The sequence below is a fragment of the Vibrio sp. LQ2 genome, from assembly GCF_023920125.1.
GTDB classification, from domain to species: domain Bacteria; phylum Pseudomonadota; class Gammaproteobacteria; order Enterobacterales; family Vibrionaceae; genus Vibrio; species Vibrio fluvialis.
In genome coordinates this window covers 285,209-342,051 of sequence record NZ_CP085308.1, presented here as the reverse complement: position 1 = coordinate 342,051, position 56,843 = coordinate 285,209, and the positions used below count along the sequence as shown (strand labels likewise).

Sequence of the window (56,843 nt, the reverse complement as noted above, 5' to 3'; positions counted from 1 at the left end):
CAAAGTTATTCGAAATAATTGTTCATCATCGCCAACAGCGAGCGTGCAACTATTTCGTAATTCGATGCTAAGTTAATAAAAAACCACTCGGGAAAATCATTATGAAAGCGCTACTAAACGGATTAGATTCATTGTTGGACAAAGATGACCTGGGCAAGCTGATTCTGCGAGTCAGTTTCAGCGTAATGTTCCTGCTGCACGGCATCCATAAAATCTACGGTGGTACAGAGTTCATTCAGGGCTTGTTTGTGAAGCATGGTTTACCTGCATTCTTTGCTTACGGTGTCTATCTGGGCGAAGTTGTCGTGCCTATTCTGATTATTCTCGGCGTGTTGACCCGCTTGTCCTGCATTGTGTGGATCGGCACCAGTTTGGTCGTGATTTGGCTGATGCATTCCGACAACCTGTTTACCCTGAATAAAGTGGGAGCATGGGCCGCTGAAGGTATTGGCGTGTATCTGTTTGTTGCCATCGCCATCATGCTGATGGGGCCTGGCAAATACGCGCTGGAAACACGCAATAAGTAACGCGTTTACTTTCTGCCGATTCAAAAGCTTCGCATCCGCGAAGCTTTTTTGTTGTCAACTCGAATGCACGTCATTCACTATGCAACCCGTTGTTTTCAGGAAAAATAAACTTTTCTCTACCCTGACTTTAGCCATGGCAAACCCGCGATTTCAAACCTCAGGTGTCTGCCCAGTCAGAATTCCGTCATAAGCGCCACCGATAGCTTGCGGGCTTCCTGATTCACTTCTTTAATAGCAACTGATGGAACCAAGCAGGACTATCGTATGTTGAATAAATGGTTATTAATGGGCGCCGCATGTTTGCCTTTCGGTATGGCGCAGGCTGATGTTTCTGTGCGTCAAAGTGGAGTCACGGTGGAAGCAGACTGTCTGCAGATCAAAGTGGATGGTTTAAGTATTGGCACTGGCGATTGCCGCCCGACACGCTATTACCGGGAAAGCGTGAAGCACTATGATGTGCATCACTACTACCATGAAGACGAACGCCCATGGAAACATCCGGGTAACTGGAAAAAGAAGGCGAAATGGAAGGATAAACCCGGCCATTGGACAAAACGTGAAAAGGTCACTTACGAAGAAGAGTGGGTTTACGAGCGCAAACACCGTCACTAATCCCTCATTCCAACCTTGACGGTCAAAAGCTCCGCGCAGCCAATCACGACGAATTAAAACCACAAAGGTCACCTAGTGTGACCTTTGTTTCGTTTGCCAACCGGTCAGTTACACATTGAGATTCGTTGAGCTGTTGAACGAAAACATGCGCACTTCGTCGCGCGCAAACCAGCCTAATTTCTGATAAAAACCTTGCGCGCTTTCATTGGTGTTAAACACAAACAGGTGAGTTTTATTAATACCCAGAGCCGCCAGAGCATCGACGGTCGCGCTGACCAGTTGTTCACCAATCCCTTGGCCACGCAAGCGACTACTGACCGCCAGGTGTTGCAGATAACCACGGCGACCATCGGTGCCGGCCAGCACAGTACCGACAATCATATCTTCCTTGATGGCAACAAAGCTACAACCCGGATTTCGGGTCAGGTAAGCCGCAATGCTGTCGCGTGAATCGGCATCACGCAGGGATAAATGTTCAGTTTCACTCCAAATCGCGATGACTGCATCGTAATCTGAGATATCCATTTCTCGAATAGTGACCACATAAGCTCCTGATTTTTCAATTATGCGCGTTTGGCAAGGTATGCATCATGGCACACTTTATCGCCAGCGGTACAGTGGCAAACCTTGATTTCATTGAGCTGCGGCGATTCACGGACGGAAAAATTCGGTTCGAAATCGCGCGTTTTTTATGTTCAAATAGTGACCTTTGCGTGATCTATTCCACTTATTAAACAGAAAAACAGGACTCGTGGATAAACGCCCCTTGCTTTAAGGGATAAAAAGCCCAATAAATGGGGAAATAAGGCAGAAAACGTGCTTTTCATGAATTCTTGATTCACCGCAATACACCTTCTTCCCTGCCAGTTTAAGTATTAGGCTTCTGTTTCGAAGCCCCATTCTAAGGATCTTTATTATGTCTGACCTAACGACGAGCATTGACTCTATCCAACCTGTTGTCGAATCTTCCGGCTCCTCTATCTGGGGCTATGTGATCGGCGGTATCGTCCTGGTTCTGGCTGCTGGCTACTTTGGTTTCAAAAAAATGAACCAACCTGCTTTCGTGATTAAGCAGCTGCGCAAACGCAACCGTAAAGAGATGCAAAAACAAGGCGTTGAAAGCGCAGAATCGATGGCGGATCTGGATCTGCTACTGGATTCTGTTCAAAAGTACGCGACTGAGAAAAAAATGACGGGCACCGCTATGGTTCAACTGCTAGCGCCAATGAACGACAAAGCGAAAGTGAAATCGGGCACTGATTTTTACCATGCCATGGCGTACATCGCGAAAAACATCGACGATGCCCAGCTGGCTCGCAGCTTCCAGAACAAATCGAAGCAAGTCAAATCCAGCTCTCCGCTGATGGCGGGTCTGCTAAAACGTGCAGGCGTATAAGCACCACAATCACTCTTTCCGATAACCCGCCAAGTGCGGGTTATTTTTTGCTCTCAAACCACATTCAGATCCAATCGGTATCACTCTCTGGCGACAAACCCCACGTTTGCGATGGCATTTCTTGAGCTTTGCCAGTAACGTCATGATTCCCTCATAAGAAAAATGAAAAGGAAGTCATGACCAGTCTTGTGAACCGCCTTAAATCCAGCCCGAAAAGCACGTTGTGGGTGACGCTCTGTTTGCTTGCGCTGCCACCGCTCTTCTGGGCAGGTAACTTTATTGTCGGCCGCTCGGTGCGCGGCGATATTCCCCCGCTCACTCTGTCGTTTGATCGTTGGTTGATTGCCAGTCTGGTGCTGCTGCCGTTTACCTACAAAACCTTGCGCCGTGAATGGCGGCTTTACTGGCAATACCGCACGCGGATTGTCATCGCCTCCATTACCGGAGTCGCGGCGTTTAACTCGTTTATCTATCTTGGTTTGCAAACCACCACCGCCAGTAATGCGCTGATCCTGAACTCGTTCATTCCGCTGCTGATCATGCTGTTTGGCTCGCTGTTTTTTAAACTCACCCTCAGCGCCAAACAGTGGCTGGGGATGAGCATTTCGTTTGTCGGCGTGCTGAGCATTATTTCGCGCGGTGAGTGGTCGGTACTCACCTCACTGAGCTTTAATCAGGGCGATATGATTGTGTTTCTGGCAATGGTCAGTTGGGCCTTCTACACGCTGGTGATTCAGCGCATGCCCAAAGAAATCAACCGGATTGGTTTGATGTCGGTGCAGATGTTCCTTGGCTTGTTGGTGGTGCTGCCGTTTTACCTGTGGGAAGCGCACTCCGGCGCCTTGCCGAACTGGAACAATCACACGCTGCTCGCGCTGGCTTACGTAGGGATTGTGCCCTCGGTGCTGGCGTATCTGCTCTACACTGCGGGCGTGGAACGTTTGGGGCCGGCTAAAGTCGGGTTATCCATTCACCTCATTCCGGTGTTTGGCGTGTTGCTCTCCATCGCGCTGCTCGGCGAGAGCTTGCATCTGTATCAAATCAGCGGCATGGCGCTGATCTTCCTCGGCATTCTGCTCAGCTAGAGCTGACAGGAAGATTTTTCCCATAAAAAAGTCCCCGGCGAAGCCTCTTGCCGGGGACAAAGAGCTAAAAGTAAGCTCTACACTTCGGTTAAGCCCTGAGACCGGCAGCGGTCATCAAGGCTCGAAACAGCGTCGCGACAATGCCCAGCGTAGCGACACTGACACACCAAATGCCCGCCAGCCACAACCACTGTTTCCATGTCGCGGACGTCTCAGACGCCTGATGTGGTCTGTTCAATGGTACGCCTCCCCGTCTTTCACTTTGCCGCCGAACACGGCATAGCTCCAAAAGGTGTACATCAAAATGAAGGGAATGATGAACAGTGCGCCCACCAGCATAAAGCCTTGGCTTTGCGGCGGTGACGCAGCCTGCCACAACGTGACCGACGGCGGAATGATGTTCGGCCACAGGCTGATACCCAAACCAACAAAGCCCAGCAGCACCATGCCCAGCGTAGCGACAAACGGCAGGCGATCCGCATGGCGCGCCAATGCGCGATAGGCCGCCCAAGCCAGTAAACCAGTAGCCAGCGGCACCGCAGAGAGCCACAACACGTTCGGCACACTCAACCAGCGCGTGGCAATACTCGGTTGCGCCAACGCCGTCCACGCACTTACCGCGATCATCACTGCCAATTGCATCGTCAGAATACGCGGCGCCATGCCAAAGAATCGCTGCTGTAAATGGCCCTCGGTTTTCATGATGAGCCAGGTCGCGCCCAGCAACGCATACGTCACCACCAAGCCTAAGCCACAAAACAGCGAGAACGGCGTCAGCCAATCAAACGCGCCGCCCGCGTAGTGGCGATGTTCAACCGCAATGCCCTGAATCACGGCGCCCACCACCATGCCTTGGCAGAAGGTCGCGGCAATCGAGCCGACCATAAAGGCGCGATCCCAAAACACGCGATGATGCGCCCACGCTTTAAAGCGAAACTCAAACGCCACGCCGCGAAATATCAGCGCCACCAACATCAGCGTGAGTGGTATGGTCAGCGCATCAATGATCACGCTGTAAGCGAGCGGAAACGCGCCAAACAGTGCCGCGCCGCCTAACACCAACCAGGTTTCGTTGCCGTCCCACACCGGCGCGACCGAGTTCACCATGGTGTCGCGCGCCTCGCCGCGGGTCACCATCGGCATCAAAATGCCGATGCCCAAATCAAATCCATCCATGACGATGTACATCAGCGTGGCAAACACGATGATGCCAAACCACACGATTGATAAATCAAATCCCATCTCAGGCTCCTTGAATTAAATGCGACCGGACAAAAACGGCTGTTCATGTTCAGGTGAATGCGCAGCATCCGGCCCCTGCTTGATTTGGTGAATCATATACAGATAGCCAAAACCAAACACCGCGCCATACACCAGCACAAACCCAATCAGGCTGATGCTCATGTGCAAATCACCATGGGCGGACACTGCATCTCGCGTGCGTTGCAGCCCATAAACCACCCACGGCTGACGGCCCACTTCGGTGGTAAACCACCCCGCCAGAATCGCAATTAACCCGCTCGGCCCCATCCAAATACACAATCGCAAAAAGCCACGATGTTGATTGAGTGTGCCGCGCCGACGCAGCCACACGCTCCAGAGCCCTTGCAGTAACATCAACATGCCGAGCCCAACCATGATGCGAAACGCCCAGAACACCACGGTGGCATTCGGTCGATCTGCTTTGGCAAATTCTTTCAGCGCCGGAATCGGTTTACTCAGGCTGTGATTGAGGATCAGGCTGCCCAAATAAGGAATTTCCAGCGCGTAATCGGTGGTCTCTGTGTCCATATTCGGCATGCCGAATAAAATCAGCGGCGTCGGTTCGCCATTGCTGTTATCCCAATGCCCTTCCATTGCAGCAATTTTCGCAGGCTGATGTGCCAATGTGTTTAAGCCATGCAGGTCGCCAATCAGAATCTGAATCGGCATCACCACCACCAGCATCCACAGCGCCATGGAAAACATTTTGCGCACCGCGCTGCTGGCATTGCCGCGTTTTAAATGCCACGCCGCCGAAGCTGCGACAAACAGGGCGGTACTGAGAAACGCCGCCACGCCCATGTGCAGCAAGCGGTATGGGAAAGACGGGTTGAAGATCACTGCCAGCCAATCGACTGGCACCACTCGGCCATCGACAATTTCATAACCTTGTGGCGTGTGCATCCAGCTGTTGGACGCCAGAATCCAGAAAGTGGAAATGATGGTGCCAAGCGCCACCATGCAGGTGGCAAAGAAATGCAATTGTTCCCCCACCCGCTTCCAGCCAAACAGCATCACGCCGAGAAATCCGGCTTCGAGGAAAAATGCAGTCAGCACTTCGTACGTCAGTAACGGGCCGGTGATCGATCCGGCGAAGTCCGAAAAACCGCTCCAGTTAGTGCCAAATTGATAAGCCATCACCAAACCAGAGACCACGCCCATGCCAAAGTTGACCGCAAAGATTTTCGACCAGAAATGGTAAAGGGTTTTGTAATCAGGATTGCGGCTTTTCAGCCACAGCCCTTCAAGCACCGCCAGATAGGTCGCCAGACCAATCGTAATAGCGGGGAAAATAATGTGAAACGAGACAGTAAACGCGAATTGAATGCGAGCAAGCATGAAAGCGTCGAGACTGAACATAACTTCCTTCCAGTATCTTTTTAATTGTGGCGGCATGGTAAGTCGCCACGAAAATTGCGAACAGATACAGAAACTCGCCGCTTTTCTATAACAGTTAATAAAACCAAGTGTTATATTCCGAGTGTCAATAAAAGGAATAAGTAATGGCGAAATACGAACAGTTGGTGGAGCAGATCAAGCACCAAATTGACGCAGGCATCTGGCAGGCGGGCGATAAGTTGCCGTCGCTGCGCAAGCAATCTGAGCACTCGGGTTTGAGCCTGATGACGGTGCTGCATGCCTACCAAGTGCTCGAATCGCAAGGCTGGATTCAATCGCGCCAGCGCAGTGGTTACTGCGTGTCGCCACAATCGGCTCCGACAAGCAGCAACGTGCCGCGCGCCATCGAATCGATGGAGCAGATCGACATCAACGATTTTATCTTTGATGTACTGCAAGCGGGACGCAATCCGCACATGGTCACCTTCGGTCACGCCTATCCCGATCCCAGCCTTTATCCACGTCATCAGGTGAATAAATCGCTGATGGCAGCCGCGCGCAGCATGCCGGTGTCCAGCGCGCTCGATAACCTGCCGCCGGGTAACGATACGCTGCGCTCAATCATCGCCAAACGTTACGCCGCCCGCGGCATCAACATCTCACCGGATGAAATCGTGATCACCGCAGGCGCATTGGAGGCGCTCAACCTCAGTCTGCAAGCGGTGACGCGTCCCGGCGATTGGGTGGTGGTGGAATCGCCCACCTTTTACGGCGCGTTGCAAACCCTTGAACGCTTGGGGCTGAAAGCGCTCTTCATTCGCACCGATCCGCAGCACGGCATCGACCTCGACTCCCTTGAACGTGCGCTGCAATCGCATTCGGTTAAAGCGTGTTGGTTGATGAGCACGCTGCAAAATCCGCTCGGATTTACGCTCAGCGCCGAGAAAAAACAACAACTGGTGCAGCTACTTAGCCGCTATCAGGTGGCCTTGATTGAAGATGATGTCTACAGCGAACTTTACGCAGGTAAGGAAGCGCCGCTGCCCGCTAAAGCGTGGGATCGCAGCGCCAACGTGATGCACTGCTCGTCGTTTTCCAAATCCTTAGTCGCCGGTTTTCGCATCGGCTGGGTTGCCGCTGGTCAGCACGCCCTGAGAATTCAAAAACTGCAACTGATGAGCACCCTGACCACCAGTGTGCCGATCCAACTTGCGCTGGCGAACTACCTCACCACGCGCAATTACGAACAGCATTTGCGCCAACTGCGACGCAAACTTCACGAACGAAAAAAGGCGATGCTGGAGCAGCTTCATCAGGCGTTTCCGCCCGGAGTGAGTATTACCGACTCCGATGGGGGGTATTTTATCTGGGTTGCACTGCCGATAGGCATGGATGCGATGGCGCTGTATCAGCGCGCGCTGCAAGAAAAGATCACCATCGCGCCGGGGAAAATGTTCAGCCCAGGCGAGCAGTTTGCCCACTGTTTTCGCCTCAACAGCTCGTTTGAACTGACCGAGCAACGCCAGCGGGCGATTTCTCGCTTAGGGGAATTGATTCGTCAGCAGATGGGCAAAGTTTAAGCCACGGCTTTAAGCGACGACGAGGCAGTTTTTGCCCCGGCGTTTAGCCTGATAGAGCGCATTATCTGCCTCCACCAACAACGACTCAACACTGGCTCCGTGTTTCGGATACACCGCCGCGCCGATACTGATGCCGATCCGCAGGCTTTGACCGTGAATGACAATAGGCTGGCCGATGGCATCGATGATCTGCTGCGATTTATGGAAATGTTCGTCGTCGGTATCTGGCAAAATCGCCACAAACTCATCGCCGCCAAAACGGGCCATAATGTCGCTGGAACGAACCGTCGATTTCAGGCGCTGGGCAACAACCTTCAACACCTGATCGCCAACGGCGTGCCCATGGGTATCGTTGATCGCTTTAAAGCCATCAAGATCCATGAAATAGAGCGTAAACGGCTGCTGATGCGCGACTGCTGTATCGAAGTGATTGTGCGCCAACTCATAGAAGTGTCGGCGGTTGGTCATGCCCGTCAGATCATCCTGCGTTGCGAGGCGACGTTCCAATTCCGCGACTTCCTGGCGGCGTTCCACTTCCTGCTGCAAATGCTGCGTCGCCGCCTTGACCGCCTTTCTGACATACAGCTTGTGGCTCAGTATGCGGTACAGACCAATCGCTATCACACCTGTCGACAACAACAGATAAATCCAATACCAAGAAGACAAAATAAAGCTGGTGTGGTTACTGTACGCGTCTTTGCGGCCAGCCATCGATAGCACCCAGCGGCTGTTGCTTAACTGAATCTCGGTTTGCAATACCGGGTTAGCATCGGTATCGATATCCCCCAGTACCAGCGCATTCACAACGCCAACCGGGTTGATGGCGCGGACCGATAAGGAAAACTCTTTGGAGAATTCGGTGATGATCGCCGATTTCAACAAGGCTTCCATATCGATCAACACCGTTGAAAAGCCCCAGAATGTATTGCGCGGCCCCCCCTTTTCCGATGGCAGATAGATCGGTGCACGAGCAATCAGAGCCTGACCACCCTGCAGCAAAGTTAACGGGCCATCGACGATGGTGCGTCTGCCAGAAATCGCTTTCAAGACACTTGCTTTGCGTTTTGGATCTTGCAGCAGATTGTGGCCAAGCGCTTTTTGGTTGCGATCCACATCGGTTACATAAGTCACAATCCCTTTCGGCGCGAGTTGCAAGCTGGTGATGTAAGGCGTTTTCTCTAACACACGGTTGGCGAACGTGGTGAACTCTTCGTCAGTAAAATTGGGGCGCGACATCACAAACGCTTCGAGGCTGTCTGTCAGCCGCAACTTGCTTTCCAGTGTCGCGTCGAGTGTGATTGCCAGCCCCTGCAAACGTTGTTTGTAGAGATAGAGATCGTCACGTTGCTTCCCTTCGTGTTCGATATAACGAAGACTGATCGCAATCGTCAGCCAGATAATGCAAGCCAGCACAACGATAGTAAGATGCAGTGGGTTAGCGTGATAAAGCGTGTTGCGGGCAACATTCTTGTCGGCAATGATGCCGCGGTAAAGAAAGTAGTTGGACGCCAGTCGAATCAAATGGCCGGCAGCATTGGCGTCGCCGTACACTGACGCGTATTGGGTAAAGCAGAATTCGGCCAACATTGTCAGCGCAAAAGAAATCAGCAGATACTTCATCTGACTTGCCGGGTAGCTTTCGCGTCGCCACCACACCCCTATGGCGGCCAGTAACACAAAACTGATCACCGCATATTCGCTGTAGATCTTAAACGGCGTCAGTCCCTGACCTTCAATAAAAGCCTGAGGGAAAATTTCCAGCGGATAAATCGCGCACACCCCAGCCAGCGTGACCAGCACCAGGGCTTTGATGTAGTGCTGCACGTAACGGCACTGAAATGGACAGATAAACACCACAGCAAGTCCGACCGCTTCCACCAAGCGTGCCAGCACCCAGAATTGCGTCGGCGGGTTCGCGCCCAGACCTTCAGCAAACAGTGATCCTTTGTAGCTCATCATATGCGCGAGGTCGACAAACGCCACGCACAGATAGAGTGAACTGAGCAGCGCCAACGGGCGTGCGTCACTTTTTGCCGACGCTTTATAGCCAGCAAGAGCAATCAGTCCGGAGACAAATACCGTAGAGAGTTCAATAACTGCGTGAAAAGTGACAAAGTCTCGGCGCGACAACATCCATAACAGGCCTAAAACCAAAGCCAGTATCAGAGATTGTGTCGTCCTGACAAACGAGCTTTTGTCAGTGAATGGCATACTTTCCAACGCTTCCTATCCTACGCAATTGGTTTTTCGACAGACCGATGTTGAGAATCTAAGTATTCATTGCCGCCAAACAGCCACCGATAATCGGCTCACGTGAGTTGGGCGAGCAAATTAATTTCAGGATAGACGACTTAGTAATAATTTGAATAGTAACGTCGTTCATAAAAGCGGGTCAATTCATTGACAGCAGAAATGTTGTGGCTATCGCCGATGTAATGTAACCACAGCCTCAGTTACATCATTGAAATATCAAATATTTGACGCGGGATTAATCTCATATTCAGCAAGGCTATTCAACTAAAGGGTTAGGAGAGAAGCACGTTGCGCGGCTGTTTATTATTGACGAGTTTAATGTCTCAATCCCGCCAGTTTGCCCCTTAAGTGGTGTGGTGATGTCTACCGCTTCACCATTAAAATAGCCTCTTTATTCCAAGGGGTTAACATGTCCAACAAACCCGACCGCCTCACCGCTATGCAGCAGATCATCGACGCGGTGCAACAGGAATTCCCGCTGTATAAACAAGACACCTTTGTTTGCGGCCCAAACAATACCTGTGTCGGCTGCCCGAAAAAACTGATGGAACTGGTCGACAGCGAACTCAGCTACTGGCAACACCAGGTGAAGCGCGGCTTACCGCCCTCGTTCGACGAACTCAACCGATTTGGCAAATTGTGCAAAAACGTGCGCCGCGCTCTGGTGCGCAATGGTCGAATCGCGTTCACTGAGCGGTAAAAATCCACCAGCAGATCTGGTGGTTGAAAGAGAGAAAAAAGCGCTCGAATGAGCGCTTTTTAATTTAGTTGACCGTACCGCTGGGAAACGCTTTGCTGCCCAAGCGATACCCCTCAACTGTTTTGCCGTAGAAGCCATCATGGGCGTGGTACTGCTTGAGGTTGGCATCCAGATCGCCTTTATATCGTGGATCTTGCGGACGCTCGTGACTGTTGACGTACGCCGCCACATCCCACGCTTCTTGCACGGTTAGCTGAACGCTCTTACCCAGCGGCATGTTTTCATAGATAAAAAACGCCGCCGTGTTGATACGGTGCATGCCTGCGCCCCAGTTGTAGGCATACTCGCCCCACAGCGGCGGAATGTAAGAACGCCCTGTTGCATCGGCCATGCCCTGTCCGTCTGCCGCATGGCAGGTTGAGCAGTTTTTGGCATACACGTCTGCGCCACGTTCGCGCGACGGTGCTTGCTCTGGATTGGCGAGCTTCGGATAGCCACGCCCGGCCAGATTGCCACGTTTCTCGACCGGCAGCGCTTTGGCAATCACGTCCGGCAGCGGGAACGACTCAATTTTGCCACCCGTTTGTAGCTGCTTGGCATCCAGCGCCGGAACCGGCTGATCGCCAAGACCATACTGATCCATCAAACCGCCTATCGCCAACCAGTACGCATAAGCGCTCAGCGCCACCAGCTCCGGTGAATCGTACTCAGGCGGCTTACCATTCATCGAATACTGAAAACAGCCCTGAATGCGGTCGGCGTAGCTGTTTACCCGGTCGTTCTTTTTGCGATAGGCCGGATACGCCATGTACGCCGCCCACAGCGGCGCCGCGTTCGGTTTACGTCCCGCCTGCATGTGGCAGTTGACGCAGTTCTGATCGTTGCCGACATACTGGCCACGCATCTGCTGTGAATTCACAAACAGCGAATAACCGTGTTTGACCTGACGGCCAAATTCATCGTCGGGAATCGTGCTCAAATCGCGCGGCACCAGATACTCGGCCTGCGACGATTTCTTTACCGCGGGGAGTTCTGTCTGACGATCAGGCAGCTCTGTCGTAGCTATAGCCAGCGCTGGCAACAGACTGAGCGTTAAAAGGGAAAATGCAAATTTCATGAGCTCTCCTGCAGCAATCAGTAACGGAACGACGCGAAGTAAAACGCCAGATTCTCAATTTCATCATCCGTCAACTTGCCGGCAATGGTCGCCATCATGTTGAGCGGGTCGCCTTGACGCGTACCGTTTTTCCAGCTGTGGAGCTGATTTTTCAGGTAATCGGCATGCTGGCTGGCCAAACGCGGGAATGTCGCTACGCCCATTCCACTAGCACCATGACACGTTGAACACGCCGGAATGTTGCGGTCCCAATCTCCCTGATAAATCAGCTTGCGATAGGGGTTGCTGATGTCGGCCTGATCGCCGCGCTGTTCAAGATGGGTAAATTGGTACGTCGGCAGTGCTGAGTAGTAATCCAGCACACTTTTGCGCACCGCAGGATCGCTCAACCCTTGCGCCATCGCCGTCATCATCGGGTTCTGGCGCTCGCCAGAAATAAAGAGTGCTATTTGGGTTTGCAGGTATTGGCTATCCAGCCCGGCTAACATCGGCGCCACATTGGGCTGGCCTTTGCCGTCGGCGCCGTGACAACTGACGCAGACTTCGCCTTGGACAGGCATGGCAGCCGCGTGGACACCGCTGGTCGCGGCAAACAATAACAGCGCCGCGGCGGAAAATAATTTGGACATGCTGACTCACTATGACTTTATTGCTCTCCTCCCTATTGTCAACTTTGACACTAACGTCAGCTATTGTGGATTTCCACATATTTACCGAGCAAGCCGAGTGACCACCGATACGTATTTACCGTGGAAAAAAGGCGCAGTGGCTTAAGTCTACTGCGCCGGTGTGGTGTGCAGGGTTTCCTACGCTTTGCGAATCCGCGCTGGCAGGGATTGGCGAGCCGCCGCGCCGACCACCCAGTCGAGCAGCACGCCCGGGCTTTGCCGGGTTGGGTCAATCAAGCCGATATCGTTGATGTTGACGCCATCGCTGCGCTTCATTCTGACCGGTTGCTGCTTGTCGCCAATCCAGTGCGACCGCTCGCCGAGTTCAGTATGACCAAAGCCGTGCTCGAAACCGAGCGTGCCGGGGCGAATACCCTCCAGCACCATCGCCACCGCCGTTATCTGCGCACTCGGGGTTTCAATCACAAACCGATCACCCGTTTCAATCCCCGCCGCCTTGGCATCGCGTGGATGCATGTAGACCGGATTGTCACCTTTGATCGCGTTGAGACGGGGCGACAAATTCGACACTGCGCTGTGAATGTTGGATTTAAAGTTGGTCAGACTGAATGGCCATTCATGCGGCGGATAACGCGCTTCCAGCGGCGTGCCGTCGGCCAGTTTTTGCGGATACCAGGTCGGACAGCCGCTGTAGCGTTCGCCAGTCATGGTATTGCGCGACGTCGCCAGTTTTTCGTTCCATATCGCAACCGGATTGACCCATTTGTATTTCATGGTGTCGCCTTTGTAGGCTTCGGTTGCATCCTCAAACCGCCCGCCACGCGCAAAGATGTACGCCACCCGCTTCATTTCGTCCACCGTCAATGCCTGCTGCATGGCGGGCATCAGGCGCTCCAGCCCTGACCACGCAATGTCTTCCGCCGTCACTTCCGGTACGCCGCCTTTGACATACGCCAGGTTGGCCGCCGAACGTAGATAGAAATCTTCCGCACTGTGAATGCCGTGCCAGTTGCCATCAGCATCGGCAATGGCATTGTCACCAAAACCGCCGAGCTGCATTTTCTTTGCCACGTCGATCAAAAAGTTTTCCAGACAGATCGAGCGCCCATCCGCCGTTTTGGCCGTGCGCGGCGCCACAACCGGCCAGCGCGCCGTGACGGTTTTAACGGGCACGTCATGCCACGGCCCGGCCATGCCCCAGCTTTCGTACGTGACGGTATCCGGCACGATGTAGTCCGACAGCGTGGTGGTTTCGTTGATGAACGCATCGACCGATACGATCAGCCCCAACTGTTTCGGGTCTTTGAGTTTTTCTTCCAGCAGCGCTTTGAGCCCCGGCACCCCGTAGATCGGATTGGCAATGTGGTTGATCCACGCTTTGATGCGATACGGATAGCCGTCCATCGCCGCCGACAAGTGTTCGGTCAGCAGCGGCGCGGATATCGGATACCACGGCGCACGTGTTGGGTAAGGCGACTCTCCGGCCGCTACGCGGCGCCGGTATTCACTGCTTTTGTGATACGGGAATTTGCTCCGCGACAGGAAAATGCCTTTGGGTGCGACTTTGCCGGCAAACTGGTTGAAGTTGTAACGCGGGCCGTCTCCCGACGTCGGATAACCGCCCGCTTTGGCCATTGCGCCGCCTTTGCGGTTGATGTTTCCCACCATCGCATTGAGCATCATGATGGTGAACGCGTTATAAAACCCGTTGGTGTGCATGTTGCCGCCGTGGGTGTCCACCACCGCTTTGGTGCCATAGCTGGTAAAGCGCTGTGCCAGCGCGATGATTTGCTCCTCGCTGATTCCGCACTGCTGGCTGTAATAGGCTAGGTTGTATTTAAACGCCTGCTCTTTGAGGTGCTGCAACGACGATTTGACCGTGACGGGCTTGCCCGCCACCATCACCTCGCGCGTGACAAACAGCGCCGCTTCGTGTGGTTCGGTATTAAGCGCGAACTCGTCACTGCTTGCACTCACCACCACATACGGATCGCTGTCTGAACGCGCTTCACCGTCAAACGGCAACCCGACATCCGACGCGCGCAAAAAACTGCCGCAACGCGGATGCTGCTCGTCACTGATCACCAAATGGGTCGCGTTGCACCAGTGCGCCGTGCCGGCACGCTGCATCGCAGCCACACCCGGCTGAGCCAGAAATGTTTGGTTGTAGCGCTGATTGGCGATGATCCACTGAATCATACCAAGCACCAACGCAGAATCGGTGCCCGGTTTGATTGCCAGCCAATCGTTACGATCGCCCGCCGCTAGGCTCGACGACCCCGCTGGCAGGCTGGGCGTGACCACGGTGTATTCGAGTTTGCCTTCGCTACGCGCATTGGCAAGCTGGCGCGCCTGACGCTTGAACGGGTTACCCGCCTGCGCCGGTGACATGCCGATAAACAGAATGTACTCGGCGTGGTCAAAATCCGGTTTGAGGTGAGCGTATTTATCCAAATCGTTGAGGAATGCGCCGCTGCCGGCACGAAACGCGTAGCCGCAATACGAGCCGTGATGGCCGAAGTTGCGCGTGCCGAAACTGTTAAACGCAAAGCGCTTGATGATGTCATCCCGCCCCTCGTTACTGGCATTGGTCACCAGCAACTGGTTGGCTTTCGGACCATATTCCGGATTGTCGGTATCCAGCGGCGTGGTGAGGTCGCGAATGGCACGCAACCCCTCAACGTGCCCTTCGCCAAACAAGTCGCCCCCTTCGACAATCTCCTCAATCAACTGCTCGTAGCTGATCGGCTCCCAGCGCCCTTCACCACGTTTGCCAACCCGTTTCAGCGGCTGCGTGATTCGGTAAGGGCTGTTTTGCATGTCCAGCATTGCATTGCCGCGCGCGCACGCCGTTGAACGGCCTTGCAGCCCCGCTTCGCCCGCCATACTCAGATAAGCGTCTTTGACCGGCGTCGCAAACGGAATCGCATTTTGCTGTGAGAGTGGATGATACGGGTTACCGCTGATGCGCAGTATGTCATCGTTGCGATTGTCGATGCGCACGCGCAGGCCGCACAGCGTCCAGCAACCAAAACACATTGAGGGGGCAACGCGCTGATTCGGATTGGGGATCAGATTGCCGTTGCGATTAACGCGGTATTCCGGCTCCAGCGAATTACCATGATGCGGATCGCGGGTGGCCTGCCCGGCTTTACCCTCCACAATCCCTTCCACCATGTGTTTGGTGGTGGTTGCGTAACCGGCGGCAAATGCGCCCACACCACCGACGGCAAGGCCCGACTTCAAAAACTGACGGCGTTTGTTGTCCATGTTCTGTTTCTCCTACTCGTGGTGTGTCAGTACGGATGAGGGATGGGTTTGCGCGCGGTGTTGCACCAGCTCACTGCCCAGCAGTGCCAGCGCCAGCCACAAACCAAACATGCCCGCGATGCCGAGCGCGCCATTGGCGCCCCAAGGCAATTCATACGGATAAGGCCCGACATCGAACTTAGGAATGGTCTGTACCTGCATCATAGTGACCCAGCGTACCAACCAAGCGGCGACAAGGCTGAGTGCCATCATGCCAATCAAACCCAACCCGCGGGTTCGGTCGTGCAGGCTGAAAAACGCCCATGCGATACAGCCCAGCAGCGCCGCGGTGAGCAGTGCCAGATGCTGCGTCCATTGCGCATTTTCATACAGCGAAAACGTTGGGTTATTGGCCGCCCAAATCGGCACTAAAATCAGCGCCAGCACCGCACTGAGCGACACGGTTTTCTTCAGTAAACTGAGATCAAAGCTGCTCAGTTGCGCCGAAATGGCTTTCGGCACCAGCAGATAAACAAACAGGCTAAAACCCACGGCGGCCAGAAACGCGGTGACAAACCACAACAGCGGCGCGGCGGGTTGATGCCACAGCGGACGAGCGCTCACGGCGGCAATTTCCGCGCCGGTATAGAGCGCAATCGACAGCCCCGAAAGCATGGTCAGCGTCGCCACCAGCAGCATTAAACGGCGCGAGGTGCGCCACTGGCCGAGCGACAGTTGACCAACCCAGCGCAACACCAAACCGCGGCTTTGCTGCAGCGCAATCAAATCGACGCGCAGATAAAGCCAAGCCGTCGCCACCGCCAACGCTGAAAATAGCGGCAGAAACAGCGAGCCCAGCGACATCCACGACCACGGCGTGATGTAAGCGTAGAAGTGCCACGCTCTGCCGGGTTGATGCAAATCGCCGGTCAGGGCCAGCGGGCCAACCATGGCGCCAATTGCCAACGTGAGTGCCAGCGCAGCGCGCAAACGGTGACTGCTGCGCCTTTCAAACAGCAACGCAATCAAAAAGAGTATGGCCGCGGCGTACGCCGAGCCAATGTAGAAGAAATACTGCACCGCCCACGGTAACCAGGCGATCGCTTGCGACGGAACCAACACTTCGGTGATGTTCATGCGTGGCCTCCTTGCGGCTCGTAAATGGCGGCTTTGCCTTGAATGTGCGAGGTAAAGCGTTCATCCATGCCGAGATAAAACACATGCGGCTGGGTATTGGCTTCCGGTTTCAGCACTTTCAGTTCGCCTTGATGCTGCGCCATCAACTGGCGAATCTGGCTGGTTGCATCGTTTAAGTCGCCGATAATGCGCGCGCCGCCGACACAGGTTTCCACGCACGCCGGCAGCAAGCCCTGTTCCAGACGGTGCGCACAGAAGGTGCATTTATCTGCCGTCAGGGTGTGTTCGTTGATCACCCGCGCATCGTAAGGACACGCCTGCACACAATAGGCACACGCCACACAGCGACTGTTGTCCACCATCACAATGCCGTCCTCACGCTGAAAAGTGGCCTGTACCGGACACACTGCTACACACGGTGGGTTATCGCAGTGGTTGCACAAGCGCGGCAGCGTGAACGCTTTCACCTGCTGAGTCGCCTGCGAGCCATCCGTTAAGGTCACTTCGTACTGTTTGACGGTGGTACGAAACTGGCCGATAGGCATCTGATTTTCAACACTGCACCCGACCGTGCAGGCCTGACAGCCCACGCATTTGCGCAGGTCAATCAACATCGCATAGCGTTTGCCTGTTTGACCTTTCCGGTCCGGCGCTTGGTTATTGCGTATCACGGTGCTGGCCGTTGCCGTGCCAATCCCGGTCACCGGGATTAACGCAGCACCAGCGGTCACCGCGCTGAGAAAACGTCGTTTGGTGTAATCCATCACTCACCTACTGAAGTTGGTTGGGTGAGTTGATTGTCAGCAATGCGCCGCGCGGTCGGTATTGTGGTTTTCCACATACCCGGCGGTTCATTGATCTAAAACAAATGGGGCGTGGTACGGGTTGCTGTTATCCTAGTCGCCAATTGATGCATTCAGGGATGAAGACCACATGTTCACTTCGTTAGTTCGCCGTTTGATGTTCCCCATACTGCTGGGGTTGTGCTTGTTGAGCGCGCAAAGCATCGCGGCGCAAGAGGCGGCCAATCAAGTTAAGTCTTCCAAAATCAAGCCTGTCGTTGATGTTGGAGTGTTGGCGATTCGCGGCAATCTGGCCGCGGAGCAGCGCTGGCAACCAACCATCGAATGGCTCAATCAACACATTCCGGATGCCGAGTTTGTGCTGCATCCGCTCGATTTAAACGGCATGCTGAATGCGGTGAAATCGCAGAGCATGGACTTTATCGTCACCAACCCCGGTCAGGCGGTGCGCCTCGGCAGGCAGTACGAACTGTCGTGGATGGCAACGCTCACTAATCGCGCGCCGAGCCATTCTAACTACGCCATCGGTTCGGCGTTGGTGGTACGGGCCGATTCCCCTTATCAGCAACTGGCGGATATCGCCGGACATCCGATGGCCGCGGTCTCCGAGCGCGCTTTTGGTGGCTACCTCACGCTGCGCTATCAGGTGTTAGAACTTGGCTTTCATCCGAATGATTTTTTCGCCAACGTGCGCTTTTTAGGGTTCCCGATTGACGCCAACCTCTATCAGTTGCGTGATGGGTTTGTCGACGCGGCGGTCGTACCCGCGTGTTTGCTGGAAACCATGACCCGTGAAGGGCTGCTGGAGGCCAATCGCTATCGCGTGCTCAACGTCGACACCAACGCAGATTTCCATTGTCAGGTATCAACTCACCTTTATCCGAATTGGTCGTTTGCCAAAACCGACCGCGCATCGGCGCCTCTCGCCAAACAAGTCACCCGCGCGTTGCTTGCCATGCCTGCCGGAAGCCCGGCCGCCATCGCCGCTGGTGCGTCCGGTTGGACCTCGCCCGTCAGCTTGCTGTCCATCGATAAACTCTATCAGGCGCTCGATCTGCATCCATTGCAGGAGCCGTGGTGGAAAGAGGCGATCCGCTGGCTGCGTTTTCATCAGGAGTGGGCTTGGGCGCTGTTTATCGTCGTCGTGGTATTGAACGCCTACCACTTCTGGCTCGAATACCGGTTTAGCAAAAGCCAACAAGCACTGGAGAAAACGCAGCTGCGCCTCAAAGAGAAAAGCGAACAGTTGGAACACGCGCAGCGCGTGGCAATTGTGGGCGAACTCGGCAGCAGCTTGGCGCATGAAATCAATCAGCCACTGGCGGCAATTCGCAACTACAGTGAAGGCGGTTTGCTGCGCGTGGCAAAACAGCGCCCGACAGAAGAGATCACGCCGGTGTTTGAGAAGATTCAGGCGCAGGTCGATCGCGCCGATGCGATTATCAATCGGCTGCGTAACCTGATCAAAAAACGCAGCCTTGAAAAGCAGCCGTGCAACATCGAAACCCTGCTCGACGAGACACTGGAGCTGATGCACTACCGCTTGCAAAAATACGAGGTGGCGATCAGCCGCAGTAGCGAAGGCGACGTCATTGCCGTGGAAGCAGACCGCGTCGGTATGCAGCAAGTGCTGGTGAATGTGCTCAGCAATGCCATCGACGCCTGCCTGCTGTATCAAGAGCGTGAAGTATCCGGCAGTTATCAGCCCAAAATCGCGCTACATACTGATTATCAGCCCGAGACGCTGTACATTCGCGTGGTCGATAACGGCACCGGACTGGAACACGGCACCCCGAGTGAAGCGTTTGTCAGTCACAAAGCGCATGGCCTCGGATTGGGTCTGGCCATTTGTCGCGATGTGATGGAAAGCCATGGCGGGCAAATCAGCCTAATGTCCGTCGAGCCACACGGCTGCATCGTCAGCCTTTCTCTGCCCTATTGGGCGTAAATTCAGGAGCGCATGAATGAGTGAATCGAATCCACACCTGCCCGTCTATGTGGTTGATGACGATGAATCGGTGCGTGATTCTCTGCAATTTATGCTGCAAGAGCACGGTTTCCACGTCACCACCTTTGCCAGCGGCAAGGCGTTTCTCGACCACATCAATCCGCTCAAACCTGGCTGCGTGATTTTAGACAGCCGCATGCCCGAGCTGCGCGGCCAGCAAGTGCACCAACGGCTCAACGAGGCCAACAGCCCGCTGGCGATCATCTATCTGACCGGTCACGGCGATGTACCGATGGCGGTGGATGCGCTGCAAGCGGGCGCGATTCACTTCTTTCAAAAACCCGTCAAAGGCGACGAACTCGCCGCCGCCATCACGCAAGGGCTGCAACAGTCAGCATCGAAGCTGGATCTGCTGGCAGCAAAAGCCGCATTTGAATCGCTGACGACACGCGAGAAAGAGATCCTCAAACTGCTGATTGCCGGTAAACGCAACATTCGTATCGCCGACGAGCTGTGCATTGCGCAGCGCACTGTCGAAGTGCATCGCGCGAATCTGATGAAAAAGTTTGCCGCCAGTACCGTGGCCGAACTTGCCTACGTCTACGGCCAACTGGCCAAGGTGATGCGATGAACACCAACGGCGCGGTTCCTTGTCTGCTCACCACCTGGTCGCGCAGCGAACAGATGCTGTTTCGCTGGCTGGTGAAACGCTGTGGCGATCGCGATCTGGCGGTGGATGTTTTACAGGAAACGTTTCTCAAAGCACTGCAAATGAATCAGTCCTTTTGTGAAATCGAACATCAGAAAGCCTGGCTGTTCCGCGTGGCCGCCAATGCGCTCACCGATGAGTGGCGCCGCCATCAGCGTGATGATGAACTGTGCGATGCCGCCATACCGACGTTAACAGCAAACACTGATGAACCTGAAGCGGTTGACGGGCTGACACAGTGTCTACCCACCGCGCTGGAGCGGCTCAGCGAGGACGACCGTGAAATTCTTCAGGCCTGCGATCTCAATGGCCTCAGTCAACAAGCCTTTGCCGAGCAAAAGCAGTTACCGCTCTCCACCGTAAAATCCCGTATTCAGCGCGCCCGCGCTAAGCTGCGTGATCAATTGAAGACGCACTGTCACATCCGCTTTGATGACAACCACAAAATCTGCTGCTTTACTCCTTCCCCCCTAAAATAATCACTTATTTTTGCGTCTTTTTCCGGCCTGCGCCGTCTTGTCTGTGAGATGAGTTTTTCTCCAACAACTAGGACAAGGAAACAACATGTTTGCGCTTTTTACCGCTCTCGCCGACTGGCTGACCTATTCTATCTTGGCACTGTCACCGCGCACGCAACTGGCCGAGGCGGTACACTTTTTCATTGAGGATGTCAGCAAGATTTTTGCACTGCTGCTGGTGATGATTTATTTCATTGCCCTGCTGCGCGCATCGATGAATGTTGAGCGGGTGCGCGATTACCTTGCGGGGCAACATCAGTTTCTTGCTTATGGCTCTGCCAGCGTTTTTGGTGCCGTAACGCCGTTCTGCTCCTGCTCCAGCATTCCGGTCTTTCTGGGTTTCACCACAGCGGGAATCCCTTTGGGGATCACGATGGCGTTTCTGATCACATCGCCACTGGTTAACGAAGTGGCCGTGGTGCTGCTATGGGGTCTGCTCGGCTGGAAGCTGACCCTGTGGTATGTCGTCATCGGCATCACCATTGGCATTTTGTGTGGCTGGCTGCTGGATAAAATCCGCGCGGATCGTTGGTTGCAACCCTTTGTTTCGGATGCACTGACCCAAGGTCATTCCGCGCCCACAACCAGAGCGTCGAGCGACGCAATCCAAATGACACTGAACCAGCGTCACCAGTTTGCCAAGGGCGAAGTACGCGCGATTGTCAGCCGGGTGTGGAAATGGGTCATCATCGGCGTTGGTGTCGGGGCTGGTTTACACGGGTTTGTTCCCGCAGGCTGGCTCACTGACAACCTCGGAAGCGGTCAGTGGTGGTCGGTGCCAGCCGCGGTATTGGTGGGCATTCCACTCTATTCCAATGCCACTGGCATCATCCCGGTGATGGAAAGTTTACTGACCAATGGCCTGCCGCTTGGCACTACGCTCGCGTTTTGCATGAGTACCGTCGCCGCCAGCGTGCCGGAATTTGTCATGCTCAAACAGGTGATGCAGTGGCGATTGCTGGCGTTGTTATTCGGCTTATTGCTGGCGGCCTTTACTCTGATCGGCTGGCTATTCAACCTCATCATTTTGCTCTAAGGAGTTTTATCATGCGACATTTCAAAGTATTAGGTTCTGGCTGCACCAACTGTCAGAAAACCGCGGCACTGATTGAACAGGTAGCCAATCAACTGGCTATTGAGGTCCGTGTGGAAAAAGTCACGGATATCACCGCCATTCTGCACTATCAGGTGATGTCGACCCCGGCAGTGGTTGAGAATGAACAGGTCATCCACGCAGGCAGTGTACCCAACGAAAATATGATTCGCGGTTGGTTAAACGAGCCGGGAAAACCATAGCACTCCATCCCCATGGCTGAAGAAGCAGCATTCACTCAGCCATGGGACCGAACCCTGAATACATTGATAAAACGCACCAATAACAACACTTATGTTACAAATATTAATGTTTTGTTTCACAGAATGCTGTTCGATTTCTTAATATGCAACACGCGCAACGTGAGTGACACTGCAAAGCTGTAAACCCTGAAAAAACTTAAAGAGTCTTAAGCTAATCTTAAGTTTAGATTTGCATCATGCGTCCACAGTTTCACTTTCGGGTTCTTTTTGATGTCGAACTTCAGCCGTTTTACTTTTCCTCGTATTCCGATGAGCATGACCACGCTCATTGTCGTATTCGCAGTGTACTTTGGTACGGTGATGAACTATCCCGTGCTGAAAACTATTTTTCATTTAAGTGCGGATGTCTCTAATCCGCTGTTTGCGTATACGGCACCTCTGCTGCTGACTTGCGCTTTCATTATCATTTTCTCAGCGTTCGCCTGGCCGTATTTCTTCAAACCGTTTATGGCGTTTGTGGTACTGACGTCTGCCGCTGCGTTGTATGCGGAAGTGAACTTCCAGACTCTGTTTGACACCACCATGATGGAAAGCGTGTTTGAAACTAACTCGTCTGAAATTTCGTTCTATCTCAACTCAGCAACGGTGCTTTACCTGTTGGGTTTTGGCGGACTGCCTTGTCTGTTCCTCGCAATGGTACGCATCAAGCCATACCGTACCTGGACGCGCGCAATCGTCTCTCGCGTGGGCGTGGTGCTGATTGCGGTCGCGGGCATCGGTCTGGTCGCCGGAACCAGCTACAAAGATTACGCCTCGGTGGGTCGTAACAACCATTACCTGAATAAGATGATCATTCCGGCGCACCTGTACAACGGCGCGAAATACCTGAATAAAACCTACTTCGAAACCAAACTGGCTTATCAGACGCTTGGCTCAGATGCCAAAGTGACCGCAGCACCAAACGGCAAACCCACTCTGATGGTGGTTGTACTGGGTGAAACAGCCCGTGCAATGAACTTTGCGTACAACGGTTACAACCGCGACACCAACCCGTACACCAGAGACATGGGCTTGATTGCGTTTCAGGACGTCTCTTCCTGTGGTACTTACACGGCGTTATCAGTGCCATGCATGTTCTCGAACATGACTCGCGACACGTACAACAAACCTCGCGCAGCCGCGCAGGACAATGCGCTGAACGTGCTGCAACACGCTGGGGTTGATGTGCTGTGGATTGATAACGATGGCGGTGACAAAGGCGTGGCCGACAAACTGCCGTACATCTCTATCGATGCGTCCCTGAAAAACAACGACTGTAACGGTTCGACCTGTTTTGACGTGGCGATGATGACCGATGCGAAGAAATTCATCGACGACGGCTCTCATAACAAACTGCTGGTTCTGCACACGATTGGCAGCCACGGCCCGACTTATTGGCAGCGTTACCCGGATGCTCAAGCGCCGTTCCAACCTGCCTGCAACCGCAGCGACATCGAAAACTGTAACGACAAACAGATCGTCAACGTCTACGACAACACGCTGGTGTACACCGACTATGTGCTGGCACAAGTGATCAACGAGCTGAAAAGCGTGTCGAACGATTACAACGTAATGCTGACGTACATTTCAGATCACGGGGAATCTCTGGGTGAAAGCGGCCTGTATCTGCATGGCACACCGTACGCGATTGCACCAAAAGAACAGACTCATGTGCCTTGGCTACTTTGGATGCCAGAGAAATATGCACAGCAGAAAGGATTGAGTACTCAGTGCATCAAAGACAAAGCGCAGAACAGCACCTTGTCGCACGACAACTTGTTCCATAGCTTGCTCGGCTTATATGGAGTGCGTTCACAAGTTCAGAATCCAGAACTGGATATTACGCAAAGCTGCCTATTAAATTCATAGTCCAGATTTATAGAGTACTCATTAAATGCAACAAGAAGTAATCATTAAGCGTACTGGTGTTCACCGTATTGCTTATACCTTTGTTCACAGTTTTAACGGATTTAAATGGCTTTGTAAGCACGAAGCCGCTTTTCAACAGGAGTTGATGCTCTTTGTTCCACTGACGATTTTTGCCTTCTGGCTGGATTTGCCAGCCATGCACACCTTGCTGGTGATGCTGAGCATGGTGTTCGTGCTGTTTGCTGAAATGGTGAATACGGCGATTGAGGCCGTCGTGGATCGCGTGGGTCTGGAATATCACACCTTATCTGGCGTAGCGAAGAACATCGGTTCTGCGCTGGTGCTGCTGAGTATGGCCTGTTCACTGGCCGTTTGGGGTACTGTGTTATGGCTACGCTGATTTCTGTCCTGACGGGCGAACGTTCGAAGTTTAAATTCGGCGCTCTGTTGCCGCTGCTGTGCTTTGCGCTGATTGATCTGGTCCTGCTGAGCCTCTCACGCCTGATGCTTTCGGTATGGCAAAGCGAGCGTGTGTTCTCCACTACCGACTTCGGCCAGATTTTTATCGGTGGCCTGCGCATCGATATTTCCTCAATTGGTTATCTGTTTGCGCCCGCTTTGCTGCTGGTGATTGCAGCGACCCTGCTACGTGCAACCCGTTATATTCGTCTGCCACTTAAAGTTTATTTGGTCGGCGGCAGCCTGCTTTTCCTGTTCTTTGAACTGATCACCCCCACCTTTATTCTTGAGTACGATCTGCGTCCGAACCGTCTGTTCATCGACTATCTGATCTATCCGAAAGAAGTGTTTTCGATGCTGGTTTCCGGCTACAAAACCGAGATTCTGGTGACATTCGTTGTTCTGTTCGTTGCCGCCCGACTGTTGGGTAAAGCGTTTGACGCGGTGTGGAGCTCAGATGTGAAAGGTGCGCTGGTATCGCAAATTGCGATGCAGTTGGTTCTGACCTGTCTGTTGGTGCTTGGCGCTCGCGGCACGTTGGAACACCGCCCAATCAACCCAGCGTTGGTGGCGTTCTCTACCGACCACTTACTGAATGACCTGAGTCTCAACTCGGCTTACTCCGTGGCCTTTGCCTGGAAACAAGCAAAGAGCGAAATGTCGAGCTCCGATTTTTACGGTCCAATGGATCAGAAAGCGCTGCTGAGTGAAATTCACCGCACGCTGCAAAACCCGAACGCGGATTTTGCCGACCCGAATGCGCCGACCAAAACCATGCATACCACCAGCTTCCCGGGTCGTAAAAAGAATCTGGTGATCCTGTTGCAAGAGAGCTTGGGTGCCCGTTATGTGGGTAAACTCGGCGGCCTGCCGCTGACACCAAACCTCGACAAAATCATGGATGAAGGTTGGAACTTCACTCGCCTCTACGCCACGGGTACACGTTCGGTGCGCGGTATCGAAGCGGTGGTCACCGGTTTTACGCCAACACCTGCGCGTGCAGTGGTGAAGCTGGGTAAATCACAGCAGAACTTCTTTACTCTGGCGAGTTTCCTGGGCAATCAGGGTTACCACACCCAGTTTATCTACGGCGGTGAAGCGCACTTCGACAACATGAAAACCTTCTTCCTTGGTAACGGTTTTCAGGACATCGTTCAGGGCAGCGATTTCGACAAAGTCGATTTCACCGGCTCTTGGGGTGCGTCGGATGAAGATCTGTATGATCAGGCCAACAAAGAATTTACCGAACTGCATCAGCAAGGTAAGCCGTTCTTCAGTCTGGTGTTCACTTCATCGAACCATTCACCTTTCGATTACCCGGACGGTAAAATTACTCCGTACGATAGCGATAAGCAGACCCGTAACAATGCGGCGAAATACTCTGACTACGCACTGGGCGAATTTGTGAAGAAAGCCAAGCAGTCGGAATACTGGAAAGACACCATTTTTGTGGTGGTGGCAGACCACGACTCGCGTGTGTACGGTGCCAGTTTGGTACCTGTGCGCCACTTCCACATTCCCGCGGTGATTTTCGGTAACGATGTTCCGCACAAAGTGGATGATCGTCTGGCAAGCCAGATTGACCTGGGCCCGACGCTGCTGTCCCTGATTGGTGCCTCTGGTGAACACCCGATGTTGGGCAATGACTTTACCAAGCCGCTGACAGAATCTCAGCCACGTGCCCTGCTTCAATACGACAAGAACTTCGCTTACCTCAAACAGGGCAAAGCCGTTGTCTTCCAGCCGGATAAAGCGCCGCAGACCTTCCTGCTGGACGGTGAAAACCTCACACCGACTCAGCCGGATGAAGCACTGGCTCAGGAAGCGCATGCCTACGCCAACTTCGGCAGCATGGCGTATCAAAAAGGTTGGTACCAGCCTTAACCAGAGCCCTGAATAGCAAAACGCCAGATAGTCACTATCTGGCGTTTTTGTTTCTGGCCTTGAATCGAATTAACGATTGGCGTCTGCAGTTTGGCGAGCGCGTGGCGCGCCATTGCCATTGTTGCGGCGTCTTGGCTTGTTCGCTTTCGCAGCCCCTGAGTTCTGCTCACCCGCTTTGCCCGAACGCGCACCGTTGCGCTGTTTTGGTTTCGCGCCTTCAGGCTGTTCTTTCTTCGCCTGAGGATTGCCATGGCGTGGCTTACCTGGTTTAGCCCCGGCGTTTGCCTGACCTGGTTTTTTACCATTGGCCGCAGGCTTGTCGCCTTGCGCTTTGCCTTCACCCTGCACGGCTGGCTTTTTCGGTTTCTTTGGCTTTTTCGGTTTGATTGGACGAGTATCCAGTTTAGATTCCGGCACTGCGTTGGTTGGTTTAAAGCCTTCCAGTTCCACACGTGGCAATACTTGCTGAATCAGACGTTCAATGCCGAACAGATCCGGCGCTTCAACAGCACACACCAACGAGATGGCACGACCCGCTTCGCCAGCACGGCCCGTACGACCAATGCGGTGTACGTAGTCTTCCGCCACATTTGGCAGTTCAAAGTTCACCACTTGTGGAAGCTGTGGAATATCGATGCCACGCGCGGCGATATCAGTTGCCACCAGTACACGCAGTTCACCGGATTTAAATTCAGCCAGTGCCGTCGTGCGTGCGCCCTGACTCTTGTTACCGTGAATCGCAGCAGCTTTGATGCCCTCTTCATTCAAAAACGCCGCCAGCTTGTTCGCGCCACGCTTGGTGCGGGTAAACACCAGCACTTGTTGCCAGTTGCCGTCTTTGATCAGTTTCACCAGCATCGGTGCTTTCTTTTTCACGTCCGCCGGATACACACACTGCTCAACGGTTTTTGCCGTCGAGTTCGCCGGGTTGACCGAAATCTCCACCGGATCGTTCACCAAACCTTTCGCCAGTGCGCGAATTTCGTCAGAGAAGGTGGCCGAGAACAGCAGGTTCTGACGTTTCTTTGGCAGTAGTTCAAGAATCTTACGGATATCGCGGATAAAGCCCATGTCCAGCATGCGGTCGGCTTCGTCCAGCACCAGCACTTCCAGTTGGTCAAATTTGACCGCGTTCTGGTTATACAGATCCATCAGACGACCCGGCGTCGCTACCAGTACATCCGCCCCTTTACGTAGGCGCAGCATTTGTGGGTTGATCTTCACGCCACCAAACACCACCGCACTGCTCAGCGGCAGATGACGGCTGTAGGTAAACACGCACTCTTGTACCTGAGCCGCCAGTTCACGGGTCGGAGTCAGGATCAGGGCACGTACCTGGTTGCCACGTACACGCGGGCCTCCGCTCAGGCGTTCCAGAATCGGCAGGGTAAATCCGGCGGTTTTACCTGTACCTGTCTGAGCCGCGGCCATCACATCCTTGCCTTGTAGCACAGCAGGAATGGCTTGTGCCTGAATTGGAGAAGGCGTTTCGTAACCTTTTTCCTTGATAGCTTGGAGGATTGGTGCAGACAGACCTAACGAGGTAAAACCCATAGTTGATTCTCAATAGTTAATAGAAAGGAGATTCGCAGCCAAATGTGACCACGAAAGTCCGGCATTCTGAATCTTTTAAGCTTCGGGTTCAACCAGTAATTACAAAGCTGCCGTCTGTGGTGAATAACCACACGCCAGCTTGTTGAATTTGTTCACAAAACAACCAAAGACAATCAAACAAAAAATATTTCTGATAATTTCATCATTTTTTCATTCACCGTGCTCATCCTAAGCCAACGCTAAGTAACGCCCAATATGATGGAGAGACTTAATTCAGTCTCATTTGGGTAATTGGAGGTAAGGTTATGATGCAAATGGTCGGTGAGAATCCAAAACTGCGAATCAAAAATCACTTACGTAAATTTGATCGCTACCGTAAGAACAAGATGTCCAACATCGCGAATCTGATGCTGTCTGCTGTCGGTAACCACCGTTATTCTCAGTCGTCATTGATTACCGCCGATGAGGTTAAGGAAATTCTGATCGTCAGAAGTAATGACCGTGTTGGCAACACCGTATTCCTGATCCCGTTTATTCGTCAGGTTCAACACCACTACCCGAATGCCAACATTACACTGCTGCTCAATAAACGCTGGCAGCAAGATGTGTTTGCCAATATGGGGATTGAAACCTTTGAGTTTGCTAATCTGTCGTTTTCCAGTTTGTCGCAGTGTGTGAAATCCGTGCGCAGCCTGAGAAAGCGCGTGTTTGATCTCTGCCTGTCACCGAGTGTGTCGGCGCAATCTTCCGTACTTTGCTCGCTCATGAGTGCGCGCAATAAGATTTCCTACACCAGCCGCTACGACAACGCCTTCACTCACACCTTCCCGGTGCACAAGGTGTATTCGCATGCCGCGCTGTGTAACTTAAGCCTGCTGCCGCAACTGCACAGCTCAGAGTTACTGGTCAACCCATGGAACAGCCATCAAATCAGCATCAGCGAGGAAGAGTGTCGCCAAGGGTTTGAAGCCAAGGGCGCACTGGCCGATGATGAATCACTGTGCCTGACTTTCTTCCGTGGTGCGCGCGGCGATAAAAAACTCACGGATGTCGAGTGGCTCAATATTCTGCGTCAGTTCGAACGCGCTCATCATCAACCTATCACCTGGATTGAAATCATGGGGCCGGAAATCGAAGCGCCACTGTGCCGCAATATTCAAACCTACCGCAGTAAAAGCCTGCGTGAACTGGCGTGCTTCCTGCGTCACACCGATGGTTTCATCAGTTGCGATACCGGACCACTGCACCTGGCCGACGCCGCAGGCGCAAGCTGTATTGGTTTGTACACGCACACAGATCCCGCGGTTTACGGCCTGCTGGGCGAGCGCTGTTTCCATGTGACAGACCTAGACAACATTGACGCAGCCACCATTCTGCAAGCACTGGAATCGGCGAAGGTTCTGCCGCAAGCCGCCTAATCTTGGACAGACTCCTCACGTTAAAAAAGCAGCCTGATGGCTGCTTTTATTTTGCTTGGCGTCCGGTTCAGTACGTAAAACTGGTCGGCGACTTATCGCCCCCGATGCAACACTGCGTGCTCTATGTTGATCAAACCATTCAACAGAGGTGTAAACCGCGCGGAAAGCCATTGAAAATAGCCCCAAACCACAGCCCCACTGACTAAGTACGCGCCGAGGATATCGAACGGATAATGCACGCCGACATAGACTCGCGCCCAACCCGTCAGCGCCGAGAGGGCTAAAATCACTCCGGCGAGCAGCCGATAAGTTTTATCCCGACCGATAGCGAAACCAATGCCCGCCATGAGTGTCACATGATCGCTGGGAAATGAAGAGTCAGTTACATGGGCAATCAGTTGTAGCCCAAGATGATCCGCGAACGGACGATTGTGATACCACAGCAGCGAAATAAGCAGGTTCGTCGTCAGCGCCAACACCGTCGCCAATGCGGCGTGAAATGCAACCGCTTTGCCACGCGAGCTGGTAAACCACAGCGCCAGCAGGCACACAGGTACAATAACCAAAGGCATTTCCGCAATGCCCTTGGTTATACTCATTAAAAAAGAGCCGGGCTGATGAGCTGCGTTGATAAGCAGGAATAATTGTTGATTTAAACTGTCCATAACATCGAGTCTTGATAAGAAATTCAATCCCCCAAGGGTAATAGACAATACTTAGCAATGGCTTAGCACCCGCTGACTAAGTCAACGCTAAGTTTACAGCGCTAGCCTTAGCCAAAATCCCCCTACTGCGCGGAGAAACAATGAGAATATTGCTGGTCGAAGATGACCACATGATTGGCGAAGTGGTTGAGCAAGAATTACAGGAACAACACTTTGCCGTGGATTGGGTCAAAGACGGCAAAAGCGCCACTTTGGCCGCTGACACCCACCATTACGAGGTGGTGCTGCTTGATCTCGGCCTGCCACAAAAACACGGTTTTGACGTGCTGCGACATCTGCGTGGAAGCGGAAATCATGCAGGCGTGATCATCATGACAGCGCAGGATGCCACCGAAGACAAAATCAAAGGACTCGATCTCGGTGCCGATGATTACCTCATCAAGCCATTTGAGATGGGTGAACTCATCGCGCGCATCAAAGCGGTCGCCCGACGTAAAGCCGGACATTCAGGCCCCATTTACTCCAATGGCGTCATCAGCCTCAATCCGGCGACCCACGAAACGGACGTCAACGGCGAGAGCATTCGCCTGACCGCAAGGGAATTCTCGGTGTTGCAGGCTCTGTTACAACGGCCGGGGACCATCTTGTCGCGCTCGGATTTAGAAGAGCGTATCTATGGCTGGCATCAGGAAGTCGAGAGCAACGTGATTGAATTCATCATCAGTTCGCTGCGCAAAAAGCTGGGTTGCAAAACATACATTATTAACGTCAGAGGTGTCGGATGGATGGTCTCCAAAAATGGCTGAATCGCTCGGTTAAAGCTCGTCTGTCCTTTTGGATGTCGCTGATCATCATCGTGATGTCCGTGTTCAGTGCCGGGTTGTCGTTCACCTTCTCCTTTTATGAAGCGCATCAGTTGCAAGATGATCAGTTGCGTCAGTTTGGCGCGCTGATCAATCATCAGGGTTTGATTTCTGCCAGCCAGCCGTTTGATCTCAAGCTGTCTGAAATCGACAAAGACGCGCGCATTTTTCTGCGCGTGCTTAATGAGGATAATGCCAACTCAAACTCCGCCTTTACCCCACGTATGGCAGAAGGGTTTACGACTCTGCGCGACAAAGGCCGCACCTGGCGGGTGTATGTGTTGACGACCGATGCTGGCCAGAAAATTTCCCTCGCTCAGGATATCGATTTACGCAACGAATTTGCCCGTGAAGGTGCGCTTTACTCATTGCTGCCGACCCTGTTTCTGATGCCAATTCTGCTCATCCTGACGAATCTGCTCATCAACCGCATCTTTTTGCCCGTCAGCGCCTCGGCCAACAAAATCAATCGCCTCTCCACCGAGCAGCCATGCGTGATTGACATGGATTCCGTGCCGCTGGAAATAAAACCGTTTGTCATGTCCATCAACTCCCTTCTGGCACGGTTGTACCATTCCATGGAGCAGCAGAAACGTTTCATTGCTAACGCCGCGCATGAACTGCGCACGCCGCTCACGGCGCTGAGTTTGCAGGCGGAAAGTCTGGGTTCTCCGCAATCTACTCCCGCGCAGCAGAGAAAAATCAGCCGCCTGCAAGATGGATTGAATCGCGCGCGCAATTTGTTGGAACAGTTACTGACCCACGCCCGAATGCAGGAAAACGGCCGCGAGCCGGAGCAACCCTGTTCCGTACAAGACACCCTGCGTTCGGTGCTGGCGGATACGATAATTTACGCGCAGCGCAAAGGGGTCGATGTCGGGCTGACCTCCAGTACTGATGCCACGCTCCGCCTCGCGCCGATCGATCTGTACACATTGCTGAAAAATCTGGTCGATAACGCCATTCGCTACACACCAGCGCAAGGTACGGTCGATATCTCCGTCCATCAGCGCGACTACTACGTTGAAATCAGAGTTAGTGACAGCGGACCGGGCATTCCACAACAGGCGTTGAGCCAGGTATTTGAACCGTTTTATCGCGGTGACAACCATTCGGAGCCGGGATCCGGGCTGGGGCTATCGATCGTCAGCACCATTCTGAAACGGTTGAAAGGTAAAATCGTGTTGCGGAATAAAGATCACCAGCAGCAGGTCACCGGGCTGGAAGTCTCGGTGTTTCTGCCCACACATCAGCATTTCAACCGCGCGATAAGTCTATGAATTAGGTCATTTAGCTTGACCTTACCCTAGGGGTAAGGATTATAGTCACAGCACTTTTGATGTAATTCTGTCTGTTTAAATTTGGTTTGTATGCGCCTGAACTTCATGACGACAACCTGGATAACGCTGCTGACATTAGCTTCACTGCTGATGTCAGGCTTTGTTGCAGGTTCGCCAGCCATGAATGTCGCGATGGCGACGCAAATACAAACGAGCATGCCAGCCCGCTGCACAGAGGCTTCGGTCATCACACACACCGAGCATCATGCCGATAATGCAATGCAGACGCTCATGCAAGCCAATACCAGTCAGTGCGATGTCAGCCATGACATGGTGCACAGCTGCTGTGATACGACCTGCACTAATGCGTTAGCTCTTATGGGTTTCCCCTCGGCTGTCGCTTCTCTTGTCACCACTCAAACGCAATACCAACGTTCTGTTGTCGGTGATGTTATTCACCGCACGCAAACCCTTTATCGGCCCCCCAGCGCTTAAATCCCAACTCTCGAATCTCGGCTTCCGCCCCTACTACCTGTGAACAGGTAACAGGCGGAGAAGTTTTCGTGCGCGTTACGCGCTCAGTTGTGGATGAACAACGTGAAATTAAAACCATGCCTTTTGGCGCTGTCTGTCAGCGCGGCGGCTTGGGTGAGTTCTTTGGCGATGGCGAGCGAAACCTCGCCTGCCAGCCCATCACCTCAGCCAGCACAGGCGTTGTCTCAACTTATTGAGACGGCGCTGTCGAACGACGGAATTCGTCGTCAGTATTACGCACAAGCGCAAGCGATGCGCGAAACGGGTCGTGCCAGTGCGACCTTAATGGATCCCAAACTCAAAATGGGCGTCACCGGTCTGCCCGTCGACAGCTTCAAGTTCGATGAAGATGCGATGACCAACATTTCCGTCGGCCTGATGCAGCAGTTTGAGCGGGGTGACACGCTCGATCTGCAAAACAAAAAAGCCACGCAACAGGCACAAGGCGTCGAAGTTCAGGTCGTCGGTCGCGAGCTTGAAGTCGCCAACGCGCTGACCCAATTGTGGCTTGAACTGGGCTATCAGCAGGTGGCGCAAACCATTCTGCTGGAAAATCGCAGCCTGATGAATGAGATGGTCAATTTCATTCAAACCAATTACGCGATTGGCAAAAGCGAAGCGCAGGATCTGCTCAATGCGCAGCTGCAGGTCTCGCGCCTGGACGAGAAGTTACAGGCTAACGCGCAGATGCAGCAGCGCCTGACCGCTCAGCTCTCCGAATGGCTCGGTTCAGACTGGCTGCTTTCAGCCCATCGCCTTCAGGCATCGAACCAGTTGCCGTGGCCTAAGCTGGAGCAAACCCTCACTCACCCGTCGACCGACAACGCTTATTACAGCGATCTGAGCCGTCACCCTGCGGTGCGCATGGCAGATTCATCGATTGAAGCCGGTCGCACTCAGGTGGATATTGCGCGCGAAGCCTACTCGCCGCAGTTTGGGGTGGAAGTGATGTATGCCTATCGCCAAGCCAATAACATGCGCGGTGAGCCTGCATCGGACTTGGTCAGTGCCTATCTGACCCTGGATATTCCGCTGTTCACCGGCAACCGCCAAGACCGAAACCTCGCGGCCGCTCAGTATCAGGTCGGCGCAGCCCAATCGCAAAGAGACACCTTACTCCGTCAGATGAACGCCAAAGTGAATGCGCTACGCGTCGATCGCGACAACCTAGCTCAGCGTTTGGCGCGTTTCAACTCGACCTTGCTACCGCAAGCCAAAGCGCGTGTTCAGGCCACCGAGCGCGGCTATCAGAACAATACCGCGCAGTTTAACGACGTGATTTCGGCCAGTACGGATGAATTGGCGTTGCAACTCGAGTATCAGCGCCTGCTCACCGATCGCAATCTGGTCAACAACAACCTCGCGGCGCTGCTCAGCAGTTACGAATACCAAGTCAGTCAGCCACAGCTATCCCTGCCATCTGCCGAGCAGGAATAAGGACAAACGATGAAAAACAGTCACATAGCGATTATCGCGCTGGCCATCGGCGCAGCTCTGGGCGTAGGTGTCCAAACTTATCTCGCGGGCATGAACGCCGAACATAACGCAATGAACAGCGCCGCCAGTGAAGGCAGCAAAGAACCGCTGTATTGGGTTGCACCCATGGATCCAAACTACAAACGCGACAAACCGGGTAAATCACCGATGGGGATGGATTTGATTCCGGTGTATGCCGAAGAAACCGCAAACCAGAAACCGGGCACGGTGACCATCGACCCGTCGGTCGAAAACAACCTTGGCGTGAAAACCGCACAAGCTTTGCGCGAGCCACTGTCACCCAGCATTGAAACCGTTGGCTACATCGCCTTTGATGAGAGCCGTTTATGGCAAACCAACGTGCGGGTGGCAGGCTGGGTCGAGAAGCTCTACGTCAACGCGGTCGGCGATCGCGTGCGTAAAGATGACGTGCTGTTCACCCTTTACTCGCCCGAATTAGTGAAAGCACAAGAAGAGTTGCTCAATGCCTATCGCACCGGACGCAGCGCGCTCGTGAAAGGTGCGACCGAGCGTCTGGTGACACTCGGTGTCGACCGCGCGCAGATTCAGACCATCCTTAAACGCGGCAAAGCCTCGTCGTCCGTCGACATCAAAGCCAAAGCCGATGGCATCATCGCCAGCCTGAATATTCGTGAAGGCGGCTATCTCTCTCCGGCACAAGCGGTGATCAGTGCTGGTCCGCTGGATAATGTTTGGGTCGATGCCGAAGTGTTTGAGCGCCAGTCACACTGGGTGACCGCAGGCAGTAAAGCGATGATGACGCTGGATGCGATGCCGGGACGCGAATGGCAGGGTGAAGTCGATTACGTCTACCCGATTCTCGACCCACAAACCCGCACGCTGCGTATGCGCCTCAAGTTTGCCAATCCACAGGGCGCTCTCAAACCCAACATGTTCGCCAACATCTCGCTGCAACCGGTCACAGAAGACGCGGTATTAACCATTCCAAAGTCGGCGGTGATCCATTCTGGCGGCATGAGCCGAGTGGTGCTGGCCGAAGGTAAGGGTCAGTACCGCTCAGCGCGCATTGAAGTCGGCCGTGAAGCGGGCGATCGCATTGAGGTGCGTCACGGGCTCAATGAACAAAGCCGCGTGGTCACTTCAGCGCACTTCCTGCTCGATTCAGAATCTAGTCAAACGGCCGATTTGTCGCGCATCGATGGCCTGCAAGCCGCCAGCGAAGCGATTTGGGCCAAAGGTGAAGTGACCGATGTGATGGAAAAAACGCGCATGTTAACCATCAGCCACCAGCCTGTCGCGGAGCTGAACTGGCCGGGTATGACGATGAATTTCACTCTGGCCGATAGCCTGACAATAGAACCTTTCAGTCGCGGACAGGCGATCGAATTCGCGCTAGAAAAAGGCGATGACGGCCAATACCAAGTGGTCGATTACCGTATCGGTGACACGGTTATTCCTGGCGAACTGTGGCTGACGGGTGAAATCAGTATGCTGATGGCCGATTTTGGCATGATCACCCTCAAACATCTGCCGGTTGCCGAGTGGAGTTGGGATGCGGGCGAAATGAATTTCAGCGTCGGTGATGACGTTGACCTCAGCGGGCTGAAGGAAGGTCAGCCGGTTCGGTTTCTAGTGCAGAAAAATGGCACCGATTATGTGCTGAAATCGATTGAGCACCTCGGAGGTCAATCATGATCAACGCCATTATTCGCTGGTCGCTGCACAACCGCTTTCTGGTGTTGGTCGCGACGATTGCGCTCATCGCAGGTGGCCTGTTCAGCGTTAAGCAAACGCCGGTGGACGCGATTCCCGATCTGTCCGATGTGCAGGTGATCATCAAAACCAGTTACCCCGGCCAAGCGCCGCAGGTAGTGGAAGATCAGGTCACTTATCCGCTCACCACTGCTATGCTGGCCGTGCCCGGGGCGGTGACGGTGCGCGGTTATTCGTTCTTTGGTGATTCCTACGTTTACATCATCTTTAACGACAAAACCGATATGTACTGGGCGCGATCACGGGTACTCGAATACCTCAGCCAAGTAGCACCTAAGCTGCCAGCCAACGCCAAACCCACACTCGGTCCCGACGCGACAGGCGTCGGCTGGGTCTACAGCTACGTGCTGCAAGACAAAACCGGGCAACACGATTTGGCGCAGTTGCGCAGCCTGCAAGACTGGTTCCTCAAATACGAGCTGCAAACCGTGGCTGGGGTGTCGGAAGTTGCGACGGTGGGTGGCATGGTCAAGCAATATCAGATCCAGATCGATCCCGCCAAACTGCGTGCCTACAACCTGACCCTGCAACAGGTCAATGCCGCCATTCAAAACGGTAATCAGGAAACGGGCGCCTCAGTGATCGAAGTGGCCGAAGCCGAGCACATGGTGCGCACCACTGGCTACCTGACCGGGATTGAAGACATTCAATCGCTTCCGCTCAAAGTGACCAGCAAAGGTACGCCGCTGCTGTTGGGCGATATCGCCGACATTACCCTTGGCCCACAAATGCGCCGTGGCATCTCAGAACTGAATGGTGAAGGGGAAGCCGTCGGCGGCGTCATCGTCATGCGCTTTGGCGAGAACGCCAGTCAGGTGATCGCCAACGTCAAAGCCAAGCTGAACAGTCTGCAAGGCAGTCTGCCGAGCGGGGTGGAAATTGTGCCAACATACGACCGCTCCACACTGATCAATTCTGCGGTCGAGAACCTATGGAAAAAGCTGGCGGAAGAGTTCATCGTGGTCGCGGTTGTGTGCGCGCTGTTCCTGTTCCACATTCGTTCGTCACTGGTGATTGCGCTCAGCCTGCCCGTCGGCATTCTGTCTGCGTTTATCGTGATGCACTGGCAAGGCATCAACGCCAACATCATGTCGCTCGGCGGCATCGCGATTGCCATTGGGGCCATGGTCGACGGTGCGATTGTCATGATCGAAAACGTGCACAAGCACATTGAGCGTACGCCGCTGACCGACAAAAACCGCTGGCAGGTGATTGGTGATGCGGCGCAGGAAGTCGGCCCACCACTGTTCTTCTCACTGCTGATCATCACCCTCAGCTTTGTGCCTGTGTTTGCACTGGAAGGTCAAGAAGGCAAGATGTTCTCGCCGCTCGCCTTTACCAAAACCTACGCCATGGCGGCATCGGCAGGTCTTGCCATCACATTGGTTCCGGTGCTGATGGGCTATTTCATTCGCGGAAAGATCCTGCCTGAGCACAAGAACCCGGTGAACAAATCACTGGTGGGCTTGTACCGCCCGCTGCTCAACCTCAGCTTGCGTTATCCGAAAACCATGATTGTGATAGCGATGGCGTTGATGGCATCGGCCTACTACCCGACCAGCAAGCTCGGCAGTGAATTCATCCCGCCATTGGATGAGGGCGATTTGATGTACATGCCGACCACCTATCCGGGCATTTCAATTGGTAAAGCACGCGAGCTGTTGCAGCAAACCAACAAGCTGATCAAAACCGTACCGGAAGTGAACACCGTGTGGGGCAAAATCGGCCGCGCCGAAACCGCAACGGATCCCGCGCCGCTGACCATGATCGAAACTGTGATACAGCTTAAACCACGCAGCGAATGGCGTGAGGGCGTCACGACGGAATCGCTGCGCAAAGAGTTCGACAATCTGGTGCAGTTTCCGGGCCTCACCAACGCTTGGGTAATGCCGATCAAAACCCGCATCGACATGCTGGCGACCGGGATCAAAACTCCGATTGGCATCAAAATCGTCGGGCCGGAACTGGCGACCATCGAACGCATTGGCGCAGAACTGGAACCCATTCTTAACGGTGTGGAAGGTACGGCATCGGTGTATGCCGAACGTGTGGCTGGCGGCCGTTATGTCACGGTCGACATCAAGCGCCGTGCCGCAGCGCGTTACGGGCTTAACATCAAAGACGTGCAGCAAGTGATTGCTACTGCGGTCGGCGGCATGAATGTCGGCGAGACGATTGAAGGGCTGGAACGTTACCCGATCAACGTGCGCTACCCGCAGGATTACCGCAACTCGGTAGTCAAACTGCAAAACCTGCCATTGGTGACACCCAACGGCGCACGTATTGCGCTTGCCGATGTGGCTGACGTACGTTACGAAGATGGCCCGCCGATGATCAAAACCGAGAATGCTCGTCCCAATGGCTGGGTGTTTGTCGACATCGAAGGGCGCGATCTCGGCTCCTACGTGGCCGAAGCGCAGCGCGTGGTGGCCGATCAACTCAAGCTGCCTGCGGGCTATTCGCTGGCGTGGTCAGGGCAATATGAATACATGGAGCGCGCCAAAGACCGCCTCAGTGTGGTGGTGCCCATTACGCTCACCATCATCATGCTGCTGCTCTACTTCAGCTTCCGCCGTGTGGGTGAAGTGCTGATCATCATGGCCACCCTGCCGCTGGCGATGGTCGGCGGCTTATGGCTGATGTATTCGCTTAACTACAACCTGTCGATCGCCGTCGGTGTGGGCTTTATTGCTCTGGCTGGTGTCGCGGTCGAGATTGGCGTCATCATGCTGGTTTACCTCAATCAAGCCTGGCATTACACCAAGCTCAAGGCTCAAGAACGCAAAGCCACTTTGACGCTTCAAGACCTCAATGACGCCATTCGCGAAGGCGCCGGGCTGCGCGTGCGCCCGGTCATGATGACCGTAATTACCGTCATCATCGGCCTCATTCCCATTATGTACGGTGAAGGCACCGGTTCTGAAGTGATGCAACGCATCGCCGCGCCCATGATTGGGGGCATGGCATCCGCGCTGCTGCTGACTCTGCTGGTGCTGCCCGCCATTTTTAAGCTGTGGAAACAGCGTGAAACTCAACCGACGACCACTACTGAAAAGGAATAGATCATGAAAATCACTGTATTAGCTTTGGCACTAAGCCTCACTTCCCCACTGGCACTGGCTGACATGACACACGGCGACAGCCAGCAATCCGGAATGGATCACAGCATGATGTCTTCAGACAAGATGCCGCAACAAGGGATGGACCACTCCGGTATGATGAACATGGGCGAAATGTCGGACGTTGGCATGTCCGCCACAGGATCCAAACCGACAAAAGTGGTACATGTGCTACTTTCTGACGACATGAAGATCACGTTTAAAAAAGAGGTCGACATTCAACCCAACGACGTAGTGCAATTTGTGATCATGAATACCGGCAAAATCGACCACGAATTCTCGATTGGTTCCGCCAAAGAACAGTTGACGCACCGCGAAATGATGCGCTCCATGAATGGCCAACACATGCATGATTCCGGCAGCACGGTGACCGTGCAACCGGGCAAAGCCAAGCAATTGATGTGGCATTTCCAAGGCGATAACCACGTCGAGTTCGCCTGCAACATTCCCGGCCACGCCGAAGCTGGCATGGTGAAAAAAGTGACGCTGTAAACATCGCAACCTGCGATTAAAAAAAACGCACCGATGGGTGCGTTTTTTCTCTCAATATCAGCCCGCTCTGGCGCCATTGGGTAATTCCGATTCCGGGCAAGCGAGGCACGGTGTCAGCCGGTCTTCGTAGCCAATATCAAACAGCATGCCTTGAGAAACTTCGCCCGCCATTTTGCGCTCGGGCAGATTGACCACAAACAGCGCCTGCTTGCCTTCAATCTCTTTCGGGTTGGCCCTTTCCTGTTTGATGCCTGCCAATACTGAACGGGTGTGATCGCCAAAATCGACGATCAGTTTCATTAACTTGTCGGACTTGGGAACGTCCAACACTTCCACAATACGCCCGACGCGAATGTCCACTTTGGCAAAATCATCAAAGCTGATCTCAGGTTTAATCGGTGCAGGTGTCATCTCTTCTCCTCGTTCTAAAGTGACATGGTGGCTAGAAAATCGGGTTGTTTGGCATTCGAATCATGCGAGAGAACGCTTCACCGCCACCACGGAATAGGTATGCCAGTGTTTCATTCTGCCCAATGCGGTTTTGGCGCTTTCGTCACGTTCAAAGAATCTGACGACATCGAAATGGGCAAATAGAGACATCACTTGCGACTCGGTGAGGGGTGTCGTCGGGCTGCGATAGTTGTTCGCCCAGCTGTCTTTTTCACCCATGAAATCACCAGCAAACACGCCGCCAGCTTCCAAACACGCTTCGATCTTATGCCAGGTCTCCTGAAACTGGTCAGGGTTGGCAAAGAACAAACTGGAGTTGGCAATCACAATGCCCGCTTTGGGGTAGTCGAAAGACTCAAAAGCGGCCTGCTCAATCTCAACCAACGCATTCGCCGCAAACCTTGCTTTACATAGCGCTGTCGCATCGGCATTCACATCGAATCCGTGCACTTGATATCCCTGCTGCGCCAGATACTGGATATCGCTCCCGGTGCCGCAACCACAATCCACCGCAACACGCGCGCGGGATTGATTAAGTTTGACCGCCAACTCTGTTCGCCGGAGATGCGGACGTGAAATGGCCTGTTCGTAATATTCTCGCCAAATCTTAGTGTTGTCTTCCATCACAGTTCGTCGCTAGTGTCGAGTTCATCAGGGAACAGGTATTCCATGTTGATTTGGCCTTCGGGGTCGAGGGTAAAACGAATGTGGTCGTGGCCGGTGCCAGACTGATTGATGTCCGAACACCCCAGAAACAGATCCCAATCGTAGCTGTATTCGATTTGATAGCGGTTCTTCGCCAAATGATGCACCGACTGAATCTCGATGCCATTGACGTTGTGCGCCATGTCATCGATGTAAGAGAGATCCGGGATCAGCTTTTCCTGAAAGGTGCTTTTATGGGCGATGAGGAAGTCTTTCAGCGCGTCGCACAGCGCCGGGCCATGTTCAATCGGTTGAGATAAGGGAGTAAAAATCACGTCTTGTTCTCCAGTTGAAATCGCGCAGATTCAGTAAATAGAAGGTCAGTTTAAATCCAAGGACAAGCGCAACATGTCCTGATGCTGAATGCCCTGCTCGAAAATCGGCTCCGGATAGTGCTTGAGAAAGTGATCTTTCAGCACGCTGTCCACCCGAAAACCGAGCCGTTGATAATAGGTCAGTTGATAACCAAAAGTGCCGGTGCCCAGCTCAACACGCTGCACGTTGCTATTCTTCAGCTCATGCAACGCAAACCGCAGCAGCTCAGAACCGATACCCTGCTGCTGAAATGGCGCAGCAACCGACACATTAAAAATCTCAGCGGTGGTCTCATCCAGCGCTTTCACCACGCACGCGCCAATCACGGTGCCGTGATGCGTGACGGCAAAGCACCACGCGTCCTGCAAATACGTTGCGATGTTTTGCTGCGACGGATCGGCTTCCAACAACAGTGACATCGGAATGTCATCGGGTTCAACACGTAAGTAATGCATGTGGCCTCAAGTCAATGGTCGACAGGAAAGTACCCAACTGCGGGCATATGCAGCGGAGTGAATCTCACACTTTACTGCAATCGGCTGGTGACAGCACTCGTTTCATTGCCATCCAAGGTTTTGACGTACCCTTTGGGCGAAATACCAAACTTGTCTTTAAACCGCTGGCTGAAGCGGCCTTCCGACTGATACCCACACAGGCCTGCGATCAGCGCCACGTTGTTGTGCCCTTCTTGTATTAAACGAAGGGCGTGATTCAAACGCACTTCAGCCAGCACTTCACGATACTGAACGCCCTCTTGGCGCAGTTTTCGAATCATGGTAGCGCGACTCATGGCAAAGTGGCGGGCCACGTCATCCAGCAGATGGTCGTGGCTGGGCGAATGCGACAAGTAGCGACTGAGTTTTTGAGTCAGTGAATCCTGCGAAGTGGCAAAGAGGTGATGCAATACGCCGCGCTCCGCCAGTTGCTGATACAAGCCCAGCACCCAATATTGCTGGGTTTCGGCGCTCAGTGTTTGGCGGTCAAACGCATAGAGCGCATTGAGCGTGTCGCGCAATGCAGCATCGTGGAAAAGCATGAACGAGGTGCCTTGATCGGCATTGCGCAGACTCAATTCAAGCATGGCATGCGGCGGCGTGCAGAAAAAACTGAACATGCGCGATGAAAACCGCCCTTTGTGTGGCATGTTTTCAAAACTCAGCGACATGCCTGAACTGCACAGCAAGACCTGAGTCGCGCCCAGTTCACTCGTTTCATCCTGCCAAAAGAGTCGTTTACTGCCTGCCGTGATCTGAATCAGACTCGGGGAGTGGATGCGAACATTACGCAGCGGCTGCTGTTGTCCGGCGCGAAACACGGTGATTTGATACTGATGATTCATCCATTCCCTCGCTGAATTTATTAACGCGTATACGTCGCGGTCAGTCTGGCTTTGCCCAGCGCCATGCTGTTGAGGGTAAAACCAAATACGGCAGGCGGCGTGTTGGCATCCAATTGCAGTGATGCTTGCGGTAGCGCCCAAACCGTAAATTGATAACGGTGCATACCGTCGTTGACCGGCGGACAAGCGCCACCAAAGCTTGCTACCCCGTAATCGATACGCGCTTCTTTACCGCCCAGTTTTGCGATATTGGCACCGCGCGGCACGGCATTGACCGATGCCGGAATATCAAACGCAATCCAGTGCCAGAAACCACTTTCTGTCGGAGCATCCGGGTCATACGCTGTGATGGCAAAGCTTTTAGTGCCTGCTGGTGCATCTTTCCACATCAGTTGTGGTGACAGGTTGTCGCCATCGCATCCCCACCCGGCATACTCAAAGGTTTTTGCCATCGGGTGGCCTTCCTGAATGTCGTTGCTGGTCAATTGAAAGGCTTGAGCGGAACCCGCGGCCAGTAAACTGACCGTCATGATGCTGTTGATGAAAAATCTCATTGCTGTTCTCCTTAGTTGGTCTGACTAAGTGTAAGCGTGCATCACGACAATTGCCGACCTGAAAGTATCAGATGAACATAATAATCAGCAACATTTGATACTTAGTGACAAATGACATTGAGTGTTCAATAAGGAATCCATCGCGCCGCAACCCAAGCCCCTTTACGCCGCTTCCATCAGTTTCGGCAGACAATCCACGATCGCGTCTAGCGGAAAAATACTCTGGTGCGCTCGGCACAGAACCACGGCGCCTTCAATGCTGGCGATGATGCCCAGCGCGCGGCTTTACGGCCACCATTCTGGATTCGGTCACAGGTTGCGCGGTTCATTCCATGCTCGAAGCGGGAGTAAGTTACGGCACCGTCGATTTGGCGATAAAAATGATGCGCCCAGTGCCGATCAACGAACCGCTCATCGCCGAGGCGAAAATTACCCACATTTCACGTTCATTGGGCATCGATAAGTACCACTTCAATAGACACTAGCTGATTGGAAAAAGTAGGCCAACTCCCCAACCTCAAGAGATGACAGGAAAATGATCCAACTTGGAAAGAGGCATTTCTGAGCGATAAACTGCTGAGCGTGATGAAGTCTAAAACATGCTTTTATGTTTAGCTCTTAATTTGCTCAGGTAATTCATCATAACTGGGGGCATTACATAAATTTTTAGACCAGTTTGCACGGCGGCTAACATAGATTTTAGCGGTTGGCTCAATTGAGATTGGGCTATCTAAACTACCTGCAGGCACCACTACATGGTTAAAACTTTCAGCAATCGAGGGAAGTGCAGACCCACATTTCTGGCAAAAGCTTTTTGTATGCCTTGAATTTGGATGCTGGTAAGTTTTAACGTAACTCTCACCTTGCAACCACGTTAACGTGTTCCCTTTAGCAAACAGATTAGCAGCATGAGCAGACCCCGTATCTTTTTGGCAACGCGTACAGTGACACAAGAAGAAGGACTGGAAATCACCTGAAAGCTCATACTTTACTTCACCACAAAGGCACGAACCTTGATGTTTACTTGCCATAAAATCCTCCTGACTTTTGATCACTCATATAGCGTCATAAAGTAGCGAATCAGCTCCAGTACAACTGCCATTTTTAGTCTTTCCCAAAGTACGTCAAGTGAACGCTCGACGATACAAGGAACCAAACAAGTTTAGCGTCTAAATGGGCATCTTAGCATCAGCTCAGAACTGATTTATCTCGGGGAACGGCGTCCATTAGGCACATCTGAAAACGTAGCTAATCTCCGCCAGGTACCTTCGATGATCACGAAGAACTTGCGTCGGTATCGATGCAATCTACTCTACCAAGGGCGATTCAGAGCGACTAACTGGTATCAGAGATGCGAGAACGGAGGTTTTTTCTACTTTTTCGGAGCTAGAAAGAGGTCTTTAAATTTTTCATATCATCGGAAACGATGACTCGGTTTACGGCGCAAACACATCGTAAGATGTCATAGCGTAACTTGAAAAACAGCAGACCCAAGAGCCAAGCTGCTGGGTCTGCTGCTGAAAATGTTCATCCTTTACAAGATTATAAAGGCTTAACGTTAGTGGCACACGGTCCTTTCTGGCCTTTGCCAACTTCAAATTCTACTTTTTGGCCATCACTCAGTGATTTATAGCCTTCCATCTTGATTTCCGAATGATGAACAAATAGGTCTTTGCTACCGTCATCCGGTGTAATGAAACCAAAACCTTTGTCACTATTGAACCACTTAACTTTACCTGTACTCATTTTTCCAATCTTCATCTGGGGACTAAATAAACAGCGATTCGAGCCGCCATATCGGCAAGAATAGCCCGAGTTATCAACGCTCTACGAAGTATAGTAGAAAGCATCACGACTAATCATTGGTTAGATTTCGCAAATGAGCAAGGGCGACGTTCAATAAAAGTCGGGCAATTGCGTAAATTGGGATAAATGACCGTTTAATTGCGAATTTTGAGCCCGTTAGACATGGTAAGTTTCCAGAGTCAGGAGGAATTTCGACCAAGAAGATATGCCTAGTCACCAACTTAATAGCCACATTTTAGTTAGAGTTTGGACAGAACCTTGCTAGACCTTCAGCTCAACTCACATCGTTTCGAATAGTTTTTAGTATCGCAAACCGGCATTAACAGCCAGTGAGTGAATAAAGGAATATTGAAAGTCCAAAAAGCAACTGTTCGTCATTGCTCTGCTAACAGTATCTTTCTTAACAAATTTGCCAACTGTTCTTGTTCTTGGCTACTCAGTACGCTCAGCATATTATCCATATTGGCAACATGTGCATTCAATGCCGTGTCCACCAACTCAATCCCCTTTTGAGTCAGAATAACTTTACAGCTGCGTCTGTCCTCTTCACTGGCAATACGTTGGACAAAGCCACTTTTCACCAAGTGTTCAATACGCGTACTGACCGCTCCAGAGGAAAGCATCAGAGTCTGATACAACTCAGTAGGAGTGACTGCAGCATTACTGCGGCGCATGGTGGCCAAAATATCAAACTCAATGCTGCTCAGCCCGTACTCTTGAAAAACCGAATCCAACTTCTTCTTCCATACAGCACTGGTTCGACGCAATCGCCCGACAACCCCCATAGCTGAGCAATCCAGATCCGGCCTGACAACGAGCCATTGAGCAAGAATTTTATCGACTGTGTCTGATGACATTTTTATCTCTCTAATAAATATCTTTCAAAAAAGATACTTGATAAAAAATCATAATTCCATTACTTTCTAAAAAGTATCTTTTCAAAGAGATACTTTTTAGAATGATTAACTACTTGGTCAAGGTGAGTTATGAACAGGATTCAGCAAATTAAAACAATAGCGTTAACCGCAATTGCACCTATTGTCTGGGGCAGTACCTATATAGTGACAACGGAAGCGCTGCCACCAGAAAGTCCGCTTATTGCTTCAACAATTCGTTCGCTGCCTGCTGGTGTATTGCTGGTGCTTATTAGCCGAGCGTGGCCAACTGGATTGTGGTGGCTTCGTATAGCAGTGCTAGGTTTTCTGAACATTGGGCTATTTTTCTATTGCTTATTTTTCGCGGCAACCTACCTACCGGGAGGCATGGCATCGATGGTGATGTCTATCCAGCCGGTGATTGTCATGATCATGAGTTGGTACCTTTTGAGTGCTAGCTTCTCTTCACAACAACTGGTCGCCAGTGGATTAGGTATTCTCGGCGTAGGTCTGCTGGTACTTAACAGTTCAGCCGAACTCAATATAGAAGGTATGTTGACCGCCATACTTGGAACGCTGAGCATGGCTTTAGGTGTGGTGCTGACAAAAAAATGGGGACGTCCAACGGGCATGACAATGCTTGGATTTACAGGTTGGCAGCTGTTATTTGGCGGCATCATTTTGTTGCCTGTCTCGCTTTGGCTGGAAGGCATTCCAACCCAACTTACGTCTATCAACTACCTAGGCTATGGATACTTGAGCTTGATTGGTGCCATTTTGGGTTACTTTCTCTGGTTTCGCGGAATCGAAAAACTGCCTCCTGTGACCGTCTCTTTTCTCGGCTTTCTAAGCAGTGTTTCTGCCTGTTTTCTTGGATATCTAATCCTAAATCAAACCCTGACTTGGCCCCAATTACTCGGAGCGTTAGCCATTTTGTTTTCAATTGTGCTGGCTGCGCCTCGCTCATCCGCACAAACCGATCATCAACTACAACTTCAGACCTTAAAAAGGAATTAATATGAACATTACTATCGTATCAGGAAGTCAAAGAGCGCAATCTCAAAGCCAAAATGTCGCCTATTACCTACAAACACTGGCTGAGCCCCATTTTGACAAGGCAACTGTTCTCGACTTACACCAATTGGATCTACCGCTGTGGAATGAAGGGGTATGGCAGGACAGTGAAGAATGGCAACAATGGAAACCAGTTGCTGAAATTCTTCAGAGATCGGATGCATTTATTTTTATTACCCCTGAATGGCACGGCATGGCGACGCCTGCATTGAAGAACTTTTTGATGCTGACTACCGACGAAGAATTAGCGCACAAAGCCGCTCTGCTGGTGAGCGTTTCAGCCAGCGTGAATGGTGTCTATCCGATCAGTGAATTACGCATGACGGGTAACAAAAACAATCACGCGTGTTTTCTGCCGGATCATCTTATTTTTCGTGACTGCGAAGAGATTCTGACAGCAGAACATATATGTACCGACCAGCATCTGCATGCTCGCAGCGAATATACCATGAAGCTGCTTGCTGCTTACGCCAACGCATTAGCTCCTGTACATCGTGATATGGTCAATATAGGTAAAACGTTTCGCTATGGAATGTAGCGACTGTCATACAGGAATCACCTGCCTAAAACAGGTGCTTCTTGTTCAGAATCTAGCTGCATAGTCATACAACTTGCTTAACATTATCCAAATTAGTGGATGTTGGTAGTTTTCTGTTGTCTAAACACGTTTTTGGACATTTTCGAGTTAAAGACTTAGCTCTAACTCGTCAGTTTCGGATAAAAATTTCTATGGATTAACGCCCGCCTAAGGGGCTGGCAACGCACTACCACTAAACTCAAACACAAACACAAACACAACAACCATAACCACTGCGGCTCAATGGGACTGGATACGCTGCGCGTGACAGTCCCTCTTGAGGCGTTTGTTAATTGGCTTTGTCCTCATTTGTAACACCAAATGGTATATGAACTGAAGGAAGAATAGATGATGAGGGTTTCAAATGTAACTTCTGGTCATCAAAGAAGATATGAGGCCTCAATATATTCAGCACTTTCGACTTTTCAACACCACCCATAAAAAATGCCTCGTTAACAGCAATATCCCAAGCTCGCATTGTGTTGATAACACGTTTGTGTGAAGGGGCATTTCTCGCTGTTACGATTGAAACTTTCAACATAGGTAAATAGCTGGAATCCATCTTTTGCCGCTCAAACTCAAGTTTTTGTATATCCGAAATCCGCTGCAAGAAATTCTTAAGCGGACCAGGATTATGCGGTACGTCAACTAACTCTGATTCGTGCGAATGAAAATCAGCTAGTTGGCCTGAACTTTGATATATACCCTCAGCTTCATCATCTGCAATAACACCGTCAAAGTCGAATGCGATACGGAGCTCCAGATCCTCTGTATCATCCTTGATATCACCTTCTAGTATCTGCCCTGCTGGATAACCAGCAAGAACCGCTTGTTTTACATCTTGGTAGTTTGCTGATAGGAATAATTCAATTTCAAATGCAGGAATATAAACGTAAGGTGATTTACCTTGCAAGAACACTGCTCGCGTAATACCTAGATCATAATGTTCTATGGAATTCATTACTCTTAATCCAGTATCTGGGTCATTCCGTGACAATAAAATTACTTCTACAGGAGGATCTTGAGGACGCAATTCATTTAACTTAAGTAATCTACGAACAAATGGAAATGCAACCCCCTTTCTTAATGGACTATCCTGTTTTTCTCTTTGATATTGCCTATAAGCTTCTTCTCCTTCATTGCGAAATATTTCGTCTGACTCTTGAAGATCAAATAGTGCGCTGGACGATAGTCCAACAACCAATCTTTTACTTAAATCATATGGCACTTATTTTCCTCCAGCCAATTAACGCCCTGTTAAGGTGTGAGCAATGCAATACCGAAGCCGCCGCATGCCACCTTAATCACTAAAACCAACGCATAGTAAAAATGCCACACGTTGCGAATCACTCTTAAACAGATTGTTAAGCGTTTTGAACCACACCAAAGATCATAAAGACGAATAAGCCAATAAGGAAGCTGGCTATCTGAATAAATAACGAATAGTGCGAGATTTTATCTGACGGAGTAGCTGGAGATACGCTTTGTTTAACTGCCTCACCAACTATTTTTAAGATTTCAGACTCCAGCTCTTTTTCAGTTTTCTTCACACCGATAGCTTTTACTTTTTCTTCGATCTCATCTGTTTTATTGAAGAAGACAGCATGAAGTGATTCAAGTTTATATAAGTGCCAAAGTGACACCGTGCCCGAACAAATTGAACAGAAAAATACTAACCAAGACAGATATAGAATCCAAGTGCACTCTAGTGATTCTTTACCAGCACCAGAGAGTGACCCAGAAAACGAAATAGTACCGACTAAAATCGCTGAAGTTAGACCAAGAATGGTTTTAACTAAATCTGTTCTACTAGCCCAATACCGACCATGAACTGCACGAATTCGTTCAACTAGTTCATCCCCAGACTGGCGAATCTGCTTCATCACATTCTCAGCAATCACTTCTTTCATTTGTTCTCCTATTGACGCTTAACGCTTTGCTAAGAGGCAATTACCAGTTGGCTATACTTGCGCGAAGCGCCAAGCCGACTTGTAATTGTCCCAGTGGGTTTACGAACGAATTTCAGCAACTTGTTATAAGCACGACTTACGTATTTAATGGTTTTAGCGGGTTATCAAGACGCGTTAAGTTAGTACTTGGATTTATAAAACATGACTCAGGTATAGCTATACCATCACTCCCAGAATATAACCGCATATTTTCCATCTTAATCTCACCTAAAGTTTCAGTGTCAAACTGAAGTTCAAGTTTTTCAAAGGCGGCACGTATAGCTCCTTCGCATTCTGTAGCTAAAAGCTCATCTTTATCTTTTGGATATCCCCAACGTTTTATCCAGAAATAAATTTTTCTTGCATCGTCATGATGTAGTGGGATAAATATCCAAGGAACATCTATATCTACAGTTTCCCAAACTGATTGATTCATTCTGCTATCCTCAGTGCTTATAACGCCCTGTTAAGGTGTGAGCAACGCAATACCGATGCCGCCGCATACCACCTTAAACACTAAACGCAACACATAGTAAAAATGCCATGCGTTGCGAATCACTCTTAAACAGTTTGTTATGTGAATATTCACACCTTATGAAATCCATGCTCCCATGAATACAAATAAACGCTACTAAACATTGAGTTACTAGTAAGCGCACTTCTTGCTACTTCCAATAACCTAGGAAAGTCAGAGTCATCATGAAATACAGAATAGATACCAACAAGTAAAATACCCTTACCCGAGTTTGAAGCAATGCTTTGTAACTGCCTATTACTAAGTTTCTTATTGATGACTTTAGTTAGTATTTCTTCAAATGATTCATCTGGGTTTAGAGCTACGGTTTTTCCGCACGCCCAATGAGGTACATCGTCGGCAGGAGCTGAAGTTATACTGCGGGCTACTGCATCACTCGTGAAAGCATCTGTGATTTCTACCCATGAGCGAGCACCGTTGATGTCTACAATAGCATCTGGTGGATCCGGACGATCGACCACCGTTAGAGTGGCACCATTGCTAGCTAAATAGGCTTGAAAGCTATCTATAACGCTTTTTTCATGATGATCTTTTACATCTCTACGCTTCATAAATTCCTCGATTCACATAACGCCAAGCTGTGGGGCGCGCAGCGAAGCAAGCGTCCCACACGAGCGCCTTGTTAGGGGGGGCTCGCATATGCAAAGTAAAAAACACTAAACAGCCAAAGAGCAAAAAATATAACCGCAATAGGTTGTTGAGGAAAAGCTCTATTAATAACCCTGGCACCATATATTGGAGTTGCGACGACAAGCCAAGCAGCAAATGCAGTCGGCGCAGCATAAAGCCAAGCAATAGAATAAAAAATGATAACAAAACCGGCGTAAAACCCAGTTACAACAGAAGCTTCGTAGATAAGCCCATTGCCGTTAGGTAATGCTAGCAATGGCGAAAAACTAGCCTGCAACATTGAATAGACGACATTAGTTATTCCTGCGTTGGTAAGAACATCCATCACAGGGAATAGGAGTGACCCGCCACCAAAAAACAACAACCATTGTCCAACTTGCTTCAAAACCTCTTTGTATTTCAGAACCCAAAATAAAGAACCAGACAAAATTCCAGATATAAGAAAGGTAATGGAGAGAGCAAATACTAACTCTTGCGAATGAATCCTTAGAAAACCCATGAGCAGGATTCCGAGGAAAGCTGCTCCTGTTATGCTCCCGAATATTTTAAGCAGCATTTGTATCGTTTCTGCCGGCCTCTTCTCTTTTATTTCTAAAAGCAGTCCTTTAAATCCTCTATCCATGCTTTCCACTAGCTCTTTAGCTTTGTCGTGTTGCAGCAGCATGCCGCCCATAAAATATGCAGAACCTACCACATTGGAAATGATCGCTAGTTCTTTAACCAAACTCCTTCTCCTATACCCCTAACATTTTATTATTGCGCATGCGCGTTTATCACGTTAGACCAGTGAAAACGCGCACGATTAACTATCTGTATGCAAAGAACTTATCAGCTTTCTGCCAAATACACCATCTGGAAAAACGCGCATGCGCGTTTTTCCAAACCTATTAACTAAAAGTCAGTCACTATAGTTAATGGATTTTATTGAATTTTATTTATTGCGGTTGGAGTTAGTGCGCACTGTTCTTGTCTTAAAATCATACCAAAACACCTAAATTAAAATATGACTGTATACCCATACATTGTTAGTCGATTTCTGGTAAGGCCAAACATAGGCAAAGAGATAAGAATTTGTATGGCAGCAGGAGTGGGAATTTTTGATTGAGCTAACGAGCCAAAACACGGAATGGGGCAAAAGTGGATTACAGTTATTAAATGGGAAGTGTTTTTCCTCATACTCTTCAACTAATGCAGCTAACTTTTCAAATTCACCACCTTCAGGAGTCCCTGGTTTGGCTGCGGCCTACAGAAATCATATCCGATTCAAACCAATGCATAATTGTTTATTGATTTGCCTGATTTATACTTTCTGTCAATAACAACAATGACATGATGAGCTCACAAGATGACCAATAAGGTTCTATTTCCAGCGTTACTATTGCTCACCGCAATGTTAACGGGCTGCACTTATGGGATGCATCAGGCAATTTGGGGGCACAGTGATGAACCCACGGAGACGCCTGAAGAGATGACCAAATCCTCTCAATACGTTATCAACCGTATGGAACAGTACTGCCTAGATTCCACCAAAGCGTGGAAAGGTAATTCATGCCGCTTTACGTTCAACACACAATGGGATTTCTGGGGACGTTCAGGAGATTGGTTTGAAGCAATGACACGCGGTATCGATACGTTCGATCAAGTTCTGAAGGAGCACTACCCTATCGTCGCGGGTGGACACGTGGTGAGTTACTACTTTAGAAGAGGTTGGGACAGCACTCAAACTCGCTCTTGGCGGTATGTCCTTGGTGATGGCTCAACGATATTGACGATCGACAGAACGTGGAAAAACCTTCCCAACGAAGTTGAAACCGCAATCGTTGAAGAGCAGATTACCTTTGTCATCGGGTTTGAATCGAGTCACCCATGCCTTAAGTCATCATCCTACCTTTCGATGAGAAAGTGTGAGGGCTTTATGGACTCACTGCACAAGACACCAGAACAGTTTCAGGAAGCGGATTTATCCCGAACAGCTGCGTCCATTAAGCGTGTTAATACCTCACTTGCTTACCTAGCAGCCAAAGGAGATAAGAGTTCCGAAGCATCTAAAGCCTACAACCAGATGGTTGCAGAACAGAAGAAACGAGATAGTGAAGCGGTCAGCGCAGGTATCCGCCAAGGGTTGGCAAACTTCGATACTAGCGTTAAAACACTGCCTACATACAGCCAATCGAATACTAACAACTATGTTCCCCGACCGAACCTGAGTAAGCAGTACGCGCAAATCCAACCGACTTACATGGATCGCATGGAAAAGAGAGAGCAGACTCTGGCTACGATGAAAAATGCTACCCAAGCCGGAAATAAAACAACGACGGCACCATCTGTCGCGTCTGCTGCTTCAAGTCAACCGTCAACCAACGGGACAACCGTTCAGGCTAACCCACCCCAACAAACCGGTGCGAATGCTAAACCTATAAGTACAGCACGAACTAAAGACTTCAAAGAGGCGATTGCCTACTGCTGGACGCTCAAAGAGCCGAAGAGTGGTCAAAAGGACATTTGGTTCTGCCACGGCCCCATCCAAAAAACATTAGTTGCGACCACTCTCCCGAAAGCTATGGAGTTGGTCGGTTGTGACTACCCAAATGCACTGAGAAAGTGGGATTTTAAAGATGGTGTGGTTCACGCCTGTGACCTTGGTTTGGAAAACTACGATGAAGACGTCGCTAATCTCTACCAGGTGCCTTCGGTCATCACTAAGAATTTGCATCAGTATCGATGCAATCTACCTTACCAAGGCAGATGCAGAACAACTCTCTGAACTCAAGGGCGCTCGATTGGGCGCCTTGTTACTAATTTCGATTACCGATGTATTAAGTTTAGGTTTTCTAGATACACACCATTACGTATCTGCTTATCAGTGACTAATACCAATAATTTTCTTGTTGCTTTGCGGTAATACGCTTTAGAGCGAAGGAACGTTTGAAATCTGCAGAGAAGGTTTTATCCAGAGGTTTAACTTCAAGGAAGTCTTCTGAACCATCTTGGTTTCGGAAGAGAAAATCAGGAGTATAGGAATAACGCTTGTGACCTGAAGAATAATAGAAACCTTCGGGTTGTGATCGGAATGAAAGAACGTCCTTAGAGTATTCGAGATGATAACAACAATCTCGTTCTAAAGAACTTTCACACAAAATGACACTTCGATTTTAGAACTCGCAAACTTATAAACGTTTTTGTTGTGGATGGTTTGCGAAGATTGCGAACGTACATAACTTGTCCCATAACGTTGTAATAAAACAACCAAATTTAGCTTAGGACACTTAATGGGTTTAAAAAGGACAGCTTACGCTTTTATTGGGACGCTTTATGCTTTCATCGGCAAGATGGGTGGAAGCCCCAGCCACATCCCGGCACACACGTCATTCGCTGTGGCTGCTTCCTTCCGGACCTGACCAGATTCACGAACTAGTGTTGCGGGAGGACCAGGGCCCCCATAGGTCACTTCAGCTTGCTGCCGAAGAGTGGTGAGGATTATCCGGTATCGCCCCCGCTATTGCAACCCCAAATCGGGCGAAAAGCATTGATTTACCTTCAACTGCCCACCATTTGAGCAATTTGTTTATTTCACTTCCATCGGCTCTTTAGCCGGACGTTCCGCTTTTGCCAGCGGGCGTTTGCGTTTCTCCTGATACATGGCGATATCCGTTTGATGCAGGACCTCCTGCAGCGACATATAGCGTTCACGTTCAGTAGAGATCCCCACCGCCACCGTCACATCAAAGCTGACATCACGCTCGGTACAGATAAACAGGAAGCTTTGTAGCTGATCAATAATGGCTTGTAACTCATTCCCGCGCGCTTCACCAACCAGAATGAATTCATCGCCCCCAATGCGGTACGATTTTCCTTTCCACACCTGATTGATCCGCGCGGCTAACTGCTTGAGAACTTTGTCGCCAATTTCATGGCCGTAGTTATCGTTAATCGGCTTGAACTGGTTCATATCCAGATACACCAGCGTGGTTTTGCCCGGCAAACCGCGGCGGAATCGGCGGTACAACGAACGGCGATTACGCAGTTTGGTGAGATTATCGGTGTTGGACTGAAAATTCAGATACAGCGCCACACTCAACAAAAACAGCACCAGTAAGATAAACAACCACTGGCTGTGACGGGCGAAGCGCTTTTCCGTCAATAGCGTTGCACGCCAGTCCGGTTGATAATCGTATTTTTTGATGATTTTCTGGGTATCGATAATTTTGATTGCGCGCGTAAACAGCGGTGCCAGCGCGGCACCGACTTGGTTCTTAGGGAAACCAATCGCAATATCGTAGGCATAGAAACTGCCGATCATCGAATCTTCCACGATTGGCAACAGTGAATCCGCATCACGCAAAATCTGGTTAAAGTTCGCCTTACTCAGCACGATGTAGTCGACTTGCTTATCGAGCAATGCCTGAATCTGCTCTTCCTGATTAGAGAAGGTGATCAGCGCTTTGTTAGGCAGCATGCGCTGCATCAGCTCTTCAAAGAAGTCATCTTTGATCACGCCAATGCGCTCTACGACCAGCTCCGAGACATTGCTGTACACGTTGTCCTTATAGCCTTCGCGTTTCACCATCACCGCTTGTGGGTGGTAATAGCTCTCGCTGAAATAGACCATTTTTTTGCGCTGCTCGGATATGGAAATCGGCGCAATGATATCGATGTGCTTGTCCTGAATGTCCGTGAACATGCTTTCCCAGGTTTCATCCGCTGCGCTGACCAAATCGCATTTAAGCAGCAAGATGTCACACGCCTGGAATACTACGTCTGCACTGATGCCTTTCACTGACCCATCATTGCCGTATCTGGCAAACTGAGTCAGGTTTTCGAGCTTCACCCGCAACGGACGTTGCTGGTTGACACCGCTGTCGATGACCGCCTGACGCAGCGCCTGTTTACGGATGTCGAACTGATATTTCTGAATCGATTCACGCAGCAATTTTTGCACTTTGGCTGAGTGAATGAATGTCTCGAACTCATGCAGCAGTTCACCATGTTTGCCTTTCGGCACAATCAGCGAGACAGGTTGAATCGAAATGCGATCGTTCAACAGCTGAGCGTCCAGGCCGCGCGTTAACATCGGTTTGAGTTGGTTGATCGCATCGACCACACCATCGACTTGCGCGCTTTCCAGCAGCACTTTCGCTTCGCTGAAACCGTCGTATTCCACTTGTGTGAGGTGTGGGTAATTCTCACGAATCAGCTCACCATAAATCGTCCCTTTCGGCACGCCGATACGCTTAATTTCATCCAATGTGGCGTTGGTATAGCTGTAAAGGTAGGTGTATTCGATATTGGTGGGCGCCGAGTAATCAAACCGTTTCGCGCGCGCTTCCGTGTAGGTGACGTTGGCGGCGAAATCGCTTTCACCGGACTCGACCGATTTTAAAATCGCATCAAAACTTGGGTAGTTGACGTACTGAATGTCGATATTGAACTGGTAGGCAATCGCATCGAATAACACGCGCGTGACGACATCGTCCGCTTCGGTCGCGACTAAATAGGGTTGTTCATTATGCGGTGGCTCGGCGTGTGCCGGAACTGCGAGAAAATACAGTAACAGCAGCATCCAGCCCCGAATTGCTAGCGTTTTAAACATTGACGTTGTTTTTTATAGAATTGTAATTTTAGTAATTGCTGATAATACCGAATCTCAGCGTGTATGCATAAGGACTTATTTCAATGTCCTTCATAAGTTTGCACTGGATTCGATTTTCTGTGCATACGTTTACAATGGCTGCTCTTCGGTATTTTTGAGAATGTAGTCGGTCATCCAGGCCGTCGTCAGCAAGCAGATCCACACCACAAACACAGGTTTAGGTACGTCGATGTCCGGCGAAAGCACCACTGCCATAAAGCTGACGGAAGGCAGCGTCCAGCACAAAAGCTTACTCCAGCTAAACGATTTAACTTGTGACAGGCTCTCCATCACAGCCACCAGACCGGTCAGGCACAGCGCAATCACCGCAGCAAACGTCAGACCCGCCACCCACAATGGAATGATCAGTCCCAATGCCCACCAGCTATGGCTATGGCTCGGTTTCCAACTCGATGCCGACCACCAGATCACGACCACCGCAGCAAGCTGCACAACCGTCATCCAAGGTTCACCGTCTAATTTACCCGCCGCTTGCGTCACCATAATGCCGACTTGCAGCGTGATCACGATAAGCGCGCTGATCGCCATGATGCCCTTATTGCTGCCACGTGAAAACGCTACCATCATCATAGGGAACAGTACCCACATACTGACCGAGAGAGAGGCCGGCTGATAAGGAAGCGTAATGCCGTAAGCGGCCATCCCCGCCAGCAAAACGAAACCCGTGATCCCACCGCGCGGCAGTATCCAGAGAGCAGGGATGACGAAGGTGATGAATGGAACATCGCCCTCGCTCAGACCGAGCGCCCGGGCACACACCATCACCAATAACGTTGTGATTACAAATTGAAAAGCGGAGAATACCAATTCCAGCTCC

The 56,843-nt window shown here is 51.4% G+C and carries 56 protein-coding genes and 1 other RNA gene; 25 read left to right on the top strand and 32 right to left on the bottom strand.

Annotation, left to right across the window (positions count from 1 at the left end):
* Positions 1-101: 101 nt before the first annotated feature.
* Entirely contained in the window at positions 102-527 is a 426-nt protein-coding gene (locus LGV68_RS01790) for a DoxX family protein (RefSeq protein ID WP_020330055.1), read from the top strand.
* A gap of 264 nt (positions 528-791) precedes the next feature.
* Positions 792-1,139, top strand: coding sequence for a hypothetical protein (locus tag LGV68_RS01785; RefSeq protein ID WP_024375331.1), 348 nt, complete (start codon positions 792-794; stop codon positions 1,137-1,139).
* A 108-nt stretch (positions 1,140-1,247) separates the two neighbouring features.
* Here the strand turns inward: LGV68_RS01785 and LGV68_RS01780 are convergent, their stop codons facing one another.
* The gene (locus LGV68_RS01780; RefSeq protein ID WP_024375332.1) at positions 1,248-1,682 is read right to left on the bottom strand and encodes a GNAT family N-acetyltransferase; all 435 of its coding nucleotides are present in this window, start codon (positions 1,680-1,682) and stop codon (positions 1,248-1,250) included.
* Positions 1,683-2,055: 373 nt separating this feature from the next.
* Here LGV68_RS01780 and LGV68_RS01775 point away from each other — a divergent pair, with 373 nt between their 5' ends.
* On the top strand, positions 2,056-2,535 hold the full coding sequence (locus tag LGV68_RS01775; protein WP_014204782.1) for a hypothetical protein: 480 nt from the start codon (positions 2,056-2,058) through the stop codon (positions 2,533-2,535).
* A 176-nt stretch (positions 2,536-2,711) separates the two neighbouring features.
* Positions 2,712-3,620, top strand: coding sequence for a DMT family transporter (locus LGV68_RS01770; RefSeq protein ID WP_165879885.1), 909 nt, complete (start codon positions 2,712-2,714; stop codon positions 3,618-3,620).
* Between the two features lie 88 nt (positions 3,621-3,708).
* On the opposite strand, the gene LGV68_RS01765 is transcribed toward LGV68_RS01770, so the two are convergent.
* Genes LGV68_RS01765 through LGV68_RS01755 form a run of 3 tightly spaced genes read right to left on the bottom strand, consistent with a single transcriptional unit; the run spans position 3,709 to position 6,242 of the window.
* The gene (locus tag LGV68_RS01765) at positions 3,709-3,858 is read right to left on the bottom strand and encodes a DUF2474 domain-containing protein (RefSeq protein ID WP_020330045.1); all 150 of its coding nucleotides are present in this window, start codon (positions 3,856-3,858) and stop codon (positions 3,709-3,711) included.
* Complete coding sequence (gene cydB, locus LGV68_RS01760) at positions 3,855-4,862, bottom strand: cytochrome d ubiquinol oxidase subunit II (RefSeq protein ID WP_024375334.1); 1,008 nt, start codon at positions 4,860-4,862, stop codon at positions 3,855-3,857. The genes LGV68_RS01765 and cydB overlap by 4 nt, the downstream gene beginning before the upstream one ends.
* Before the next feature lie 15 nt (positions 4,863-4,877).
* Entirely contained in the window at positions 4,878-6,242 is a 1,365-nt protein-coding gene (locus tag LGV68_RS01755; protein ID WP_252536104.1) for a cytochrome ubiquinol oxidase subunit I, read from the bottom strand.
* Positions 6,243-6,385: 143 nt separating this feature from the next.
* On the opposite strand from LGV68_RS01755, the gene LGV68_RS01750 reads away from it, so the two are divergent.
* Positions 6,386-7,801: a PLP-dependent aminotransferase family protein gene (locus LGV68_RS01750; RefSeq protein ID WP_252536103.1), complete on the top strand. Its 1,416-nt coding sequence runs from the start codon at positions 6,386-6,388 to the stop codon at positions 7,799-7,801.
* A 9-nt stretch (positions 7,802-7,810) separates the two neighbouring features.
* On the opposite strand, the gene LGV68_RS01745 is transcribed toward LGV68_RS01750, so the two are convergent.
* Complete coding sequence (locus LGV68_RS01745) at positions 7,811-10,012, bottom strand: sensor domain-containing diguanylate cyclase (RefSeq protein WP_252536101.1); 2,202 nt, start codon at positions 10,010-10,012, stop codon at positions 7,811-7,813.
* Between the two features lie 451 nt (positions 10,013-10,463).
* Here LGV68_RS01745 and LGV68_RS01740 point away from each other — a divergent pair, with 451 nt between their 5' ends.
* Positions 10,464-10,754: a hypothetical protein gene (locus LGV68_RS01740; protein WP_252536099.1), complete on the top strand. Its 291-nt coding sequence runs from the start codon at positions 10,464-10,466 to the stop codon at positions 10,752-10,754.
* Between the two features lie 64 nt (positions 10,755-10,818).
* Here LGV68_RS01740 and LGV68_RS01735 read toward each other — a convergent pair whose 3' ends face one another.
* From LGV68_RS01735 to dsrO, 5 genes are all read right to left on the bottom strand, one after another.
* Positions 10,819-11,871 carry a c-type cytochrome gene (locus tag LGV68_RS01735; RefSeq protein WP_252536098.1) on the bottom strand — a complete coding sequence of 351 codons (1,053 nt, stop codon included), beginning with the start codon at positions 11,869-11,871 and terminating at the stop codon, positions 10,819-10,821.
* Between the two features lie 17 nt (positions 11,872-11,888).
* Positions 11,889-12,500, bottom strand: coding sequence for a c-type cytochrome (locus LGV68_RS01730; RefSeq protein ID WP_252536096.1), 612 nt, complete (start codon positions 12,498-12,500; stop codon positions 11,889-11,891).
* A 177-nt stretch (positions 12,501-12,677) separates the two neighbouring features.
* The gene (locus tag LGV68_RS01725; RefSeq protein ID WP_252536094.1) at positions 12,678-15,770 is read right to left on the bottom strand and encodes a tetrathionate reductase subunit A; all 3,093 of its coding nucleotides are present in this window, start codon (positions 15,768-15,770) and stop codon (positions 12,678-12,680) included.
* Positions 15,771-15,782: 12 nt separating this feature from the next.
* Positions 15,783-16,886: an NrfD/PsrC family molybdoenzyme membrane anchor subunit gene (gene nrfD / locus LGV68_RS01720; protein WP_252536093.1), complete on the bottom strand. Its 1,104-nt coding sequence runs from the start codon at positions 16,884-16,886 to the stop codon at positions 15,783-15,785.
* Entirely contained in the window at positions 16,883-17,650 is a 768-nt protein-coding gene (dsrO, locus tag LGV68_RS01715; protein WP_252536091.1) for a sulfate reduction electron transfer complex DsrMKJOP subunit DsrO, read from the bottom strand. Before dsrO ends, nrfD begins: the two co-directional genes overlap by 4 nt.
* 196 nt (positions 17,651-17,846) lie before the next feature.
* Here dsrO and LGV68_RS01710 point away from each other — a divergent pair, with 196 nt between their 5' ends.
* The 8 genes from LGV68_RS01710 (at position 17,847) to LGV68_RS01675 (ending at position 26,411) form a co-directional block, all read left to right on the top strand.
* A complete protein-coding gene (locus LGV68_RS01710) occupies positions 17,847-19,637 on the top strand; it encodes a PhnD/SsuA/transferrin family substrate-binding protein (RefSeq protein ID WP_252536716.1) in 1,791 nt (596 codons plus the stop codon).
* A gap of 16 nt (positions 19,638-19,653) precedes the next feature.
* The gene (locus LGV68_RS01705) at positions 19,654-20,268 is read left to right on the top strand and encodes a response regulator (protein ID WP_075988389.1); all 615 of its coding nucleotides are present in this window, start codon (positions 19,654-19,656) and stop codon (positions 20,266-20,268) included.
* Positions 20,265-20,825: a sigma-70 family RNA polymerase sigma factor gene (locus LGV68_RS01700; protein ID WP_222727681.1), complete on the top strand. Its 561-nt coding sequence runs from the start codon at positions 20,265-20,267 to the stop codon at positions 20,823-20,825. The genes LGV68_RS01705 and LGV68_RS01700 overlap by 4 nt, the downstream gene beginning before the upstream one ends.
* An 85-nt stretch (positions 20,826-20,910) precedes the next feature.
* Positions 20,911-21,900 (top strand): permease, encoded by a 990-nt coding sequence (locus tag LGV68_RS01695; protein ID WP_222763102.1) that lies wholly within the window; start codon positions 20,911-20,913, stop codon positions 21,898-21,900.
* 11 nt (positions 21,901-21,911) lie between these two features.
* Entirely contained in the window at positions 21,912-22,160 is a 249-nt protein-coding gene (locus tag LGV68_RS01690) for a thioredoxin family protein (RefSeq protein ID WP_222763111.1), read from the top strand.
* A 315-nt stretch (positions 22,161-22,475) separates the two neighbouring features.
* A complete protein-coding gene (locus LGV68_RS01685; RefSeq protein ID WP_252536714.1) occupies positions 22,476-24,068 on the top strand; it encodes a phosphoethanolamine--lipid A transferase in 1,593 nt (530 codons plus the stop codon).
* Positions 24,069-24,093: 25 nt separating this feature from the next.
* Entirely contained in the window at positions 24,094-24,468 is a 375-nt protein-coding gene (locus LGV68_RS01680; protein WP_020330023.1) for a diacylglycerol kinase, read from the top strand.
* A complete protein-coding gene (locus tag LGV68_RS01675) occupies positions 24,456-26,411 on the top strand; it encodes an LTA synthase family protein (RefSeq protein ID WP_075988386.1) in 1,956 nt (651 codons plus the stop codon). Before LGV68_RS01680 ends, LGV68_RS01675 begins: the two co-directional genes overlap by 13 nt.
* Positions 26,412-26,480: 69 nt before the next feature.
* Here LGV68_RS01675 and LGV68_RS01670 read toward each other — a convergent pair whose 3' ends face one another.
* Entirely contained in the window at positions 26,481-27,965 is a 1,485-nt protein-coding gene (locus tag LGV68_RS01670) for a DEAD/DEAH box helicase (RefSeq protein ID WP_075988385.1), read from the bottom strand.
* Positions 27,966-28,270: 305 nt separating this feature from the next.
* Here LGV68_RS01670 and LGV68_RS01665 point away from each other — a divergent pair, with 305 nt between their 5' ends.
* Positions 28,271-29,383, top strand: a complete 1,113-nt coding sequence (locus LGV68_RS01665) for a glycosyltransferase family 9 protein (protein WP_231118045.1) — start codon at positions 28,271-28,273, stop codon at positions 29,381-29,383.
* 92 nt (positions 29,384-29,475) lie between these two features.
* Here LGV68_RS01665 and LGV68_RS01660 read toward each other — a convergent pair whose 3' ends face one another.
* Positions 29,476-29,982 (bottom strand): undecaprenyl-diphosphatase, encoded by a 507-nt coding sequence (locus LGV68_RS01660; RefSeq protein WP_196773751.1) that lies wholly within the window; start codon positions 29,980-29,982, stop codon positions 29,476-29,478.
* Positions 29,983-30,188: 206 nt separating this feature from the next.
* Here LGV68_RS01660 and LGV68_RS01655 point away from each other — a divergent pair, with 206 nt between their 5' ends.
* Together LGV68_RS01655 and LGV68_RS01650 are read left to right on the top strand one after the other, a co-directional pair.
* A complete protein-coding gene (locus tag LGV68_RS01655; protein ID WP_075988383.1) occupies positions 30,189-30,854 on the top strand; it encodes a response regulator transcription factor in 666 nt (221 codons plus the stop codon).
* Positions 30,830-32,191, top strand: a complete 1,362-nt coding sequence (locus tag LGV68_RS01650; RefSeq protein WP_075988382.1) for an ATP-binding protein — start codon at positions 30,830-30,832, stop codon at positions 32,189-32,191. Before LGV68_RS01655 ends, LGV68_RS01650 begins: the two co-directional genes overlap by 25 nt.
* Before the next feature lie 153 nt (positions 32,192-32,344).
* Here the strand turns inward: LGV68_RS01650 and LGV68_RS01645 are convergent, their stop codons facing one another.
* Positions 32,345-32,518 (bottom strand): hypothetical protein, encoded by a 174-nt coding sequence (locus LGV68_RS01645; protein WP_155761256.1) that lies wholly within the window; start codon positions 32,516-32,518, stop codon positions 32,345-32,347.
* 336 nt (positions 32,519-32,854) lie between these two features.
* Here LGV68_RS01645 and LGV68_RS01640 point away from each other — a divergent pair, with 336 nt between their 5' ends.
* From LGV68_RS01640 to LGV68_RS01625, 4 genes are read left to right on the top strand one after another with little or no spacing between them, the layout of a single operon-like run.
* Positions 32,855-34,162: a TolC family protein gene (locus LGV68_RS01640; RefSeq protein ID WP_225869440.1), complete on the top strand. Its 1,308-nt coding sequence runs from the start codon at positions 32,855-32,857 to the stop codon at positions 34,160-34,162.
* Positions 34,163-34,171: 9 nt separating this feature from the next.
* Complete coding sequence (locus tag LGV68_RS01635; RefSeq protein ID WP_222725046.1) at positions 34,172-35,878, top strand: efflux RND transporter periplasmic adaptor subunit; 1,707 nt, start codon at positions 34,172-34,174, stop codon at positions 35,876-35,878.
* Positions 35,875-39,018, top strand: a complete 3,144-nt coding sequence (locus tag LGV68_RS01630; RefSeq protein WP_222725044.1) for an efflux RND transporter permease subunit — start codon at positions 35,875-35,877, stop codon at positions 39,016-39,018. Before LGV68_RS01635 ends, LGV68_RS01630 begins: the two co-directional genes overlap by 4 nt.
* 3 nt (positions 39,019-39,021) lie before the next feature.
* A complete protein-coding gene (locus tag LGV68_RS01625; RefSeq protein WP_047461131.1) occupies positions 39,022-39,567 on the top strand; it encodes a cupredoxin family protein in 546 nt (181 codons plus the stop codon).
* A 57-nt stretch (positions 39,568-39,624) separates the two neighbouring features.
* Here LGV68_RS01625 and LGV68_RS01620 read toward each other — a convergent pair whose 3' ends face one another.
* The 7 genes from LGV68_RS01620 to LGV68_RS21430 form a co-directional block, all read right to left on the bottom strand.
* A complete protein-coding gene (locus LGV68_RS01620) occupies positions 39,625-39,978 on the bottom strand; it encodes a tRNA-binding protein (RefSeq protein ID WP_202639436.1) in 354 nt (117 codons plus the stop codon).
* 60 nt (positions 39,979-40,038) lie between these two features.
* Entirely contained in the window at positions 40,039-40,641 is a 603-nt protein-coding gene (locus LGV68_RS01615) for a class I SAM-dependent methyltransferase (protein ID WP_252536089.1), read from the bottom strand.
* Positions 40,641-40,997, bottom strand: a complete 357-nt coding sequence (locus LGV68_RS01610) for a hypothetical protein (protein ID WP_252536087.1) — start codon at positions 40,995-40,997, stop codon at positions 40,641-40,643. The genes LGV68_RS01615 and LGV68_RS01610 overlap by 1 nt, the downstream gene beginning before the upstream one ends.
* Positions 40,998-41,042: 45 nt before the next feature.
* A complete protein-coding gene (locus tag LGV68_RS01605; RefSeq protein ID WP_020428983.1) occupies positions 41,043-41,492 on the bottom strand; it encodes a GNAT family N-acetyltransferase in 450 nt (149 codons plus the stop codon).
* 71 nt (positions 41,493-41,563) lie between these two features.
* Positions 41,564-42,376 (bottom strand): AraC family transcriptional regulator, encoded by an 813-nt coding sequence (locus LGV68_RS01600; RefSeq protein ID WP_252536086.1) that lies wholly within the window; start codon positions 42,374-42,376, stop codon positions 41,564-41,566.
* A 20-nt stretch (positions 42,377-42,396) separates the two neighbouring features.
* Positions 42,397-42,930, bottom strand: a complete 534-nt coding sequence (locus tag LGV68_RS01595) for a YbhB/YbcL family Raf kinase inhibitor-like protein (protein WP_252536085.1) — start codon at positions 42,928-42,930, stop codon at positions 42,397-42,399.
* Positions 42,931-43,136: 206 nt separating this feature from the next.
* Complete coding sequence (locus LGV68_RS21430; RefSeq protein WP_289781582.1) at positions 43,137-43,259, bottom strand: hypothetical protein; 123 nt, start codon at positions 43,257-43,259, stop codon at positions 43,137-43,139.
* A 3-nt stretch (positions 43,260-43,262) separates the two neighbouring features.
* Here LGV68_RS21430 and LGV68_RS01590 point away from each other — a divergent pair, with 3 nt between their 5' ends.
* The gene (locus LGV68_RS01590) at positions 43,263-43,415 is read left to right on the top strand and encodes a hypothetical protein (protein WP_252536080.1); all 153 of its coding nucleotides are present in this window, start codon (positions 43,263-43,265) and stop codon (positions 43,413-43,415) included.
* Positions 43,416-43,541: 126 nt separating this feature from the next.
* Here the strand turns inward: LGV68_RS01590 and LGV68_RS01585 are convergent, their stop codons facing one another.
* The 3 genes from LGV68_RS01585 to LGV68_RS01575 form a co-directional block, all read right to left on the bottom strand.
* Positions 43,542-43,961, bottom strand: a complete 420-nt coding sequence (locus LGV68_RS01585; RefSeq protein WP_252536078.1) for a GFA family protein — start codon at positions 43,959-43,961, stop codon at positions 43,542-43,544.
* A gap of 511 nt (positions 43,962-44,472) precedes the next feature.
* A complete protein-coding gene (locus LGV68_RS01580; RefSeq protein ID WP_020329995.1) occupies positions 44,473-44,676 on the bottom strand; it encodes a cold-shock protein in 204 nt (67 codons plus the stop codon).
* A 434-nt stretch (positions 44,677-45,110) separates the two neighbouring features.
* Complete coding sequence (locus tag LGV68_RS01575; protein ID WP_252536076.1) at positions 45,111-45,593, bottom strand: MarR family transcriptional regulator; 483 nt, start codon at positions 45,591-45,593, stop codon at positions 45,111-45,113.
* Positions 45,594-45,722: 129 nt separating this feature from the next.
* Here LGV68_RS01575 and LGV68_RS01570 point away from each other — a divergent pair, with 129 nt between their 5' ends.
* Positions 45,723-46,628 (top strand): EamA family transporter, encoded by a 906-nt coding sequence (locus tag LGV68_RS01570; RefSeq protein WP_252536073.1) that lies wholly within the window; start codon positions 45,723-45,725, stop codon positions 46,626-46,628.
* Between the two features lies 1 nt (position 46,629).
* Complete coding sequence (locus tag LGV68_RS01565) at positions 46,630-47,223, top strand: NAD(P)H-dependent oxidoreductase (RefSeq protein WP_252536072.1); 594 nt, start codon at positions 46,630-46,632, stop codon at positions 47,221-47,223.
* A 328-nt stretch (positions 47,224-47,551) separates the two neighbouring features.
* Here LGV68_RS01565 and LGV68_RS01560 read toward each other — a convergent pair whose 3' ends face one another.
* The 5 genes from LGV68_RS01560 to LGV68_RS01530 all read right to left on the bottom strand — a co-directional run bounded on the left by LGV68_RS01560 (position 47,552) and on the right by LGV68_RS01530 (position 51,100).
* A complete protein-coding gene (locus LGV68_RS01560) occupies positions 47,552-48,490 on the bottom strand; it encodes a 5'-nucleotidase (RefSeq protein ID WP_140228888.1) in 939 nt (312 codons plus the stop codon).
* Positions 48,491-48,626: 136 nt separating this feature from the next.
* The gene (locus tag LGV68_RS01550) at positions 48,627-49,172 is read right to left on the bottom strand and encodes a hypothetical protein (RefSeq protein ID WP_080534747.1); all 546 of its coding nucleotides are present in this window, start codon (positions 49,170-49,172) and stop codon (positions 48,627-48,629) included.
* 136 nt (positions 49,173-49,308) lie between these two features.
* A complete protein-coding gene (locus LGV68_RS01545) occupies positions 49,309-49,647 on the bottom strand; it encodes a hypothetical protein (RefSeq protein WP_222806005.1) in 339 nt (112 codons plus the stop codon).
* Between the two features lie 149 nt (positions 49,648-49,796).
* A complete protein-coding gene (locus LGV68_RS01535) occupies positions 49,797-50,297 on the bottom strand; it encodes a hypothetical protein (RefSeq protein WP_222805999.1) in 501 nt (166 codons plus the stop codon).
* Positions 50,298-50,368: 71 nt separating this feature from the next.
* On the bottom strand, positions 50,369-51,100 hold the full coding sequence (locus LGV68_RS01530; RefSeq protein WP_222805997.1) for a hypothetical protein: 732 nt from the start codon (positions 51,098-51,100) through the stop codon (positions 50,369-50,371).
* A gap of 621 nt (positions 51,101-51,721) precedes the next feature.
* Here LGV68_RS01530 and LGV68_RS01525 point away from each other — a divergent pair.
* The gene (locus tag LGV68_RS01525; protein ID WP_252536071.1) at positions 51,722-53,140 is read left to right on the top strand and encodes a hypothetical protein; all 1,419 of its coding nucleotides are present in this window, start codon (positions 51,722-51,724) and stop codon (positions 53,138-53,140) included.
* A gap of 103 nt (positions 53,141-53,243) precedes the next feature.
* Here the strand turns inward: LGV68_RS01525 and LGV68_RS01520 are convergent, their stop codons facing one another.
* The 4 genes from LGV68_RS01520 to LGV68_RS01505 all read right to left on the bottom strand — a co-directional run bounded on the left by LGV68_RS01520 (position 53,244) and on the right by LGV68_RS01505 (position 56,833).
* Entirely contained in the window at positions 53,244-53,513 is a 270-nt protein-coding gene (locus LGV68_RS01520; RefSeq protein ID WP_237721183.1) for a Tn7 transposase TnsA N-terminal domain-containing protein, read from the bottom strand.
* A 200-nt stretch (positions 53,514-53,713) separates the two neighbouring features.
* Positions 53,714-53,810, bottom strand: an RNA gene (gene ffs / locus LGV68_RS01515) — signal recognition particle sRNA small type.
* Positions 53,811-53,941: 131 nt separating this feature from the next.
* Positions 53,942-55,936: a GGDEF domain-containing protein gene (locus tag LGV68_RS01510; protein ID WP_252536806.1), complete on the bottom strand. Its 1,995-nt coding sequence runs from the start codon at positions 55,934-55,936 to the stop codon at positions 53,942-53,944.
* 159 nt (positions 55,937-56,095) lie between these two features.
* Positions 56,096-56,833, bottom strand: a complete 738-nt coding sequence (locus LGV68_RS01505) for a hypothetical protein (protein WP_020432084.1) — start codon at positions 56,831-56,833, stop codon at positions 56,096-56,098.
* Between the last annotated feature and the right edge of the window lie 10 nt (positions 56,834-56,843).

What these genes read in the sequence shown, in the direction of transcription:
- LGV68_RS01790 (WP_020330055.1), top strand. Translation starts at nt 102, where the DNA reads ATGAAAGCGCTACTAAACGGATTAGATTCATTGTTGGACAAAGATGAC.
- LGV68_RS01785 (WP_024375331.1), top strand. Translation starts at nt 792, where the DNA reads ATGTTGAATAAATGGTTATTAATGGGCGCCGCATGTTTGCCTTTCGGT.
- LGV68_RS01565 (WP_252536072.1), top strand. Translation starts at nt 46,630, where the DNA reads ATGAACATTACTATCGTATCAGGAAGTCAAAGAGCGCAATCTCAAAGC.
- LGV68_RS01700 (WP_222727681.1), top strand. Translation starts at nt 20,265, where the DNA reads ATGAACACCAACGGCGCGGTTCCTTGTCTGCTCACCACCTGGTCGCGC.
- LGV68_RS01735 (WP_252536098.1), bottom strand. Translation starts at nt 11,871, where the DNA reads ATGAAATTTGCATTTTCCCTTTTAACGCTCAGTCTGTTGCCAGCGCTG.
- nrfD (WP_252536093.1), bottom strand. Translation starts at nt 16,886, where the DNA reads ATGAACATCACCGAAGTGTTGGTTCCGTCGCAAGCGATCGCCTGGTTA.
- LGV68_RS01580 (WP_020329995.1), bottom strand. Translation starts at nt 44,676, where the DNA reads ATGAGTACAGGTAAAGTTAAGTGGTTCAATAGTGACAAAGGTTTTGGT.
- LGV68_RS21430 (WP_289781582.1), bottom strand. Translation starts at nt 43,259, where the DNA reads ATGAACCGCGCAACCTGTGACCGAATCCAGAATGGTGGCCGTAAAGCC.
- LGV68_RS01695 (WP_222763102.1), top strand. Translation starts at nt 20,911, where the DNA reads ATGTTTGCGCTTTTTACCGCTCTCGCCGACTGGCTGACCTATTCTATC.
- LGV68_RS01745 (WP_252536101.1), bottom strand. Translation starts at nt 10,012, where the DNA reads ATGCCATTCACTGACAAAAGCTCGTTTGTCAGGACGACACAATCTCTG.
- dsrO (WP_252536091.1), bottom strand. Translation starts at nt 17,650, where the DNA reads ATGGATTACACCAAACGACGTTTTCTCAGCGCGGTGACCGCTGGTGCT.
- LGV68_RS01570 (WP_252536073.1), top strand. Translation starts at nt 45,723, where the DNA reads ATGAACAGGATTCAGCAAATTAAAACAATAGCGTTAACCGCAATTGCA.
- LGV68_RS01510 (WP_252536806.1), bottom strand. Translation starts at nt 55,936, where the DNA reads ATGCTGCTGTTACTGTATTTTCTCGCAGTTCCGGCACACGCCGAGCCA.
- LGV68_RS01650 (WP_075988382.1), top strand. Translation starts at nt 30,830, where the DNA reads ATGGATGGTCTCCAAAAATGGCTGAATCGCTCGGTTAAAGCTCGTCTG.
- LGV68_RS01680 (WP_020330023.1), top strand. Translation starts at nt 24,094, where the DNA reads ATGCAACAAGAAGTAATCATTAAGCGTACTGGTGTTCACCGTATTGCT.
- LGV68_RS01675 (WP_075988386.1), top strand. Translation starts at nt 24,456, where the DNA reads ATGGCTACGCTGATTTCTGTCCTGACGGGCGAACGTTCGAAGTTTAAA.
- LGV68_RS01595 (WP_252536085.1), bottom strand. Translation starts at nt 42,930, where the DNA reads ATGAGATTTTTCATCAACAGCATCATGACGGTCAGTTTACTGGCCGCG.
- LGV68_RS01710 (WP_252536716.1), top strand. Translation starts at nt 17,847, where the DNA reads ATGTTCCCCATACTGCTGGGGTTGTGCTTGTTGAGCGCGCAAAGCATC.
- LGV68_RS01655 (WP_075988383.1), top strand. Translation starts at nt 30,189, where the DNA reads ATGAGAATATTGCTGGTCGAAGATGACCACATGATTGGCGAAGTGGTT.
- LGV68_RS01620 (WP_202639436.1), bottom strand. Translation starts at nt 39,978, where the DNA reads ATGACACCTGCACCGATTAAACCTGAGATCAGCTTTGATGATTTTGCC.
- LGV68_RS01550 (WP_080534747.1), bottom strand. Translation starts at nt 49,172, where the DNA reads ATGAAAGAAGTGATTGCTGAGAATGTGATGAAGCAGATTCGCCAGTCT.
- LGV68_RS01685 (WP_252536714.1), top strand. Translation starts at nt 22,476, where the DNA reads ATGACCACGCTCATTGTCGTATTCGCAGTGTACTTTGGTACGGTGATG.
- LGV68_RS01690 (WP_222763111.1), top strand. Translation starts at nt 21,912, where the DNA reads ATGCGACATTTCAAAGTATTAGGTTCTGGCTGCACCAACTGTCAGAAA.
- LGV68_RS01575 (WP_252536076.1), bottom strand. Translation starts at nt 45,593, where the DNA reads ATGTCATCAGACACAGTCGATAAAATTCTTGCTCAATGGCTCGTTGTC.
- LGV68_RS01545 (WP_222806005.1), bottom strand. Translation starts at nt 49,647, where the DNA reads ATGAATCAATCAGTTTGGGAAACTGTAGATATAGATGTTCCTTGGATA.
- LGV68_RS01750 (WP_252536103.1), top strand. Translation starts at nt 6,386, where the DNA reads ATGGCGAAATACGAACAGTTGGTGGAGCAGATCAAGCACCAAATTGAC.
- LGV68_RS01705 (WP_075988389.1), top strand. Translation starts at nt 19,654, where the DNA reads ATGAGTGAATCGAATCCACACCTGCCCGTCTATGTGGTTGATGACGAT.
- LGV68_RS01640 (WP_225869440.1), top strand. Translation starts at nt 32,855, where the DNA reads ATGGCGAGCGAAACCTCGCCTGCCAGCCCATCACCTCAGCCAGCACAG.
- LGV68_RS01525 (WP_252536071.1), top strand. Translation starts at nt 51,722, where the DNA reads ATGACCAATAAGGTTCTATTTCCAGCGTTACTATTGCTCACCGCAATG.
- LGV68_RS01585 (WP_252536078.1), bottom strand. Translation starts at nt 43,961, where the DNA reads ATGGCAAGTAAACATCAAGGTTCGTGCCTTTGTGGTGAAGTAAAGTAT.
- LGV68_RS01630 (WP_222725044.1), top strand. Translation starts at nt 35,875, where the DNA reads ATGATCAACGCCATTATTCGCTGGTCGCTGCACAACCGCTTTCTGGTG.
- LGV68_RS01755 (WP_252536104.1), bottom strand. Translation starts at nt 6,242, where the DNA reads ATGTTCAGTCTCGACGCTTTCATGCTTGCTCGCATTCAATTCGCGTTT.
- LGV68_RS01615 (WP_252536089.1), bottom strand. Translation starts at nt 40,641, where the DNA reads ATGGAAGACAACACTAAGATTTGGCGAGAATATTACGAACAGGCCATT.
- LGV68_RS01770 (WP_165879885.1), top strand. Translation starts at nt 2,712, where the DNA reads ATGACCAGTCTTGTGAACCGCCTTAAATCCAGCCCGAAAAGCACGTTG.
- LGV68_RS01635 (WP_222725046.1), top strand. Translation starts at nt 34,172, where the DNA reads ATGAAAAACAGTCACATAGCGATTATCGCGCTGGCCATCGGCGCAGCT.
- LGV68_RS01645 (WP_155761256.1), bottom strand. Translation starts at nt 32,518, where the DNA reads ATGGCTGACATCGCACTGACTGGTATTGGCTTGCATGAGCGTCTGCAT.
- LGV68_RS01605 (WP_020428983.1), bottom strand. Translation starts at nt 41,492, where the DNA reads ATGCATTACTTACGTGTTGAACCCGATGACATTCCGATGTCACTGTTG.
- LGV68_RS01670 (WP_075988385.1), bottom strand. Translation starts at nt 27,965, where the DNA reads ATGGGTTTTACCTCGTTAGGTCTGTCTGCACCAATCCTCCAAGCTATC.
- LGV68_RS01665 (WP_231118045.1), top strand. Translation starts at nt 28,271, where the DNA reads ATGATGCAAATGGTCGGTGAGAATCCAAAACTGCGAATCAAAAATCAC.
- LGV68_RS01660 (WP_196773751.1), bottom strand. Translation starts at nt 29,982, where the DNA reads ATGAGTATAACCAAGGGCATTGCGGAAATGCCTTTGGTTATTGTACCT.
- LGV68_RS01625 (WP_047461131.1), top strand. Translation starts at nt 39,022, where the DNA reads ATGAAAATCACTGTATTAGCTTTGGCACTAAGCCTCACTTCCCCACTG.
- LGV68_RS01740 (WP_252536099.1), top strand. Translation starts at nt 10,464, where the DNA reads ATGTCCAACAAACCCGACCGCCTCACCGCTATGCAGCAGATCATCGAC.
- LGV68_RS01590 (WP_252536080.1), top strand. Translation starts at nt 43,263, where the DNA reads ATGCTCGAAGCGGGAGTAAGTTACGGCACCGTCGATTTGGCGATAAAA.
- LGV68_RS01775 (WP_014204782.1), top strand. Translation starts at nt 2,056, where the DNA reads ATGTCTGACCTAACGACGAGCATTGACTCTATCCAACCTGTTGTCGAA.
- LGV68_RS01725 (WP_252536094.1), bottom strand. Translation starts at nt 15,770, where the DNA reads ATGGACAACAAACGCCGTCAGTTTTTGAAGTCGGGCCTTGCCGTCGGT.
- cydB (WP_024375334.1), bottom strand. Translation starts at nt 4,862, where the DNA reads ATGGGATTTGATTTATCAATCGTGTGGTTTGGCATCATCGTGTTTGCC.
- LGV68_RS01730 (WP_252536096.1), bottom strand. Translation starts at nt 12,500, where the DNA reads ATGTCCAAATTATTTTCCGCCGCGGCGCTGTTATTGTTTGCCGCGACC.
- LGV68_RS01600 (WP_252536086.1), bottom strand. Translation starts at nt 42,376, where the DNA reads ATGAATCATCAGTATCAAATCACCGTGTTTCGCGCCGGACAACAGCAG.
- LGV68_RS01535 (WP_222805999.1), bottom strand. Translation starts at nt 50,297, where the DNA reads ATGAAGCGTAGAGATGTAAAAGATCATCATGAAAAAAGCGTTATAGAT.